The sequence below is a fragment of the Escherichia sp. TC-EC600-tetX4 genome (genome assembly GCF_019356055.1).
GTDB lineage: Bacteria > Pseudomonadota > Gammaproteobacteria > Enterobacterales > Enterobacteriaceae.
In genome coordinates, this window is the sequence record NZ_CP079924.1 from 346,029 (window position 1) to 403,446 (window position 57,418).

Consider the following 57,418-nt stretch of genomic DNA (forward strand, 5'->3'; position numbering starts at 1 on the left):
AGGGCAGGTAGAGGTCTTCGAGTTCGGTTTTGCTTAGGGTGGCGTTGATGGCCTTCGCCAGATCATCGGTGAGTTTGCCTTGCTCGGAAATGGACTTGAGGATCGCCTGACGTCTCTCTTCCAGCTCGCGCAGATAGCTCAGACGCGTTTCCAGATTACGCAGCTGCGTGTCATCCAGACCGCCGGTGATTTCCTTACGATAACGTGCGATAAACGGCACGGTATTCCCTTCGTCAAGCAGGCGAACGGCAGCGTCAACCTGTTCCGGGCGCGCCTGAATTTCACCCGCAATAATGCGGCAGAACGAATCATTCATCATGGTTTGAGTTCATCTTTTCGGATCAAAAATCAGGGGATAGTTATACGGACTGGCTGGCAAAAATGCCAGCCATCGGCAGGAGGTTAAGACTCTTCCTTACGGTTTCACGTACTCGATAGCATTAACATACCAGCTCGCTTCCCCGGCAGGGGTATTCACCACCGCCAGATCGCCGACTTCTTTTTTCAGCAATGCGCGGGCCATCGGGGAATCGATAGAGATGTAATCTTTACGGCCAAAAATTTCATCGTAGCCGACAATACGGAAACGGTGAGTCACGCCATCGTCGTTTTCAATCTCCACCCACGCGCCAAAAAAGACTTTGCCTTCCTGCTGAGGGGAGTAATCGACGATTTTGAGATTTTCCAGGCATTTAGTGAGATAGCGCACGCGACGGTCGATTTCACGCAGACGCTTTTTATTATACTGATAGTCAGCATTTTCGCTGCGGTCGCCCAGACTTGCGGCCCAGGTCACCTTTTTTGTGACCTCCGGGCGTTCTTCACGCCAGAGATAATTAAGCTCTTGTTTGAGTTTTTCATACCCTTCCCGGGTAACCAGGGGCGTTTTCATCTCGTTGATTCCCTTTGTCTGTTTGATAATGCGCACATTGGGTATAACGTGATCATATCAACAGAATCAATAATGTTTCGCCGAATAAATTGTATACTTAAGCTGCTGTTTAATATGCTTTGTAACAATTTAGGCTGAAATTCATACCAGATTTAGCTGGTGACGAACGTGAGCTTTTTTAAGAATACACGCTTACAAATTGTTGCGAACCTTTGGGAATACAAACAATGCAAGAGAACTACAAGATTCTGGTGGTCGATGACGACATGCGCCTGCGTGCGCTGCTGGAACGTTATCTCACCGAACAAGGCTTCCAGGTTCGAAGCGTCGCTAATGCAGAACAGATGGATCGCCTGCTGACTCGTGAATCTTTCCATCTTATGGTACTGGATTTAATGTTACCTGGTGAAGATGGCTTGTCGATTTGCCGACGTCTTCGTAGTCAGAGCAACCCGATGCCGATCATTATGGTGACGGCGAAAGGGGAAGAAGTGGACCGTATCGTAGGCCTGGAGATTGGCGCTGACGACTACATTCCAAAACCGTTTAACCCGCGTGAACTGCTGGCCCGTATCCGTGCGGTGCTGCGTCGTCAGGCGAACGAACTGCCAGGCGCACCGTCACAGGAAGAGGCGGTAATTGCTTTCGGTAAGTTCAAACTTAACCTCGGTACGCGCGAAATGTTCCGCGAAGACGAGCCGATGCCGCTCACCAGCGGTGAGTTTGCGGTACTGAAGGCACTGGTCAGCCATCCGCGTGAGCCGCTCTCCCGCGATAAGCTGATGAACCTTGCCCGTGGTCGTGAATATTCCGCAATGGAACGCTCCATCGACGTGCAGATTTCGCGTCTGCGCCGCATGGTGGAAGAAGATCCAGCGCATCCGCGTTACATTCAGACCGTCTGGGGTCTGGGCTACGTCTTTGTACCGGACGGCTCTAAAGCATGAGGCGATTGCGCTTCTCGCCACGAAGTTCATTTGCCCGTACGTTATTGCTCATCGTCACCTTGCTGTTCGCCAGCCTGGTGACGACTTATCTGGTGGTGCTGAACTTCGCGATTTTGCCGAGCCTCCAGCAGTTTAATAAAGTCCTCGCGTACGAAGTGCGTATGTTGATGACCGACAAACTGCAACTGGAGGACGGCACGCAGTTGGTTGTGCCTCCCGCTTTCCGTCGGGAGATCTACCGTGAGCTGGGGATCTCTCTCTACTCCAACGAGGCTGCCGAAGAGGCAGGTCTGCGTTGGGCGCAACACTATGAATTCTTAAGCCATCAGATGGCGCAGCAACTGGGCGGCCCGACGGAAGTGCGCGTTGAGGTCAACAAAAGTTCGCCTGTCGTCTGGCTGAAAACCTGGCTGTCGCCCAATATCTGGGTACGCGTGCCGCTGACCGAAATTCATCAGGGCGATTTCTCTCCGCTGTTCCGCTATACGCTGGCGATTATGCTATTGGCGATAGGCGGGGCGTGGCTGTTTATTCGTATCCAGAACCGACCGTTGGTCGATCTCGAACACGCAGCCTTGCAGGTTGGTAAAGGGATTATTCCGCCGCCGCTGCGTGAGTATGGCGCTTCGGAGGTGCGTTCCGTTACCCGTGCCTTTAACCATATGGCGGCTGGTGTTAAGCAACTGGCGGATGACCGCACGCTGCTGATGGCGGGGGTAAGTCACGACTTGCGCACGCCGCTGACGCGTATTCGCCTGGCGACTGAGATGATGAGCGAGCAGGATGGCTATCTGGCAGAATCGATCAATAAAGATATCGAAGAGTGCAACGCCATCATTGAGCAGTTTATCGACTACCTGCGCACCGGGCAGGAGATGCCGATGGAAATGGCGGATCTTAATGCAGTACTCGGTGAGGTGATTGCTGCCGAAAGTGGCTATGAGCGGGAAATTGAAACCGCGCTTTACCCCGGCAGCATTGAAGTGAAAATGCACCCGCTGTCGATCAAACGCGCGGTGGCGAATATGGTGGTCAACGCCGCCCGTTATGGCAATGGCTGGATCAAAGTCAGCAGCGGAACGGAGCCGAATCGCGCCTGGTTCCAGGTGGAAGATGACGGTCCGGGAATTGCGCCGGAACAACGTAAGCACCTGTTCCAGCCGTTTGTCCGCGGCGACAGTGCGCGCACCATTAGCGGCACGGGATTAGGGCTGGCAATTGTGCAGCGTATCGTGGATAACCATAACGGGATGCTGGAGCTTGGCACCAGCGAGCGGGGCGGGCTTTCCATTCGCGCCTGGCTGCCAGTGCCGGTAACGCGGGCGCAGGGCACGACAAAAGAAGGGTAAATAAACGGGAGGCGAAGGTGCCTCCCGTTTTGCTTTCTATAAGATACTGGATAGATATTCTCCAGCTTCAAATCATTACAGTTTCGGACCAGCCGCTACCAGCGCGGCACCCGCAGGGGTGTCGGTGTATTTATCGAAGTTGTCGATAAACAGTTTCGCCAGGGTTTCGGCTTTTTCCTGCCACTGTTCCGGAGAAGCGTAGGTGTTACGCGGATCGAGAATCTTCGTGTCTACGCCCGGCAGTTCGGTTGGGATCGCCAGGTTAAACATCGGCAGAGTGAAGGTTTCTGCATTATCCAGCGAACCGTTGAGGATGGCGTCGATAATGGCGCGGGTATCTTTAATCGAGATACGTTTGCCAGTGCCGTTCCAGCCAGTGTTAACCAGATAAGCCTGCGCGCCCGCCGCCTGCATACGTTTCACCAGCACTTCTGCGTACTGAGTCGGGTGCAGCGACAGGAATGCCGCGCCGAAGCAAGCGGAGAAGGTTGGCGTCGGTTCGGTGATGCCACGCTCAGTACCGGCCAGTTTGGCGGTGAAGCCAGAGAGGAAGTGATACTGGGTTTGATCGGCAGTCAGGCGAGAAACCGGCGGCAACACGCCGAAAGCATCAGCAGTCAGGAAGATAACCTTAGTCGCGTGGCCCGCTTTGGAAACCGGCTTAACAATGTTATCGATGTGATAGATCGGATAAGAAACGCGGGTGTTCTCGGTTTTTGAACCATCATCAAAGTCGATAGTGCCATCTTCACGCACGGTGACGTTTTCCAGCAACGCATCACGACGGATAGCGTTGTAGATTTCAGGTTCCGCTTCTTTCGACAGCTTGATAGTTTTTGCGTAGCAGCCGCCTTCGAAGTTAAACACGCCGTCATCGTCCCAGCCGTGTTCGTCATCGCCAATCAGGCGACGTTTCGGGTCGGTGGAAAGGGTGGTTTTACCGGTGCCGGAAAGGCCGAAGAACACCGCAACATCGCCTTTCTCACCAACGTTGGCGGAGCAGTGCATAGAAGCGATACCTTTCAGCGGCAGCAGGTAGTTCATCATCGAGAACATCCCTTTCTTCATTTCGCCGCCGTACCAGGTGCCGCCAATCAGCTGCATGCGCTCGGTCAGGTTAAACGCCACGAAGTTTTCGGAGTTGAGACCCTGTTCTTTCCACTGCGGGTTAGTGCACTTCGCGCCGTTCATAACGATAAAGTCTGGTTTGAAACCTGCCAGTTCTTCATCGCTCGGGCGAATAAACATGTTTTTGACAAAATGCGCCTGCCAGGCCACTTCGGTGATGAAACGGACGGAAAGACGAGTATCCGGGTTCGCACCACAGAAAGCGTCGACAACGAACAGACGTTTGCCGGAAAGCTGCCTGGTCACCAGGCCTTTCAGATGCTGCCAGGTTTCCGGAGAGAGAGGTTTGTTGTCGTTCTTACCTTTGCCTTTGTCTGCCCACCAGAAAGTATCGCGAGTGGTATCGTCACGGACGATATACTTATCTTTTGGTGAACGACCGGTGAAGATCCCGGTATCGACGGCAACGGCACCCAGATTAGTTAACACCCCGCGCTCATAACCTGTCAGGCTCGGATCGAGCTCTTCCTGATACAGCAGGTCGTAGCTTGGGTTGTAAACGATATCATGTACGTCACTGATACCATAAGCCTCGAGTTCTTGCGGGGTCAAACCATTGTTAACGCGCATTTCACTGCTCCTTAGCCAATATGTATTGCCTGAATAGTAAAGTCTTTTTGGGGGTGTTAACCGCGACAAGGCTCATAGATTTACGTATCTGGAGAAATTCATATTTGACAAAAAACTCCGTGATTCCTGTCACGAAACGGTTGCTATTATCGCAGAAATAGCATTTTAGGTGTGGAAAATGTTCTCAAAAGGTTAAATCTTGGTTTATATGGCGGGAATATTGTGAGTGGAATCGCATTCCTGAATGAAATTGATGCAAATTCAACCGGTAAAGTATCGATTCACCACGCTAACTTTTTTTGATTATTTTCTGAAAAAAGCAAAATACTACTGCCCGGATGCGATAATTAACCCACCTTTTGATTCTGGATAACCAACATGGATAACGTTGAACTTTCACCCGCAACACGCTGGGGGATGATTGCTACCGGATTACTTCAGGGTCTGGTTTGCTACCTGCTGATCGCCTGGCTTTCCGGAAAAAATCACAGTTGGATTGTTTATGGCGTGCCTGCGACCGTCGCGTTTTCATCCGTTTTACTCTTCTCCGTGATCTCTTTTAAACAGAAGCGCCTTTGGGGATGGCTGGCGCTAGTGTTTATTGCCACGCTGGGGATGAGCGGCTGGCTGAAGTGGCAAACTGATGGCATGAACCCCTGGAGAGCTGAAAAGGCGCTTTGGGATTTTGGTTGCTATCTGCTGTTGATGGCAATGTTGTTGCTACCGTGGATACAACAAAGCCTTCGCATCCGCAATGACAGTAGCCGCTATCGCTATTTTTACCAGTCAGTATGGCATAACGTACTTATATTACTGGTGATTTTTCTCGCCAATGGCTTGACGTGGCTGGTGCTTTTACTGTGGAGTGAGTTGTTTAAACTTGTTGGCATCACGTTTTTCAATACGCTCTTTTTTGCAACCGACTGGTTTATTTATCTCACGTTAGGTCTGGTTACCGCGCTGGCGGTGATCCTCGCGCGAACACAGTCACGTTTAATCGACTCTATTCAAAAGTTGTTCACGTTAATCGCCACGGGGTTGCTGCCGTTAGTATCATTGCTAACCCTGATGTTTATCATCACCCTGCCGTTTACGGGCCTGAGCGCGATTTCTCGCCACATCTCCGCCGCCGGGTTGCTGTTGACGCTGGCCTTTTTGCAATTGATCTTAATGGCTATTGTCCGCGATCCGCAAAAAGCGTCACTTCCCTGGACAGGGCCGTTGCGTTGCCTGATTAAAACCGCTTTGCTGGTTGCTCCGCTGTATGTGTTCGTCGCCGCCTGGGCGTTATGGCTGCGGGTCGCTCAGTACGGCTGGACTGTCGACCGCTTGCAGGGCGTGCTGGCGGTGCTGGTGTTACTGGTGTGGTCGCTGGGGTATTTTGTCAGCATCGTCTGGCGTAAAGGGCAAAATCCCGTTGTTCTTCAGGGCAAAGTGAACCTTGCGGTTTCGTTATTGGTGTTGGTGATACTGGTGCTTCTTAATTCGCCGGTGCTGGACAGTATGCGCATTAGCGTGAACAGCCATATGGCGCGTTATCAGAGCGGCAAAAACACGTCAGACCAGGTAACTATCTACATGCTCGAGCAGAGCGGTCGCTATGGACGTGCTGCGCTTGAGTCGCTGAAAAGCGATGCCGGGTTTATGAAAGACCCGAAACGCGCGCGGGATCTGCTGATGGCGTTAGATGGAGAGCAACATCTTCAGCAACAGGTATCGGAAAAAGTATTAGCCGATAATGTGTTAATTGCCCCTGGTTCTGTTAAACCTGATGCGACATTCTGGTCGGCCTTAATCCAGGATCGCTATAACGTGATGACCTGTATTGAAAAAGACGCCTGCGTCCTGGTCGAGCAAGATCTGAATAGTGATGGTCAGGCGGAGCGGATCCTGTTTGCTTTTAATGATGACAGAGTCATTGTCTATGGCTTTGACTCAGACAGAAAAGAATGGGACGCGCTTGATATGAGTTTACTTCCGAACGAAATAACGAAAGAAAAATTACTCACAGCTGCGAAGGATGGAAAACTGGGGACGAAGCCTAAAGCGTGGCGCGATCTTGTAGTGGATGGTGAAAGGCTGAATGTGAATCTGAATGAGTGACAAAGCGCATCAGGTGTATTAGTCGTAAAATCCGGCAGAGCCCTCTCTGCCGGACATACTCATTAATGAACTTGCGGATCTGCCGGAGACGCGTTGTTGCGGATTTCAGCAATATCCATCGCATTGAACAGATAGTGGTTACCGCAGTAATCACAATGCATGTCAATTTCGCCATCTTCCGCCAGGATGCTATCAACTTCTTCATCAGGCAGCGTTTTCAGCGCATCGGCGCAACGTTCACGCGAGCAGGTGCATTTGAACTCCACATCCTGCGGATCGTAAACCGTCACCTCTTCTTCGTGATACAAACGCCACAACACTTCGTTTGCCGGTAAGGTCAGCAGTTCTTCGGTTTTGATGGTTTCGGTTAGCGTCGCCAGGTGGTCAAAGTCGTCCTGCTGGGCATTTTGCGCAGGCATTACCTGCAACAACATACCGCCTGCAGCCGGTTTGCCGTCTACGTCGCCGGTGCGAATAAACAGGCGCGTCGGCAGCTGTTCAGAACGCATAAAGTAATCTTCCAGGCAGGCCGCCAGGGTATCACCTTCCAGACCAACTACGCCCTGATAGCGTTCGCCTTCGCTCGGGGTAATGGTGATCACCACGTAACCATTGCCGACCAGCGTTTTCAGGTCGGCATTTTCTGGAATTTCGCCCTGCACGCGCGCCACACCGCGCATCTGCTGGTTATTGTTACCGTTAATAACCGCCAGATTCATCGGACCGTCGCCCTGCAGCTGTACGGTGATATCACCATCAAACTTCAGCGTAGCGGTTAACAGGCTGGTCGCAACCAGCAGTTCTGCCAGCACGTTTTTAACGGGCTGCGGATAATCGTGGTTCTCAAGGATCTGTTGCAGGGTTTCCGAAACGGTTACCAGTTCGCCGCGCACGGCAAAGTTTTCAAACAGATAGCGATGTAATTGGTCATGTTGCGGCATAATCATCTCTCTTGCAGGTGACAGTTATTCACTGTCGCCGTGTTTAAATCGTAACAGGTCGCGGCGCTCTTTTTTGTCCGGGCGTCGGTCCGGGTGCGGCATGGTTAAGGCATTAAGTTTACGTGCCAGCGCCATTTTTTCGCGTTTCTCTACACTTTCCGCAGTCTCTTCATACAGCAAGGCTGCCTCGCTGGCGGGGCGACGCTGTTCAGTAATCGCCTTTACAATCACCGTGCGTTCGTCATTTCCCTGGCGCAGAGTGAGCGTGGCATTCAGCTCGACGATTTTGCTCGGCTTGCTGCGCTGCCCGTTGTAATGCACCTTACCGCCTTCAATCATTTCACGGGCCAGCGCGCGGGTTTTATAAAAACGGGCAGCCCATAGCCATTTATCCAGTCGAACCTCAACAGCAGGTTTCTCTTTCATGGCGTCTCCTTCACATTAGCGAGGGGATCAGGCGGCGGTAGTCATTCAGTGACGGATGGCGTTGATACTGTTTCTCGGCAATCCCGGAATCAGGATTAGTCACGCCGAGGCAGTAACGAATACCAAATTGCGCGGCAGCATCGAGAATCGCTTCGCTGTCATCAATAAACAGCGTTCTTTCAGCTTTCAGACCCGTAGCTTCGGCCACCGCATGCCATAACCGCTGATCCTCTTTCGGATAACCAAATGTGTGGGTGGAAAGTAATAAATCAAGGTGTGCGTCCAGACCGGTATGCTCAAGTTTTACCGCCAGGTTGTGCGGATGCGCATTGGTGAGCAAAATTCGCTGCTTACCGCTGGCTTTCAGTGCCTCAAGAAACGGAATGGTATCTTCACGCAGTACGGCACGCGGTCCCATCTCGGTGGTCATCGCACAGATATCCAGACCCAGTTGCTCACTCCAGTAATCAAGACAGTACCAGTTTAGCGTATGCTGTACGTCGTGATATTGCTGGCGCATATATTCCATCGCTTCCTGTGGCGTAACCCCGTTTTTCGCGCCCCATGTTTCAGGCACCAGCTTTTGCCAGAAATAGTTATCGAAGGCGAGGTCGAGCAACGTGCCGTCCATATCCAGCAGAACGGTATCTACGTCCTGCCAGGCAATGTTGATATGCATGAGGGAAATCTCCAGAGTGAAGCAATTTGCGCGACAGGGTAGCATAACCTGCCGCGCAAACGTGTTATTCGATAAGGCTTTCTGAAGGGGTGATCAGTTGCGGGTTCAGGCAGCTTTCATAATAGGCCTGAATCTCCATCATGCGAGTGCGATGACGCTGGTAACGACGCCAGGCCTGTACGCCATTGTAAATGGCGCTACCCAGCATCGTCAGTAGCAGCAATGTGGTGCTGAGATAGCGCCACAGGCCGGAACGATCCGGGATCGGATGAAGGCCAATATGCTGCGTACCATTGGCGTCAGTGAAGATTTTTGTGACGATACCCTCGGCGTTAAACGGCGTATGCATCAGCATTTGTGCCAGTTTCTGGAAAGCGTTCCACTGTTCTTGCGGCGGGTAGTCGTAAAGTGATGCCGAAGGCCAGGGCTGATCAACAAAATCGCTGCCTTCGTCGCTGACAATCAGGAATCCGCCGGGGGCCGGACTGTTTAGTGATTGTGCCGCTCGCGCCGTTTCATGCGTGATAAACGGCGCGGTGGAGGTTGCCACCAGGTTATCCAGCGATTCCGCACTCACCGGGCGTAATAACACATTCACGCCATCGAGCTTCCCGGCGTTGGCGCGTTTTACCAGCGCGTCCCAGTCTTTACTGTTGCCGAGATTGACCAGCGCATTTTTCAGTCGCACACAGTCATCTTTGGCAGAACATAAATCCGCTGTCTTCAGTACAATGTCGCCAAAATCATCAAGCAATACCATGCCGGATTTTTGAATTGCTGAACGTAATGAGGCACTGACGCGAGATTCATCTTCCGGTTTAGGGTGCAGCTGGCGATTAACTGCTTCAGTCAATGCCGTCGCTTTGTTGACCAGTTCAGATTCTGGTAATGGCAATGAGCGGGCGTCGTTCCAGATGATCTGCGAGCAGTCAAACGGTAAAAAAGGTGAATTGGTTTTCGCGCTCCAGGTTCCGGAAGTTCGAATATTACACATTCCCGTACCGCTAATACGCAATGTATCGCCTACCCGCACGCCAGCGTCAGCCAGTTGTTTTACGCTGGTGGCTTCAATGGTCTGCGCGCCTTTCATCCATGAGAGAGTGAATTTCAGCGGCATATCCAGCGGGATCCAGAATAACAGCATAAACAGCACCAGCAGCGAGCCCGCAGCGATAATCGTACTGCGCAGCCAGTGCTGTAACGGAAAGTTTTTTACTTCATCATGCAGCGAAAGATATCGTCCCTGACGCACTACATGGCGGTCGAGATAGATATCGATATCGGTTTGTTGACCGAGATCCTGAGCAATGTATGGCTGCCAGTGTGCGGGATAGACCAGGTCGATAATACCGAGTGAAATATTGTTGATCTGTTCCTGATCGTTTTCGCCAAACAATCCCCAACGACGGGGTGTACCGCGCAGACAATGAATTTCCCGCAGGGAGGATTTTGCCGGGGGCGCGAATAGCCCCCACAGACCTGCGCCCAGCAGCAGTAACGCGCCGCCTGCCAGCCACGGAACAAATACATCCGGGGTAATCAGGCAGAAAAAGAACATCAGGAAGGAGGCGACGATCAGCAACGCTTCACGCAGCCCGCGCGGACGACTCAGCGCATATTCTTCATGCGTTTCTTTGCGAATATTGAGTAGCTCGATTTGCTCACTCTCTTCCCCGCGAATCGACGCCTGCGTTGACGGAACAGGTTGCAAGGCATAGCTGCGAGTTTCCTGCATGTACTCCTGCAGCGTATGACCGTTGAGTGAAATAACCAGCGGCAGCGAATCGGTATGAATCAGTTCAACGGTATTCTCATCGTTGATGTACTGTTCCCAGAAAGGGGGCAGGTGGACTTCTACCGAATCGAGGTAGTAACGCCATTTATTCGGATCGTCGGTAGAGATGCCGTAACGCGTGATAGCGTGTGTCAGCATCATGACGTTGTTGCTTTCGGCATTCAGCGCCAGAGAGATCGGTGCCGCGCTGGCTCCCGTTGGGCCAGGCACCTGTAATACCTGCGTCAGGCTCTCAAGATAATTTTCAACGGCGCTACGTTCTTCAGGTGTGAGTTTACGCGTTTGCGCATCCGCGAAGGCGTTGGTCCAGGGCAGCTGACGCCGTCTGGATCGCACTTTTATCAGCCATCCCGCAAGTAGTGAGCAGGCCAGCAAAGCAGCTAAAAAAATCACAATGGTGCTCATGCTTTCCCCATCTTACTTAGTCTGTCAGGCGTGGTCAGTCGCACCGGACACAATACATGATTCTGCGGTTGGCTATCGGCAAGCGTGGAGTTTAACTTGAGCATCATTAAGCACATCACAGTAACCGCTGATCATAGCAAACCCTCTGAAGGCGGAATATCAGCAAATTCCTGGAGTTATTTCAACCTATTGACTTTTAATTTGATTTGAGGACGATTATTTATTAAGTTACATAAATGTAAATAACATGCAATTCACATTGCCGAAAGCGTGTCCGATATCGCACAATAACCGCTGATTTCACAGCATAGATCCCACGATGAGCAAATCATTACAAAAACCCACCATTCTGAATGTTGAAACTGTAGCCCGTTCCCGACTGTTTACCGTCGAGAGCGTGGATCTGGAGTTCAGCAATGGCGTGCGGCGTGTTTATGAACGAATGCGTCCAACCAACCGGGAAGCAGTGATGATTGTGCCGATTGTGGACGATCACCTGATCCTGATCCGCGAATACGCAGTGGGAACTGAATCCTACGAATTAGGTTTTTCGAAAGGATTAATTGATCCGGGTGAAAGCGTCTACGAAGCCGCTAACCGCGAGCTAAAAGAAGAGGTTGGATTTGGAGCGAACGATCTGACTTTTTTGAAGAAGCTCAGCATGGCACCGTCTTACTTTTCCAGCAAAATGAATATCGTGGTAGCGCAAGATCTCTACCCGGAATCACTGGAAGGCGATGAGCCAGAGCCGCTACCACAGGTGCGCTGGCCGCTGGCGCATATGATGGATTTGCTGGAAGACCCTGACTTCAATGAAGCGCGCAATGTCAGTGCGCTGTTCCTCGTGCGCGAATGGTTGAAAGGGCAGGGGCGAGTGTAAATGCGTGAAGTTTGCCTGATGCACAATGTTTATCAGGCTTATGGGGTTTCTGCAATTTATTGAGTTTTCACGATTTTGTTAGCCGGATAACGCGTTCACGCCGTATCCGGCATAAACAAGTGCACTTTGTCAGCAAACTGAAAAGGCGCCGAAGCGCCTTTTTAATCAGAACAATTCCTGTGCCTCGCCATTATCGATAATGGTCGTTCCCACCTCGTGCACTGCCTGTTGTGTCGGCTGCGTACCTTCGATGAAATACTCTTCGCGGCTGTTGCCACCATTAGCTAACTGCCCGGTGCTGCGATCGATATTCACCGTCACAATACCCGGTGGCGGCGTCAGCGGCTGCTCCGGCACACCTTCAAGAACGGCTTTCATATAAGCGTCCCATGCAGGCTGGGCACTCTTGGCACCGCCTTCGTAACCTGAGATCTGATCTTTAATCGCTCCGGAAGCCGTTGTATGACCGAGATTACGACGGTGATCATCAAAGCCAATCCAGACCGAGGTCACAACGCCCGGACCGTAACCCGAGAACCACGCATCTTTCGAACTGTTAGTGGTCCCGGTTTTCCCGCCGATATCGCGACGCTGCAAATCACGACCTGCACGCCAGCCAGTACCCTGCCAGCCTGGCTCACCAAAGATATTGGTGTTCAAAGCACTCTTAATCAGGAATGCCAGCGGAGTGTTGATGACGTGCGGTGCGTACTCCTGCGCGCCAGTCTTCGCCACTAACGCCTGATTTGCCTGCTCCAGCTGCGGCATTGGTACAGAAACATTCTGCTGCTCGCGGGAGATAGCGACATCTTCAACATCGTTATTTTCCAGCACGTTCGATTTCTGCGTATCACCGTAAATCACCGGAATATCGCATTCCGGGCAGGCTACTTTCGGTTTCGCTTCGAAAATCACGCCGCCCTGATCGTTTTCAATTTTGCTGATAAACCACGGGTCCACCAGGAAGCCGCCGTTCGCCATGACCGCGTAGCCGCGCGCCACCTGCATTGGGGTGAAGGACGCTGAACCCAGCGCCAGCGATTCGGTGTGGACAATGTTTTGTGCCGGGAAGCCGAAGCGTTGCAGATATTCTGCAGCGTAGTCGACGCCCATCGCCCGCATTGCGCGTACCATCACCACGTTTTTCGACTGACCCAGCCCCTGACGTAAGCGAATTGGACCAGCATACTGCGGTGGTGAGTTCTTCGGCTGCCAGTCAGAACCGGCACTTGCATCCCAGCGAGAAATTGGCACATCGTTCAACATACTTGCCAGCGTCAGACCTTTATCCATCGCCGCGGTGTAGAGGAACGGTTTGATGTTGGAACCCACCTGACGCAGTGCCTGGGTGGCGCGGTTAAACTTGCTCTGATTGAAATCAAAGCCACCGACCAGCGCCATAACGGCACCGTTTTGCGGATTGATCGACACCAGCGCCGAGTTCACTTCCGGCACTTGTGCCAGCCACCATGCATCGCCAACCTGACGAACCCAGATTTGCTGACCCGTTTGCAGAACATCGGTCACTTTACGCGGCGTCGGTCCTTGCTGAGTATCCGAACGGTAAGGACGCGCCCAGCGAACGCCTTCCATACTCAATGCGACGGTCGACCCGTCCGCCAGCATCGCCGTCGCTTGCTGAGGATTGGCGCTGGTGACTGCGGCAGGCAGCAGCGGACCATAGGTTGGCAGCGCCTTCAGCGTATCGGTAATCTTGTTGTTATCCCACGCCGACTCGCCCACTTTCCACAGCACATTTGCCGGGCCGCGATAGCCGTGGCGCATGTCGTAGTCCAGCACGTTATTACGTACCGCCTGCTGCGCGGCCTGCTGCACTTTGCGGGTGATGGTGGTGTAAATGCGATAACCGTCTTCATAGGCACTTTCGCCATAACGGTTATACATCTCCTGGCGCACCATTTCGCTCAGGTACGGCGCAGAGAAAGCAATCTCCGGCGCGTGATAGTTAGCGTTAATCGCCTCAGTGCGTGTCTGATCGAACTGTTGTTGGGTGATATACCCTTCATCCAGCATCCGCGACAGCACGACGTTACGCCGCGCGACGGCACGATCCATCGAGTAGAGCGGGTTGAAGGTGGAAGGCGCTTTCGGCAGCCCGGCTATCACCGCCATTTCGTTCAGCGTCAGTTGGTCGACCGTTTTTCCGAAATAGACTTGTGCCGCAGCACCGACACCATAGGCGCGGTAACCAAGGTAAATCTTGTTCAGATAAAGCTCGAGGATCTCGTCTTTCGTCAGCAGCTGTTCAATGCGAATCGCGAGGAAGACTTCCTTAATCTTACGCATCAGCGTGCGTTCTGGACTGAGGAAGAAGTTTCTCGCCAGCTGCTGGGTAATGGTACTTGCCCCTTGTGACGCGTGACCGGAGAACAGCGCCACGCTTGCTGCACGGAAGATCCCCACCGGGTCAACGCCGTGATGCTCGTAGAAGCGGCTGTCTTCTGTCGCGATAAAGGCTTTCACCATCTCCGGTGGGATTTGATCCAACGTAACCGGAATACGACGTTTCTCACCGTATTGAGCAATCAGCTCGCCATCGGCGCTGTAAATCTGCATCGGAATTTGCAGGCGAACATCTTTTAATGTCGCCACATCCGGCAGTTGTGGCTCGATGTAGCGGTATAGGCCATAAATCGAGCCTGCTCCCAGCAGAATGCAACAGACTGCAAGGATCAAAAAATACTTTACGAACTTCACTGGAAATTTCCCATTTAGTTTCATTTGGGCAGTTTATAAACAAACGCGCGGTAGTATAAAGGCAAGCCAGACGCATTGATATACCCGTCAGAGTGACGGGTGATAAGGAGATCATCACAATGGCATTTAAGATCTGGCAAATTGGTTTGCATTTACAACAGCAAGAAGCGGTAGCGGTTGCGATCGTGCGGGGCGCAAAAGAATGCTTTTTGCAACGCTGGTGGCGGTTGCCGCTGGAGAACGACATTATCAAAGATGGGCGGATTGTTGATGCGCAGCAGCTGGCTAAAACGTTGTTACCGTGGAGTCGCGAACTGCCGCAGCGTCATCACATTATGTTGGCGTTTCCCGCCAGTCGCACATTACAGCGGTCATTTCCGCGCCCGTCGATGTCCCTTGGTGAGCGGGAGCAAACGGCCTGGCTGTCAGGGACGATGGCCCGCGAGCTGGATATGGATCCGGACTCCCTGCGCTTCGATTACAGCGAAGACTCACTCAGTCCCGCCTATAACGTGACTGCCGCGCAAAGCAAAGAGCTGGCAACGCTGCTTACTCTGGCAGAAAGGTTGCGTGTTCATGTGAGCGCGATCACCCCGGATGCCAGTGCATTACAGCGATTCCTGCCTTTTTTACCTTCTCATCAGCAATGTCTGGCCTGGCGTGATAACGAACAGTGGCTGTGGGCGACGCGCTATAGCTGGGGGCGCAAACTGGCGGTGGGGATGACTAGCGCGAAGGAGCTGGCGGCAGCGTTATCCGTTGATCCCGAAAGCGTCGCGATATGTGGCGAAGGCGGATTTGATCCCTGGGAGGCCGTTTCTGTTCGTCAGCCGCCGCTACCGCCGCCAGGTGGAGACTTTGCCATCGCGCTGGGGCTGGCGCTTGGGAAGGCGTACTGATGAACCCGCCAATTAATTTTTTGCCCTGGCGACAGCAACGCCGGACCGCTTTTCTGCGTTTCTGGTTGCTGATGTTCGTTGCGCCTCTGCTGCTGGCCGTCGGGATAACGCTAATACTGCGTCTGACAGGCAGCGCCGAAGCGCGCATAGACGCAGTTTTGCTTCAGGCGGAACAACAACTCGCCCGCAGCTTACAGATAACGAAGCCACGTTTGCTGGAGCAACAGCAGTTACGCGAACAGCGTTCGCAACGGCAGCGCCAGCGACAATTTACCCGCGACTGGCAATCTGCGCTGGAAGCACTGGCGGCGCTTTTACCCGAGCACGCCTGGCTGACAACGATAAGCTGGCAGCAGGGAACGCTGGAGATCAAGGGGCTGACAACAAGCATTACCGCGTTAAACGCACTAGAAACGTCACTCCGCCAGGATGCATCTTTTCATCTCAATCAGCGGGGAGCCACGCAGCAGGATGCGCAGGGACGCTGGCAATTTGAGTATCAGTTAACAAGGAAGGTTAGCGATGAACATGTTCTTTGACTGGTGGTTCGCCACATCACCCCGCCTCCGCCAGCTTTGCTGGGCATTCTGGTTGCTGATGTTAGTTACGCTCATTTTTCTGTCATCGACACACCATGAAGAGCGCGACGCATTAATTCGACTACGGGCAAGTCATCACCAGCAGTGGGCCGCACTGTATCGCCTGGTAGACACCGCTCCCTTCAGCGAGGAAAAAACGCTGCCCTTTTCGCCACTGGATTTTCAGTTATCCGGCGCGCAACTGGTTTCCTGGCATCCATCCGCGCAGGGAGGCGAGTTGGCGTTGAAAACGCTGTGGGAAGCAGTGCCGTCGGCATTTACACGGCTGGCAGAGCGCAACGTCAGCGTGAGCCGTTTTTCGTTAAGCGTGGAAGGTGATGATCTTTTGTTCACGCTACAACTGGAGACGCCGCATGAGGGTTAAACGCTGGTTGTTGGCAGGTATTGCATTGTGCCTTTTAACCGGTATGCGTGACCCTTTTAAACCGCCGGAAGATCTATGCCGGATTAGCGAACTTAGCCAGTGGCGCTATCAGGGGATGGTAGGGCGAGGCGAGCGCATCATCGGTGTAATAAAAGACGGGCAAAAGAAATGGCGACGGGTGCAGCAAAACGATGTGCTGGAAAACGGCTGGACAATTTTACAGCTGACGCCAGACGTACTAACGCTGGGTACCGGGACAAACTGCGAACCGCCACAATGGTTGTGGCAACGGCAAGGAGATACAAATGAAGCAATGGATAGCCGCACTACTGTTGATGCTGATACCCGGCGTACAGGCGGCAAAGCCGCAAAAAGTGACGCTGATGGTGGATGACGTTCCGGTAGCTCAGGTGTTGCAGGCGCTGGCTGAACAGGAGAAGTTGAACCTGGTCGTGTCGCCAGACGTCAGCGGTACGGTGTCGTTACATCTAACAGATGTTCCCTGGAAGCAGGCACTACAAACTGTAGTGAAAAGCGCCGGACTGATAACGCGGCAGGAAGGCAACATTCTCTCAGTGCATTCCATTGCCTGGCAGAATAACAATATCGCCCGCCAGGAGGCGGAGCAGGCGCGGGCGCAGGCAAATCTGCCGCTGGAAAATCGCAGTATAACCCTGCAATACGCCGACGCGGGAGAACTGGCGAAAGCGGGGGAGAAGCTACTGAGTGCCAAAGGGAGTATGACCGTCGATAAACGCACCAATCGCCTTTTGCTACGAGATAACAAAACGGCGTTAAGCGCGCTTGAACAGTGGGTAGCGCAAATGGATCTGCCGGTCGGGCAGGTTGAGCTGTCGGCGCATATTGTCACCATTAATGAAAAAAGTTTGCGTGAGTTAGGCGTGAAATGGACGCTGGCCGATGCGCAACACGCTGGTGGCGTTGGGCAAGTCACCACGCTTGGTAGCGACCTCTCCGTAGCGACGGCGACAACGCATGTCGGTTTTAACATTGGGCGCATCAACGGACGCTTGCTGGATCTTGAGCTTTCCGCGCTCGAACAAAAACAGCAGCTGGATATTATCGCCAGTCCGCGTCTGCTGGCCTCACATCTTCAGCCTGCCAGCATTAAACAGGGGAGCGAAATTCCATATCAGGTTTCCAGCGGGGAAAGTGGCGCGACGTCGGTGGAATTTAAAGAGGCCGTCCTGGGGATGGAGGTCACGCCCACGGTGTTACAAAAAGGTCGCATCCGGCTGAAATTACACATCAGCCAGAACGTTCCGGGGCAGGTGCTACAGCAGGCCGATGGCGAAGTGCTGGCGATTGATAAGCAGGAGATCGAAACGCAGGTCGAGGTCAAAAGCGGAGAAACGTTGGCGCTGGGCGGCATTTTTACCCGTAAAAATAAATCGGGTCAGGATAGCGTACCGTTGCTTGGCGACATTCCCTGGTTCGGGCAATTATTTCGTCATGACGGAAAAGAAGATGAACGACGCGAGTTAGTGGTGTTTATCACGCCACGACTGGTTTCCAGTGAGTAAACAGCCGTAAAAGCGGTAATGTTTTTACGCTGAACGTGTTTCATCTATTTGACGCGCGCAGGTATTTAGCATACAAGGAGTACCGATTTGAGAGTTGGTGCTCTTCGCTGCCTGCGTTCCATGATGATGATTTATCATTCAGGCGGCATTTTGCTGTCTTTTTTACGCTAATCTTACCCGGTGATTTATCGCCAGAGCGGTGGTAGCAAGGCAGCGCGCTTGCAGCGACCAGATATGCAGAGGGATGGGTGATTTATTCAGTTGCCAAACCCGCTGGAGTATTGAGATAATTTTCAGTCTGACTCTCGCAATATCTTATGAGGTTTCAGTTCATGTCCTGCGGCGCTCTCTGAGCGAAGCGGGTTTATCATTAACGAATAGTCTTAGTAGTACCGAAAAAATGGCAGAGAAACGCAATATCTTTCTGGTTGGGCCTATGGGTGCCGGAAAAAGCACTATTGGGCGCCAGTTAGCTCAACAACTCAATATGGAATTTTACGATTCCGATCAAGAGATTGAGAAACGAACCGGAGCTGATGTGGGCTGGGTTTTCGATTTAGAAGGCGAAGAAGGCTTCCGCGATCGCGAAGAAAAGGTCATCAATGAGTTGACCGAGAAACAGGGTATTGTGCTGGCTACTGGCGGCGGCTCTGTGAAATCCCGTGAAACGCGTAACCGTCTTTCCGCTCGTGGCGTTGTCGTTTATCTTGAAACGACCATCGAAAAGCAACTTGCACGCACGCAGCGTGATAAAAAACGCCCGTTGCTGCACGTTGAAACACCGCCGCGTGAAGTTCTGGAAGCGTTGGCCAATGAACGCAATCCGCTGTATGAAGAGATTGCCGACGTGACCATTCGTACTGATGATCAAAGCGCTAAAGTGGTTGCAAACCAGATTATTCACATGCTGGAAAGCAACTAATTCTGGCTTTATATACACTCGTCTGCGGGTACAGTAATTAAGGTGGATGTCGCGTTATGGAGAGGATTGTCGTTACTCTCGGGGAACGTAGTTACCCAATTACCATCGCATCTGGTTTGTTTAATGAACCAGCTTCATTCTTACCGCTGAAATCGGGCGAGCAGGTCATGTTGGTCACCAACGAAACCCTGGCTCCTCTGTATCTCGATAAGGTCCGCGGCGTACTTGAACAGGCGGGTGTTAACGTCGATAGCGTTATCCTCCCTGACGGCGAGCAGTATAAAAGCCTGGCTGTACTCGATACCGTCTTTACGGCGTTGTTACAAAAACCGCATGGTCGCGATACTACGCTGGTGGCGCTTGGCGGCGGCGTAGTGGGCGATCTGACCGGCTTCGCGGCGGCGAGTTATCAGCGCGGTGTCCGTTTCATTCAAGTCCCGACGACGTTACTGTCGCAGGTCGATTCCTCCGTTGGCGGCAAAACTGCGGTCAACCATCCCCTCGGTAAAAACATGATTGGCGCGTTCTACCAACCTGCTTCAGTGGTGGTGGATCTCGACTGTCTGAAAACGCTTCCCCCGCGTGAGTTAGCGTCGGGGCTGGCAGAAGTCATCAAATACGGCATTATTCTTGACGGTGCGTTTTTTAACTGGCTGGAAGAGAATCTGGATGCGTTGTTGCGTCTGGACGGTCCGGCAATGGCGTACTGTATTCGCCGTTGTTGTGAACTGAAGGCAGAAGTTGTCGCCGCCGACGAGCGCGAAACCGGGTTACGTGCTTTACTGAATCTGGGACACACCTTTGGTCATGCCATTGAAGCTGAAATGGGGTATGGCAATTGGTTACATGGTGAAGCGGTCGCTGCGGGTATGGTGATGGCGGCGCGGACGTCGGAACGTCTCGGGCAGTTTAGTTCTGCCGAAACGCAGCGTATTATAACCCTGCTCAAGCGGGCTGGGTTACCGGTCAATGGGCCGCGCGAAATGTCCGCGCAGGCGTATTTACCGCATATGCTGCGTGACAAGAAAGTCCTTGCGGGAGAGATGCGCTTAATTCTTCCGTTGGCAATTGGTAAGAGTGAAGTTCGCAGCGGCGTTTCGCACGAGCTTGTTCTTAACGCCATTGCCGATTGTCAATCAGCGTAACAACAAGAAAGGTCAGGCCGCTTATCAAGCGGTCTATTAGCTTCAGGTTAATTGCAACGTGGTAAGCATTAACCTTTTAGTGGGGTGTTAAATGGATGAATTCAAACCAGAAGACGAGCTGAAACCCGATCCCAGCGATCGTCGTACTGGTCGTTCTCGTCAATCTTCTGAACGTTCTGAGCGTACTGAACGTGGCGAACCGCAGATCAATTTTGATGATATTGAACTTGATGACACTGACGATCGCCGTCCGACTCGTGCGCAAAAAGAGCGCAATGAGGAACCGGAAATCGAAGAAGAAATTGACGAATCCGAAGATGAAACCGTGGATGAAGAGCGCGTAGAGCGTCGTCCGCGTAAGCGCAAAAAAGCAGCCAGTAAACCCGCTTCTCGTCAGTATATGATGATGGGCGTCGGCATTCTGGTTCTACTGCTGTTGATCATCGGTATCGGTTCTGCGCTAAAAGCCCCCTCGACCACTTCCAGCGATCAAACCGCGTCTGGCGAGAAGAGTATTGATCTTGCTGGCAATGCGACCGATCAGGCGAATGGCGTGCAGCCAGCGCCGGGAACCACGTCTGCGGAAAATACTCAGCAGGATGTTTCTCTGCCACCGATCTCTTCTACGCCGACTCAAGGGCAAACCCCGGTGGCAACGGATGGTCAACAACGTGTTGAAGTGCAGGGTGACCTGAACAATGCGCTGACCCAGCCACAAAATCAGCAACAGCTGAACAATGTGGCGGTCAATTCCACGTTGCCGACTGAACCCGCAACGGTTGCGCCTGTTCGCAATGGCAATGCATCGCGTGACACGGCGAAAACGCAAACCGCTGAACGTCCGTCCACTACGCGCCCAGCTCGTCAGCAGGCGGTGATTGAACCGAAAAAACCGCAAGCAACCGTGAAAACGGAGCCGAAGCCGGTAGCACAGACGCCGAAGCGTACTGAACCAGCTGCCCCTGTGGCGAGCACGAAGGCACCGGCTGCGACTTCTACGCCAGCACCAAAAGAGACGGCGACTACGGCTCCAGTACAGACGGCATCCCCGGCGCAAACCACAGCAACACCCGCTGCTGGGGCGAAGACCGCAGGTAATGTTGGTTCGTTGAAATCGGCACCGTCCAGCCATTACACTCTGCAGCTGAGCAGTTCCTCTAACTACGACAACCTGAACGGTTGGGCGAAGAAAGAGAATCTGAAAAACTACGTTGTCTATGAAACGACGCGTAATGGTCAGCCGTGGTATGTCCTGGTTTCTGGCGTGTACGCTTCGAAAGAAGAGGCGAAAAAAGCGGTATCTACATTGCCAGCAGATGTCCAGGCCAAAAACCCGTGGGCGAAACCGCTGCGTCAGGTACAGGCCGATCTGAAGTAATCAAGGTTATCTCCCGCAATGGTTTATCGTTGCGGGAGTTGCCTGAAGCGCTGGATGCTGTCGGAGCTTTCTCCACAGCCGGAGAAGGTGTAATTAGTTAGTCAGCATGAAGAAAAATCGCGCTTTTTTGAAGTGGGCAGGGGGCAAGTATCCCCTGCTTGATGATATTAAACGGCATTTGCCCAAGGGCGAATGTCTGGTTGAGCCTTTTGTAGGTGCCGGGTCGGTGTTTCTCAACACCGACTTTTCTCGTTATATCCTTGCCGATATCAATAGCGACCTGATCAGTCTCTATAACATTGTGAAGATGCGTACTGATGAGTACGTACAGGCCGCACGCGAGCTGTTTGTTCCCGAAACAAATTGCGCCGAGGTTTACTATCAGTTCCGCGAAGAGTTCAACAAAAGCCAGGATCCGTTCCGTCGGGCGGTACTGTTTTTATATTTGAACCGCTACGGTTACAACGGCCTGTGTCGTTACAATCTGCGCGGTGAGTTTAACGTGCCGTTCGGCCGCTACAAAAAACCCTATTTCCCGGAAGCAGAGTTGTATCACTTCGCTGAAAAAGCGCAGAATGCCTTTTTCTATTGTGAGTCTTACGCCGATAGCATGGCGCGCGCAGATGATGCATCCGTCGTCTATTGCGATCCGCCTTATGCACCGCTGTCTGCGACCGCCAACTTTACGGCGTATCACACAAACAGTTTTACGCTTGAACAACAAGCGCATCTGGCGGAGATCGCCGAAGGTCTGGTTGAGCGCCATATTCCAGTGCTGATCTCCAATCACGATACGATGTTAACGCGTGAGTGGTATCAGCGCGCAAAATTGCATGTCGTCAAAGTTCGACGCAGTATAAGCAGCAACGGCGGCACACGTAAAAAGGTGGACGAACTGCTGGCTTTGTACAAACCAGGAGTCGTTTCACCCGCGAAAAAATAATTCTCAAGGAGAAGCGGATGAAACAGTATTTGATTGCCCCCTCAATTCTGTCGGCTGATTTTGCCCGCCTGGGTGAAGATACCGCAAAAGCCCTGGCAGCTGGCGCTGATGTCGTGCATTTTGACGTCATGGATAACCACTATGTTCCCAATCTGACGATTGGGCCAATGGTGCTGAAATCCTTGCGTAACTATGGCATTACCGCCCCTATCGACGTACACCTGATGGTGAAACCCGTCGATCGCATTGTGCCTGATTTCGCTGCCGCTGGTGCCAGCATCATTACCTTTCATCCAGAAGCCTCCGAGCATGTTGACCGCACGCTGCAACTGATTAAAGAAAATGGCTGTAAAGCGGGTCTGGTATTTAACCCGGCGACACCTCTGAGCTATCTGGATTACGTGATGGATAAGCTGGATGTGATCCTGCTGATGTCCGTCAACCCTGGTTTCGGCGGTCAGTCTTTCATTCCTCAAACACTGGATAAACTGCGCGAAGTACGTCGCCGTATCGACGAGTCTGGCTTTGACATTCGACTAGAAGTGGACGGTGGCGTGAAGGTGAACAACATTGGCGAAATCGCTGCGGCGGGCGCGGATATGTTCGTCGCCGGTTCGGCAATCTTCGACCAGCCAGACTACAAAAAAGTCATTGATGAAATGCGCAGTGAACTGGCAAAGGTAAGTCATGAATAAGTTTGAAGATATTCGCGGCGTCGCTTTTGATCTTGATGGTACGCTGGTCGACAGTGCTCCTGGTCTTGCTGCTGCGGTAGATATGGCGCTGTATGCGCTGGAGTTGCCCGTCGCAGGTGAAGAACGCGTTATTACCTGGATTGGTAACGGCGCAGATGTTCTGATGGAGCGCGCATTGACCTGGGCGCGTCAGGAACGTGCGACTCAGCGTAAAACAATGGGTAAACCGCCCGTTGATGACGACATTCCGGCAGAAGAACAGGTACGTATTCTGCGTAAACTGTTCGATCGCTACTATGGCGAGGTTGCCGAAGAGGGGACGTTTTTGTTCCCGCACGTTGCCGATACGTTGGGCGCGTTGCAGGCTAAAGGCCTGCCGCTAGGCCTGGTCACCAACAAACCGACGCCGTTCGTCGCGCCGCTGCTCGAAGCCTTAGATATCGCCAAATACTTCAGCGTGGTGATTGGTGGTGATGATGTGCAAAACAAAAAACCGCATCCGGACCCGCTGTTACTGGTGGCTGAGCGGATGGGAATTGCCCCACAACAGATGCTGTTTGTCGGCGACTCACGCAATGATATTCAGGCGGCAAAAGCGGCAGGTTGCCCATCAGTTGGCTTAACCTACGGATATAACTACGGCGAGGCTATCGATCTCAGCCAGCCTGATGTAATTTATCAGTCTATAAATGACCTTCTGCCCGCATTAGGGCTTCCGCATAGCGAAAATCAGGAATCGAAAAATGACTAAGCCCATCGTTTTTAGTGGCGCACAGCCCTCAGGTGAATTGACCATTGGTAACTACATGGGTGCGCTGCGTCAGTGGGTAAACATGCAGGATGACTACCATTGCATTTACTGTATCGTTGACCAACACGCGATCACCGTGCGCCAGGATGCACAGAAGCTGCGTAAAGCGACGCTGGATACGCTGGCCTTGTATCTGGCTTGTGGTATCGATCCTGAGAAAAGCACCATTTTTGTTCAGTCCCACGTGCCGGAACATGCACAGTTAGGCTGGGCACTGAACTGCTATACCTACTTCGGCGAACTGAGTCGCATGACGCAGTTTAAAGATAAATCTGCGCGTTATGCCGAGAACATCAACGCTGGTCTGTTTGACTATCCGGTGCTGATGGCAGCGGACATCCTGCTGTATCAAACTAATCTGGTACCGGTGGGTGAAGACCAGAAACAGCACCTCGAACTGAGCCGCGATATTGCCCAGCGTTTCAACGCGCTGTATGGCGAGATCTTTAAGGTGCCGGAGCCGTTTATTCCGAAATCTGGCGCGCGCGTAATGTCGCTGCTGGAGCCGACCAAGAAGATGTCCAAGTCTGACGATAATCGCAATAACGTTATCGGCCTGCTGGAAGATCCGAAATCGGTAGTGAAGAAAATCAAACGTGCGGTCACTGACTCCGACGAGCCGCCGGTAGTTCGCTACGATGTGCAGAACAAAGCGGGCGTTTCCAACCTGTTGGATATCCTTTCAGCGGTAACGGGCCAGAGCATCCCAGAACTGGAAAAACAGTTCGAAGGCAAGATGTATGGTCATCTGAAAGGTGAAGTGGCTGATGCCGTTTCCGGTATGCTGACTGAATTGCAGGAACGCTATCACCGTTTCCGCAACGATGAAGCCTTCCTGCAACAGGTGATGAAAGATGGCGCGGAAAAAGCCAGCGCGCACGCTTCCCGTACGCTAAAAGCGGTGTACGAAGCGATTGGTTTTGTGGCGAAGCCGTAATTCACTATTGCTGGCAAATTGCGCTTTGTTCATGCCGGATGCGGCGTGAACGCCTTATCCGGCCTACAAAGTAATGCACATATTGCAAGGAAATGTAGGCCTGATAAGCGTAGCGCATCAGGCAATTTTGCTTTTATCATCACTCTGAAACCGGGGAAACCCGGTTTTTTTATCCTCATTTGCAATAATCCGAAAAAATGTGAAGTGCCTCGCCGTTTCCACATCTCGCTGTTGCGCCTTATCTTCAAATTCCTGAAGATATAAATATTCAATTTACTGAAAATTTATTATGCGTCGAACGTTTATCAAAAAAGAAGGCGTCGTCATCACGACGCTGGCCCGTTATTTGTTGGGTGAAAAGTGCGGTAATCGATTGAAAACCATAGATGAGCTGGCAAATGAATGCCGTTCATCCGTTGGCCTGACGCAGGCCGCGTTGAAAACGCTGGAATCAAGCGGAGCGATACGGATTGAACGCCGTGGGCGCAATGGCAGTTATCTGGTCGAGATGGATAACAAAGCATTGCTGACTCATGTGGATATCAACAACGTGGTATGTGCAATGCCCTTGCCCTATACCCGTTTGTACGAAGGCCTGGCGAGCGGATTGAAAGCCCAGTTTGATGGCATTCCTTTTTACTATGCGCACATGCGTGGCGCGGATATTCGCGTGGAGTGTCTGCTTAATGGCGTGTATGACATGGCGGTGGTTTCGCGACTAGCGGCGGAAAGTTATCTCACGCAAAAAGGCTTATGCCTCGCGCTGGAGTTGGGGCCGCACACCTACGTTGGCGAGCACCAGTTGATTTGCCGTAAAGGCGAGTCCGCAAACGTGAAGCGCGTGGGGCTGGATAACCGTTCGGCGGATCAGAAAATCATGACCGATGTTTTTTTTGGCGGTAGTGATGTGGAACGAGTCGATCTCTCTTATCACGAGAGTTTACAACGCATTGTTAAAGGCGATGTCGATGCGGTGATCTGGAACGTGGTGGCGGAAAACGAACTGACCATGCTGGGATTAGAGGCGACGCCGCTCACAGACGATCCGCGATTTTTACAGGCCACCGAAGCCGTGGTCCTGACGCGAGTCGATGATTACCCAATGCAACAACTGCTGCGTGCCGTTGTAGATAAACACGCCCTGCTCGCCCATCAACAACGGGTAGTGAGTGGGGAACAGGAACCGAGTTATTAAACGAAAGGCATCTGATATGGAAACCAGACTCAACCTGCTTTGCGAGGCAGGCGTTATTGATAAGGACATCTGCAAAGGCATGATGCAGGTCGTCAACGTACTGGAAACAGAGTGCCATCTGCCGGTGCGCAGTGAGCAAGGAACGATGGCGATGACACATATGGCGAGTGCACTGATGCGCAGTCGCCGTGGTGAAGAAATAGAGCCGCTGGATAACGAGTTGCTGGCAGAACTGGCGCAATCCAGCCACTGGCAAGCCGTTGTGCAATTGCATCAGGTGTTGTTGAAGGAATTCGCACTGGAAGTTAACCCGTGTGAAGAAGGCTATTTGCTGGCCAACCTTTATGGATTATGGATGGCTGCTAACGAAGAGGTTTGAAGCTCCCGACAAATCCACGTCGCACAACCTAAATATTCAAAAAAATGAATATTTAATTCAAGGAACAGAAACGAGGCAACAAGATGTTTGTAGAAGCATTGAAACGCCAGAACCCGGCGCTGATTTCCGCCGCACTAAGCCTGTGGCAGCAGGGCAAGATCGCCCCGGACAGCTGGGTGATCGACGTGGATCAGATACTGGAAAACGGTAAGCGGCTGATTGAGACGGCGCGGCTTTACGGCATTGAACTGTATCTGATGACCAAGCAGTTTGGTCGTAATCCGTGGCTGGCGGAAAAATTGCTGGCATTAGGCTACAGCGGCATTGTGGCGGTGGATTACAAAGAGGCGCGAGTCATGCGCCGCGCTGGTTTGCCTGTGGCGCATCAGGGGCATCTGGTACAAATCCCTTGTCATCAGGTTGCTGACGCCGTTGAACAGGGCACCGACGTCATCACCGTGTTTACTCTCGACAAAGCGCGGGAAGTTTCTGCGGCGGCGGTGAAGGCCGGGCGAATCCAGTCTGTGCTGCTTAAAGTTTATAGCGACGATGATTTTCTTTATCCGGGCCAGGAGAGCGGTTTTGCCCTCAAGGTGTTGCCGGAGATTGTCGCCGAAATCCAGAATCTGCCAGGGCTGCATTTAGCCGGACTTACCCATTTCCCTTGCCTGCTTTGGGATGAGGCTGTCGGAAAAGTTTTGCCGACACCGAATCTTCACACGCTGATACAGGCACGGGATCAACTGGCGAAATCTGGTATTGCACTTGAGCAACTGAACGCGCCTTCAGCGACCAGCTGCACTTCGCTGCCATTACTGGCGCAATACGGTGTGACTCATGCCGAACCCGGTCATGCGCTGACGGGCACTATTCCGGCAAACCAGCAGGGCGATCAGCCTGAACGTATCGCGATGCTCTGGTTAAGTGAAATCTCCCATCATTTCCGTGGCGACAGCTACTGCTACGGCGGCGGTTACTATCGTCGTGGTCATGCGCAACATGCGTTGGTGTTTACGCCAGAAAATCAAAAGATTACTGAAACCAATCTCAAAACTGTGGATGACAGCAGTATCGACTACACCCTGCCGCTGGCAGGCGAGTTTCCGGTAAGCAGTGCAGTGGTGCTCTGTTTTCGCACGCAGATTTTTGTCACCCGTAGCGATGTGGTGCTGGTGTCCGGTATTCATCGTGGCGAACCGGAAATCGTCGGTCGTTATGACAGTCTTGGAAACTCTCTGGGGGCGTAATGGCGCGATTTGTGGTGTTAGTGATTGATAGCTTTGGCGTAGGGGCAATGAAAGATGTCACGCTGGTGCGTCCGCAAGATGCGGGAGCGAATACATGTGGTCACATCCTGAGCCAGTTGCCGCATTTGCAGCTACCAACGCTGGAGACGCTGGGGCTAATCAACGCATTGGGTTATGCGCCAGGCGATATGCAGCCGTCAGATTCCGCAACCTGGGGCGTGGCAGAGCTGCAACATGAAGGTGGCGATACCTTTATGGGGCATCAGGAAATTTTAGGCACGCGCCCGTTACCGCCGCTGCGGATGCCTTTTCGCGATGTGATTGACCGTGTTGAGCAGGCATTAGTTTCCGCTGGCTGGCAGGTGGAGCGCCGTGGCGATGATCTGCAATTTCTGTGGGTCAATCAGGCGGTTGCGATTGGCGATAATCTCGAGGCGGATTTAGGCCAGGTCTATAACATTACCGCCAATCTCTCTGTGATCTCTTTTGACGACGCAATCAAAATTGGTCGTATCGTGCGTGAGCAGGTACAGGTCGGTCGGGTCATTACATTTGGTGGCCTGTTAACCGACAGTCAACGCATTCTCGATGCCGCAGAAAGCAAAGAAGGGCGCTTTATTGGTATCAATGCGCCGCGTTCTGGCGCTTATGACAACGGTTTCCAGGTCGTGCATATGGGCTATGGCGTCGATGAAAAAGTGCAGGTGCCACAAAAACTGTATGAAGCAGGCGTGCCAACCGTGCTGGTGGGTAAGGTGGCAGATATCGTCAACAATCCTTATGGCGTGAGCTGGCAAAATCTGGTGGATAGCCAGCGGATTATGGATATCACCCTCAACGAATTTAACACCCATCCGACGGCGTTTATTTGCACCAACATTCAGGAAACCGACCTCGCTGGTCATGCAGAAGACGTCGCACGTTATGCCGAACGTTTGCAGGTCGTTGACCGTAACCTTGCCCGGCTTGTTGAGGCGATGCAGCCAGATGATTGCCTGGTCGTGATGGCGGATCACGGCAACGATCCGACCATTGGTCACAGCCACCATACCCGCGAAGTGGTGCCAGTGCTGGTTTATCAGCAAGGGATGATCGCTACGCAGCTCGGTGTGCGCACCACGCTTTCTGATGTGGGGGCTACCGTGTGTGAATTTTTCCGCGCGCCACCGCCACAAAATGGTCGCTCTTTTCTTTCCTCCCTCCGGTTTGCAGGAGACACCCTATGAGTTTTGATCCGACGGGTTACACCCTCGCCCATGAGCATCTGCATATTGATCTCTCCGGCTTTAAAAACAACGTGGACTGCCGCCTTGATCAGTATGCGTTCATTTGCCAGGAGATGAACGACCTGATGACCCGGGGCGTGCGTAATGTGATTGAGATGACCAACCGTTACATGGGGCGCAATGCGCAATTTATGCTTGATGTAATGCGCGAGACGGGGATCAACGTGGTGGCCTGTACCGGTTATTACCAGGACGCGTTTTTCCCGGAACATGTGGCGACCCGCAGCGTGCAGGAACTGGCGCAGGAGATGGTCGATGAAATTGAACAGGGTATCGATGGCACGGAGCTGAAAGCCGGGATCATCGCGGAGATCGGCACCAGCGAAGGAAAGATTACGCCGCTGGAAGAGAAGGTATTTATTGCCGCTGCGCTGGCGCATAACCAGACCGGACGCCCGATCTCCACGCATACGTCGTTCAGCACGATGGGGCTGGAGCAACTGGCGTTGCTACAAGCCCACGGGGTTGATCTTTCGCGCGTCACCGTTGGTCACTGCGATCTGAAAGACAACCTCGACAACATTTTGAAGATGATCGATCTCGGCGCGTACGTGCAGTTCGACACCATCGGCAAGAACAGTTACTACCCGGACGAAAAGCGTATTGCGATGCTTCATGCGCTACGCGACCGTGGGTTGCTGAACCGCGTCATGCTGTCGATGGATATTACGCGCCGCTCCCATTTAAAAGCCAACGGTGGTTATGGCTATGACTATTTACTAACCACCTTTATTCCGCAATTGCGCCAGTCAGGATTCAGTCAGGCCGATGTGGATGTGATGTTACGTGAAAATCCCTCTCAATTTTTCCAATAAGGACAGACTCATGAAAAAGATTGGCGTTGCAGGCTTACAGCGTGAGCAGATTAAAAAAACTATTGAAGCGACGGCTCCTGGCTGTTTTGAAGTTTTCATTCACAACGACATGGAAGCGGCAATGAAGGTGAAATCCGGGCAACTGGATTATTACATCGGCGCGTGTAATACCGGTGCGGGCGCGGCATTGTCGATTGCCATCGCGGTGATAGGCTATAACAAAAGTTGCACCATTGCCAAACCAGGCATTAAAGCGAAAGACGAGCATATCGCCAAAATGATCGCTGAAGGAAAAGTGGCGTTTGGCCTTTCCGTTGAGCACGTCGAACACGCGATTCCGATGCTGATTAACCATCTGAAATAAAAGGCACGACTATGGATCTGTATATTCAGATTATCGTGGTGGCGTGCCTGACGGGTATGACATCGCTTCTGGCGCATCGCTCGGCGGCTGTTTTTCATGACGGCATCCGCCCGATCCTGCCGCAACTGATTGAAGGCTATATGAACCGTCGCGAGGCGGGGAGTATCGCTTTTGGTCTGAGCATTGGTTTTGTGGCCTCGGTGGGGATCTCTTTTACCCTGAAAACCGGGCTGCTCAACGCATGGTTACTCTTTCTTCCTACCGATATCCTCGGCGTCCTGGCGATAAACAGCCTGATGGCGTTTGGTCTTGGCGCTATCTGGGGCGTGTTGATCCTTACTTGCCTGTTGCCAGTAAACCAGCTGCTGACCGCGCTGCCGGTGGATGTATTAGGTAGCCTGGGGGAATTAAGCTCGCCGGTGGTTTCAGCTTTTGCACTGTTCCCGCTGGTGGCGATTTTCTACCAGTTTGGCTGGAAGCAAAGTCTGATCGCCGCCGTGGTGGTACTGATGACCCGTGTGGTAGTCGTGCGCTATTTCCCACATCTTAACCCTGAATCCATCGAAATCTTTATTGGCATGGTGATGCTGCTGGGGATCGCGATAACTCACGACCTGCGTCATCGTGATGAAAATGACATTGATGCCAGCGGGCTTTCGGTGTTTGAAGAACGCACGTCACGGATTATCAAAAACTTACCCTATATCGCCATCGTGGGAGCATTGATTGCCGCCGTTGCCAGCATGAAGATTTTTGCTGGCAGTGAAGTGTCGATCTTCACACTGGAGAAAGCATATTCCGCAGGCGTAACGCCGGAACAATCGCAAACGCTGATTAATCAGGCGGCTCTGGCAGAATTTATGCGCGGACTGGGGTTTGTGCCGTTGATTGCCACCACCGCGTTAGCAACGGGTGTGTATGCAGTTGCGGGCTTTACCTTTGTTTATGCGGTGGACTATCTCTCGCCGAATCCGATGGTTGCAGCGGTATTAGGCGCAGTGGTTATTTCGGCGGAAGTCTTGCTGCTTCGTTCGATCGGCAAATGGCTGGGACGCTACCCGTCGGTGCGTAATGCGTCGGATAACATCCGTAACGCCATGAATATGCTGATGGAAGTGGCGCTGCTGGTCGGTTCGATTTTCGCAGCAATTAAGATGGCGGGTTATACCGGATTCTCTATCGCGGTTGCCATTTACTTCCTCAACGAATCCCTGGGCCGTCCGGTACAGAAAATGGCGGCACCGGTCGTGGCAGTAATGATCACCGGTATTCTGCTGAATGTTCTTTACTGGCTTGGCCTGTTCGTTCCGGCTTAAGGAAGGCACCTATGAAGACGTTTCCTCTGCAAAGCCTGACGATTATTGAGGCGCAGCAAAAGCAGTTTGCGCTGGTGGATAGCATTTGTCGCCATTTCCCCGGCAGCGAGTTTCTTACTGGCGGTGATTTAGGCTTAACGCCAGGACTGAATCAACCGCGCGTTACCCAGCGTGTGGAACAGGTGCTGGCTGATGCATTTCACGCACAGGCTGCGGCGCTGGTGCAGGGCGCGGGGACTGGCGCGATTCGCGCCGGGCTGGCGGCTTTGCTCAAACCGGGGCAGCGTCTTCTGGTGCATGACGCGCCTGTTTACCCGACGACACGGGTTATTATTGAGCAGATGGGGCTGACGCTTATTACTGTTGATTTCAATGACCTGTCGGCACTGAAGCAGGTCGTCGACGAGCAACAACCGGATGCGGCGCTGGTGCAGCATACGCGCCAGCAGCCGCAGGACAGCTACGTGCTGGCAGATGTGCTGGCAACGTTGCGCGCGGCAGGTGTTCCAGCGTTAACCGATGACAACTATGCGGTGATGAAGGTGGCTCGAATCGGCTGTGAATGCGGCGCGAATGTCTCGACATTTTCCTGCTTCAAGCTATTTGGGCCAGAGGGTGTTGGTGCAGTGGTCGGCGATGCTGATGTTATCAACCGTATTCGCGCCACGCTTTACTCCGGCGGTAGCCAGATCCAGGGCGCACAGGCGCTGGAAGTATTGCGTGGTCTGGTGTTTGCGCCAGTGATGCACGCGGTGCAGGCAGGGGTATCTGAACGGTTGCTGGCTTTGCTTAACGGTGGTGCGGTGCCGGAAGTGAAAAGCGCGGTGATTGCTAATGCGCAGTCGAAGGTGTTGATTGTCGAGTTTCATCAGCCGATTGCCGCCAGAGTGCTGGAAGAGGCGCAAAAGCGCGGTGCCTTGCCTTACCCGGTGGGTGCAGAGTCGAAATATGAAATCCCGCCGCTCTTTTATCGCCTTTCCGGAACGTTTCGCCAGGCGAATCCACAATCAGAACATTGTGCGATTCGCATTAACCCGAATCGCAGCGGTGAAGAGACGGTGCTGCGGATTTTGCGTGAGAGTATTGCCAGTATTTAATGCTGGATAGCACCGTCAAGCTAAATTCCGTACTGAACGGTCCCCTCGCCCCTTTGGGGAGAGGGTTAGGGTGAGGGGAACGTACGGGATGTAAAATTCAACGCGCCAGCATCGCCGGATGCGATGCTGGCGCATCTTATCCGGCCTACGGTTAATGTCTTTTATTATCAATAGTTAAGGTGATGCGATTGGCGCGGCAGAAGAGTTCGGAGACGTGCACCGGTTTGTCATTCTGATCAAAGGCGATTTTGCTGATGCGAAACAACGGTTCGCCCAGTTCGCATTTCAGCCATTTTGCCTGCGGGCGGGTGGCGGCAAAGATATCGATGGTCTTTTTGTCGCTGACCACTCGCGTGTCAAAACGCTCCTGAAATAACTGATAGGTGGAGCTTCCTTCGACGTAAATCTCATCAAAGTCAGGATAACGCGACAGCGGGATCCATGAACTATCAATAAACAGCGGCTCTTTATCGAGATACATCACCCGGCAGAGATGGAACACTTCGCTGTTTCCGGGGATGTTCAGCTTTTCGCAAAACGGCGCGGCGCTGACCCGTTCCTGTTCGATCACTTTCTCTTTCGTCGCCTTGCCTTGTGAGACGCCAAAATCGGTAAAACCACTGACAGTAAGCAGGGCGTTTTCAACTTTCTGGCTTTGTACAAAGGTGCCTTTTCCCTGCCAGCGGATCAGTACGCCGTCTGCCACTAAGTCGCTGATGGCTTTGCGAATGGTAATGCGGCTGACGTTATATTGTGTACAAAGCTCGTTTTCGGTAGGGATCTGTTGCCCGGCCTGGTAAACCCCCTGCGCGATATCATCCAGCAGTCGCTGGCGGACGGTAGCGTAGAGGAGTTGATGAGAGTAGCGGTCCGTAGCTGACATAATCGACCCTGAAATAAAGAATGAATTACTCGGATTATAGGGTCGTTTTCCGGCAAGTAACAGCACGTTGGCGTGAAGATGCTCACGCCAACGTTATACCTACCAGGCACCGTGGTACTGAATGGTTTTCGCCGCGCACGCCGTTCCCTGCGCTATCGCCTGCGGTAATGTCATCCCCGCAGACCAGCCGCAAAGGAATCCGGCAATGAACGAATCTCCGGCACCCATGGTGTCGATAACCGTCACCGGTTCAGGAGCCTGACGCCAGAACTGCGCGCCATCCCAGGCAATGCTGCCGTTTTCACCCAGCGTGACAATCACTGTTCCTGCGCCACGGGCAACAATCGCTTTCATCTTCAGACGCAGCGTTTCGTCTTCTTGCGGTGCGGAGGCAAAGGCAAAATCGAGATGCGGCACCAGTGTCTGCCAGAGCGGGCTGTCCCACTTGTCGGAGAAGTCGAAAGCGGTAAGTTTGCCCGCAGCGTGCAGCTGTGGGAATGCGTCTTCCGCATGTCCCCAGATTGCCGCGTGCACAATGTCATACTGCGCCAGCCAGGCGTAATCCTCTTCACTCAGGGCAAAGTCGGCCATCACGCCTTCGGTGTAGTCGCCAAAAACGCGATCATTGTCGTGCAGTTCCACCTGAGTTTGTGCGGTAACGCCGTGTTTCGTATGGACATGGCTGATATCGACGCCCATGCGGGCGAGATCCTGCTTCAGCTTTGTGCCGTAGTCATCGTCACCCACCCAGGTAATGCATCCCGGCTGTATGCCGTAGCGAGTGCAGTACACCGCCACATTGACCGCATTACCGCCAGAAAACGCTTTATTCAGTTGCGGGTAGATATCGACGCAGTTATCGCCGATTGTCGCCAGGGTTTTCATCTCTCATCCTCCGGCAGCAGCGCGCGAAAGCGTTCCAGCGCCTGGCGGGCATAGAGTCTGGGCTCGTTCATATACATCGTCACCAGCTCCACCGTACAGTAACCCTCATAGCCCCGCTCAATAATATCGCGCATCAGTTCCCGCAGCGGCATTTTGCCTTCTCCAGGAATGTAATGCGTGTCGCTGGCCCCGTCGCTGTCGACAATATGCAGATGACGTAATTTATCGCCCAGTTTGTCGAAATAACTCATCACCGGTTCCGCCTGGACATACGGCGCGCAAATGTCGACCATGCTGAACAGGCGCGGCGAAGGCACCAGCGCCAGCGCATGAAGCACATCATTAGCATTACACACGACGTTCGATTCATACGGCGTTAACGGTTCGAGGATTAGATCCATGCCGATGTTTTCCGCGTACTCACACAGTTCGCTTAGGTTCTCTGCCAGCCGTCCCCAGATAACATTAGGTGGCGTGAGATAGCCCGCGTGGGCCGCGGAAATCAGCGTATAACCCGCGTTCATCTCTTTTGCCATATCCATCGCCAGCTTGATCATGTCGAGGCTTTCGCGACGCATATGTTCATCGCCCAGCATCATGTTATACGGATAGCCGTTGGTTTCTGGCGTATAGCCGATAATCGGCATCTGATACGTCTGCGCCAGCGCCTTGATTTGTTTGATGCCGCCCGCTTTTAAGTCCGGCGCGAACGCGTGCGGGCGACCGCCCCAAATTTCGATGCCGTCGTAACCCAGCTCGCTTGCATCACGAAATGCGTGTTCAATAGGCAGCCGCTGGTGGCCGCAGGTAAACATACCTGTTTTCATCGGGTAACTCCTTGCGTAAATCCGGCCCGTTGCCGGGCCGGGAGAGGGATTAATATTCCACCAGACCACCGTAATAGCGGCGTTCATCCGGGTTGTGATCTTTGTAAATAGACAGGTAGTAGCAGAGCCACTCCATTGGCACGAACATCAGGAACGGTGCCAGCCACGGGTGCAGCCCTTGCGAAATTTCGGCGTAATCGATGACGATCACGTTGTCAGTACGCTGTTTAACAAAGTTAATGGCGCGTTCGGTGGTGTGGCGACTTTCATCATTGCCGAGCAGGAACAGGAACGGAACGCCCGGTTCGACAATCTCCAGCGGGCCATGGCGGAACTCTCCGCTCTCAATCACGCAGCCGTGCGTCCAGGTAAATTCCATCAGCGTTACAATGCCTTCTTTGTAACCCAGCGGACGCAGCGGACCCGCAGCAACGGTATAAATCATCGGCCACTGGCTGGCCAGTTCACCAAGCTGGCGGCCTTTTTCTTCCCAGGTGCGTACCAGATGACCGAGCGCATTCGGCAACTGCTTGAGATCGTTTTTGATCTTGCCGATTTCCGCGTTCGGCGCGAGGCGGGTGATCATCTCCAGCACCACGCTGTAGCAGAGCAGCAGGTGAATTTCCCAGATACAGTCGGCCTGATAATCAATGCTAAATTCCGCCGCCGAGGTAATCGGGCTATCCGCGCGTTTGGTGAACGCCGCAGTGAGTGCGCCGCAGGCCCGGCCCAGCTCCAGCGCTTTGATTACCTCTTCGGTTTTACCGTAGTCAGAAACGCCAATTACTGCGCAACGATCGTCGAGGCGATACGGGGTGTTATCGCAGAACTCCCAGCCGGAAATGGCGTAGACCTGAAGATCGGAAAAGCGATCCGCCAGATGTTTCGCCGTTTGCGCCGCGTTGAGTGGCGATCCGCAGGCAACGAAATAAATACGATCAATGTCGCGCTTCACCATCTCTTCCACGATGGCGTGCACCAGCGGAACGTCATGGCTGAGAACTTTTTCCACTTCCTGAACCATATTTTCGGTGACCAGAAAGTCCACGGTGCTTTTATCAATATCCAACATTTTATTTTCTCCAGATAACATTACGACAAAGCGTTGAGCTGGCGGCTACGCTTCGCCCAGAAGGCGTAAGCAGGCAGACCAGTAGCAATAACGATGACGGCGCAGATAAGGCCGGGAATCGGTGCCCAGACAAAGGTTGAGGCGACCAGAATGAGGCTTGACGCAATGGCGAGGGTGGTCATCAGCCCGAAAGCCGGAGTACGCCACAGCGGTTTGTAATCGTCGCGTTTACGACACCAGATGATGGAGCCGAAGGTGAGGGTATTTTTGAAACACATCACCAGGGTGAAATAACCCAGCAGGCTGGTGAGATCGGAAACGAAGATGAAGAAGATCCCCAGCGCCCCTTGCAGGATGATGGAGACATCCGGCGTGTTGTATTTCGGATGCACATGGCCGAAGCATTTAAAGAACAGGTTGTCTTTCGCCATCGCGTATTCCAGCCGCGGCTGGTACATCACGCAGCTGGAAAGCGAACCAAGAATGACGATCATCGCCGTGATGGCAACAAAGATCCCAGCGGTGCTGCCGAGTGCGGGGATCCAGGTCAGGGCGTCGGAAATCGGCGTTTCAGAATTGGCGAGTTTGTCGAAGGGCATCAGGCCGGAAATCACCAGCGCCAGCAGGGTGTAGAGCACCAGAACCAGCAGACAGGAACCAATCAGCGCTCGTGGCATGGTTTTTCCGGGGTTTTTAATTTCGCCGGTCATATAACAGATAGAGGCCATGCCGGTATACGACCAACTGGTGGCAGAGATCCCCGCCAGCAGCGCCATAAAGCTGCCCGTTGCGCCAATCGCAGTGGTGGTAGGGGCGGCAAAATTCTCCGCTTTAAACCAGAAGATCCCAAGGCCAATGACGATAGTGAACGGGATAATTTTGGCGATGGTAATTAGCGTCTGAAACGCTGCGCCGCCTTCAACGGAGCGCAGGTGTAGCAACATAAAGGCGATAATTAATCCGGCGGCGATAAATTTACCGAGCAACGGATCGATAGGCGTTAAAAAGCCAAGATTGCTGACAATCGCCAGCGCCATAATCGACAATGACGGCGCATCGTTGGCCCAGAAGCTGGCCCAGCCGGAGAGGAAAGCCAGCGGTCGGCTTCCGGCATTTTTCAGATAAACATAATCTGCGCCATTTTCCGGATAAGCGGTGGATAGTTCCGCATAGACGCACATTTGCGGGATCACAATTAACCCGCCAATGACAAACGCGAGCACCGTAAGCCACGGCGTGCCCGCTGCTTTTGCCACTTCACCCACAGATACAAAAATACCGGAGCCGACGGTTGTCCCGACGGCGATTGCAAGAACGGCCCAAAATCCGAGCTTGCGTTGGAGTTCCTGGCTTCCCATAGCGATACCTTTTTCTTGTCCAATACGTTGTAGGGGAGAGTTTGCAGTCATTTAAAAGGTAACATGACAATGCATGATGAATATAACAACATATGATGTTATGTAATGTGGAGGAAGATCACAAAATTTCGCACAGGATCGCGCTGTGGCTAATGGATGTAGTTATCAAATTGAATTTAAAGTGAAAATATTTTTACGGGCGGGGGCAAGAAGGACATAGAAACAAATACGCCCTCGGAAAATCCAGAGGGCGTCGGGCAATTAAACCGGTGTTAGCCGATTTCTGTCAGAGACTTACTGTGCAGTAGGACCGCAACCGCCAATGATTTTAGAAATAGAAATTGCCGGGTGCAGCAGGTAGTCGTAAGAGCAGTTCTTATCACGGTTTTCAATATGACCAGTACATGCAGTTAACGTAGCCAGTACTGCACCTACCAGTGCAACTTTAATAAATTTGTTCATTTACATTCCCTATGTATTATATATTAATTAATATTCATTGATTATATGAATATAAGCAGACTGCTCGTTAAGAACGATACAGGAATATTTAATTGGCGTCAGTGAGCGAATGACTTAATTTTGTAAGTCGCTGTAACGGTGAATATAACCCATTAGCAGATAATATTTATTAAGGGGCTATGTTTTATTTGCTGAATATATAAAAAGAGTCATTAAGAAGGCCAGAATTCTCTGGCCCGGGTTAAATTAATGGTTGGAGAACCAGTTCAGTTTATCGCGCAGGCCAACAACCCGACCAATAATAATTAGCGATGGACTGTTCATTTGCTGCGCCAGTTCTCCCAGCTGTGTGAGCGTACCGTCAATCACGCGCTGCGTGACTGCCGTACCGTTTTCGACAATTGCCACCGGCATTTCGCCTGGCATTCCGTGTTCAATCAGCTTTTGCTGAATAGTCGCGGCCTGATTCAACCCCATATAGAACACCAGCGTCTGTTTTTCTGCCGCCAGGTTTTCCCAGTCCAGCTCGCCACCGGTTTTTAAGTGTCCGGTAATTAAGCGTACGCTCTGGGCATAATCGCGATGCGTGAGTGGAATACCCGAATAGGCAGAGCAACCAGAAGCTGCGGTAATACCCGGAACCACCGAGAACGGAATACCCGCGTTGCACAGTGTTTCCAGCTCTTCGCCACCACGGCCAAAAATAAACGGATCGCCACCTTTCAGCCGCACCACGCGTTTGCCTTTTTGCGCTTCCCGCAGCAGGATCTGGTTAATCTCTTCCTGGGGTACGCAGTGGTATCCCGCGCGTTTGCCGACGAAAACACGGTCCGCATCGCGGCGTACCAGATTCATAATATCGTCAGAAACCAGACGGTCGTAGACCACCACATCTGCCTGCTGAATTTGTTGCAGTCCTTTCAGTGTCAGCAGCCCGGCATCGCCCGGACCTGCACCAACCAGCACCACTTCACCGCGATGGTCGAGCGGTTCGTTGATTAACTGTTCGGTCGTTTCAGTAATGGCTTTCTGATCGTTGTTTGCCAGCGACTGCGCCAGGCGGTCGTTAACGAACAATTTCTCCCAGAAACGGCGACGCTCACCCATCGTGGCGAACTGTTGTTTCACTCGCCCGCGTAATTGCCCGGCGTATTTCGCTACCTGGCCCAGATGTAACGGCAGCAGTGATTCAAGTTTTTCGCGCAACAGGCGTGCCAGAACCGGAGAGGTGCCGCCAGAGGAGACCGCTACCATGAGCGGTGAGCGGTCAATAATCGACGGCATAATAAAGCTGGCGGCTTTCGGCGCATCGACCACGTTACAGAAGATGCGACGAGCTTCAGCGGCTTCGCTGACGCGCTGGTTAAGCGCGTCATCATCCGTCGCTGCAATCGCCAGCCAGCAGGTGTCGAGAAGGCTTTCATCAAATGGCCCTTCGACGAGGGTTAACATGCCTGCATCTGCCCATGCGGTGAACTGTGGAATAAACGCTAATGCATTCACCGTTAAGCGAGCGCCTGCGTCTAACAGCAACCTTGCTTTGCGTTCCGCGACATCACCACCGCCGACAATCAGACAGTCGCGATCGCGTAATTGGCAAAATATAGGCAAATGATCCACGTAAAAACCCCTTAGTAATTAACCGGCAGCCGTTTCAGTTTGATTAAATTTGTCCGCAACCGGACGATTCGCTTTCGGCGTAGCATACCAATAACCCAATCCCATGAATACGGCACCTGATAAAGTATTACCCAGCGTCACCCACAGCAGGTTATGACCAATACCCGCCAGCGTGTAGGCTTCGCTGTGGTTGCCGAACCAGGAGAGCGCGAACAGCGTCATGTTAGCGATAGAGTGCTCGTAGCCGGACGCGATAAATGCCAGCAGACACCACCAGATAGCGATAAATTTCGCCGCCCCTTCAGTGCGCAGCGCCATCCAGATTGCCAGGCAAACCAGCCAGTTACACAATGCACCTTTGAAGAAGAGTACCATTGCCGGTGCAGTGGTTTTAGCCAGCGCGACGGAGTGAACGATGCTGGTATCTACCGGCAGCAGGCTACCGCCGCCCCAGCTATAGAGCATGGCAACGAAGACGGAACCGACCAGGTTACCCAGCCAGGTTTGCGGCAGGATTGCCCACATTTGCCCGTGGCTGATGCTGCCCGCTTTTACCCCAAAGGTGAGGAACATGGTGTGTCCGGTGAACAGTTCAGAACCGGCGATAATCACCAGCGTTAAGGCGATACCAAAGGTCGCGCCCATCACCAAAGGGCGTACGGATGGATCGAGCAAATTACCGAGCGTGAAAATCAGGATGATCCCAAGACCCACATACGCGCCCGCCATGGCGGAGCTGACCCAAAAGCCGAGCGGGTTATTTGCCGACAGGCGTGCAATGCGCGCAGCGTTAGCCGCACACTTATTAATAGTGTCTGTAAACATTTGATTATCCTTTAAAAAATAAAAACAAAAAATAAAACAAAAAGTTTAAAAAATGTCCTGCAATATACCGAAGATTATTACAGGACCATGCAAAAAGGGGAGGCATTGCGCCTCCCGTTAAAACATTAACCGCGCAGCTGCACCACGCCGTCTTTCACTCGCGCTTCGTAATGTTTGACGGAAAACTGTTCGTCTTCCATGCACAAGCCGTCGCTTAAGCGAAAACGCTGTTTTTTCAGCGGGCTGGCGACCCACAGCTCGCCCTGGTGTTCCGCAATCAGTCCGCGTGACAGCACGCTGGACTCGAAGAACGGGTCGATGTTGCTGATCGCAAACACCTGATCGCTGTGATACGGGCGGAAAATCGCGACCTGCTCGTCACCTAACAGCGCGCAGACGCCGGTTTCAGGCAGGATGTCATCGATTTTGCAGATGTCTTTCCACTGGCTCATGCGTTGTCCTCCACCAGAGTTACTGGGATACGTTCATACGGCGTTGCCGGACGGTGCTGTTCGCGCTCTGGCACCATCTGCACGTTCGGGTCACGCTTGTCGCTGTTGATGAAGTGTTTGAAGCGAGTCTGCGCAGACGGCGTATTGACCGTTTCAGTCCACTCACACAGTACCGCTTCACGCAGGCGCGCCATCTCTTCTTCCAGATGTGCGTTCAGCCCCAGTTTGTCGTCAATGATCACTGCTTTCAGGTAATCGATGCCGCCTTCGAGGTTTTCTAACCACGGTGCGGTACGCGTCAGTTTGTCGGCAGTACGGATGTAGAACATCATGAAGCGGTCGAGATATTTGATCAGCGTTTCGCGATCGATATCCGCCGCCAGCAGATCCGCATGACGCGGTTTCATGCCGCCGTTACCGCAAACATACAGGTTCCAGCCTTTTTCAGTGGCGATAATACCCACGTCTTTACCCTGAGCTTCTGAACATTCACGGGTACAGCCGGAGACACCGAACTTCATTTTGTGCGGCGTACGGATGCCTTTGTAGCGGTTTTCCAGTTCCACGCCGAGGCCGACGCTGTCGCCAACGCCGTAGCGGCACCAGGTGCTACCCACGCAGGTTTTCGCCATACGCAGTGCTTTCGCATAGGCATGACCGGTTTCGAAGCCGGCTTCAATCAGCTGACGCCAGATCTCCGGCAGATCGTCTTTCTGTGCGCCAAACATCGCCAGACGCTGGGAGCCAGTGATCTTGGTGTAGAGATTAAATTCACGCGCGATACGACCTACCGCCATCAGCCCTTCCGGGGTGATTTCACCGCCCGGAGAACGCGGGATCACCGAGTAGGTGCCGTCTTTCTGGATGTTAGCGAGGAAGTTGTCGTTAGAATCCTGCAGCGGAGTATGTTCCGGCTTCAGAATGTATTCGTTCCAGCAGGAGGCCAGCAGCGAACCGACGGTTGGTTTACAAACTTCACAACCGTAGCCTTTGCCGTGTTTCGCCAGCAGTTCTTCGAAGGTTTTAATGCCTTCAACGCGGATCAAATGGAACAGTTCCTGACGCGAATAAGCAAAGTGTTCGCACAGGTTGTTGTTAACTTCGATGCCCTGTTTCGCCAGTTCCGCGTTCAGTACCTGAGTGACCAGCGGGATACAGCCACCGCAGCCAGTACCCGCTTTGGTTTCAGCTTTCAGCGCCGCAACTGTGTGGCAGCCTTTGTTGATGGCAGCAATCAGATCACCTTTGGTGACGTCGAAGCAGGAGCAGATTTGCGCGCTGTCCGGCAGTTTATCAACACCGATAGACGGCTTGCCGCTACCCGAGTGTGCTGGCAGGATCAGGGAATCCGGGTTTTCCGGCAGTTCGATAGCGTTCAGCACCAGTTGCAGCAGGTTACCGTAGTCGCTGGTATCGCCCACCAGTACCGCACCGAGCAGGGTTTTGTTGTCTTCGCTGACAATCAGGCGTTTGTAGATCTCTTTACTTTCGTCGAGGTAAACGTAGCTACGTGCGCCAGGCGTGCGACCGTGCGCATCACCAATACCGCCTACGTCTACGCCCAGCAGTTTCAGCTTGGCGCTAAGGTCAGCACCTTCAAAGGCGTTTTCGCTACCGAGAATATGGTCAACGGCGACCTGCGCCATTTTGTAGCCAGGTGCTACCAGACCAAATACACGGTTGTTCCAGCTTGCGCATTCACCGATGGCGTAGATATCCGGATCGGAAGTCTGGCAGGAATCATTAATGACAATACCCCCACGCGGAGCAACGTCCAGACCACACTGGGTTGCCAGCTTATCGCGCGGACGGATACCGGTAGAGAAGACGATAAAGTCGACTTCCAGTTCGCTGCCGTCGGCAAAACGCATGGTTTTACGCGCTTCAACACCTTCCTGCACAATCTCAAGGGTGTTTTTGCTGGTGTGAACGCGCACGCCCATACTTTCGATTTTGCGACGCAGCTGCTCGCCGCCCATCTGATCAAGCTGTTCTGCCATCAGCATAGGGGCAAATTCGATAACGTGGGTTTCAATACCTAAGTTTTTCAGCGCGCCTGCGGCTTCCAGACCTAACAGGCCGCCACCAACAACGGCACCGCGTTTGCTGCGACGGGCGCAGGATTCAATGGCGTTGAGGTCTTCAATAGTGCGATAGACAAAGCAGTCCTGAGTATCAGAACCTTTGATTGGCGGGATCCACGGGTAGGAACCGGTTGCCATGATCAGCTTGTCATAAAAAACGGTACGTCCGGCGCTGGAGTGAATCACCTTCTCCTGACGGTTGATGGTGATAGCGCGTTCGCCGACCAGAACTTTGATGCCGTGTTTCTCGTAGAAGCCTTCGCGCACCAGCGACAGCTCTTCGGCGGTGTGGTGAGAGAAGTAAGACGAGAGGTGTACGCGGTCATAAGCGATGCGCGGTTCTTCACAGAAAACGGTAATATCAAAGTTGGCCGCATCAGATTTATCAAGAAGATCTTCGATAAAGCGATGGCCGACCATACCGTTACCGATAATTGCGAGTCTGACTTTGCTCATTTTTGCCTCGATTTCTTTTCTATTACCGCCTACCTTAACGATTCAGCAACCCCGCTTATTGATGTAAATCAAATTCACCTTTATATACTCCTTAATGGGTATATTGCTGATTTGTATAAATTTTCTTAAGTCACGGAATTGTCTGATATTTCATGTTTGTGCAAAAAATAGACAAAATGAGCGGGTTTATAGAAATAGATGCACGTAGCGGGGGAAGAGAGGAAAAGGCCGGACGACGATAGTGCCGTCCGGCATGAGCAATTAATGAGAGGTCAGGGTGTTATGCTGACGGTGACGGCTGACGAAACCTAACAGGAAGCACATCACAAAGACGACAGCGTACAGACCGTTTGCTGTAAGCAGTGCCGCCTGCGGACCGCTATGTTCAACGATCGGGCCGGTAACCACAAAGGTCAACATAGTACCGATGGTTCCGCAGGTCAGGACAAAGTTAACCAGTTTTGGCGACGGTACTTTGGTCTGCTGTGAACCCAGGGTGATGATGGTGGTATAGATCGCGCTGGAGAAGAAGCCCAGAGCGAGAATTGACCACGCCATATGTGCTGGTGTTCCGGTGTTAAAGACGTACATCAGAATCGCAGCCAGACCAGCCAGTACGGTCAGAATGCGTTGCAAATCAAAGAAGCGAAGAATAAAGCTGAACGCCCACATGCCGACCATGTATGACATCCAGAAGTTACTCACCAGCGTGCCCGCGTCGTTCAGGCTCATGCCCAGGCCTTTGGCATACTCAGGCACCCAGGAGATAAAACCTAACTGACCGAGGATGTAGCACAACGCCGCAACAGAGAGAAACAGTACGCCGATCCCCCACTTTTCTTTCTCTACCGGAGCATCCGTTTTTGGCGCATGTTTGCCCAGCGCCGGGAACTCACAGCCGAAGGTCAGAATAAAAATAGCGACATACACCAGCCCGATGCAGGCATAAACCCAGTACCACTCAATGCTGCGCGCCAGTAGAAACGCGGCGATCATTGGGAAAATCATCCCAGCCATACTGAAGAAGGAGTCGGTAAATAACAGGCGGGAACCGCGCTGACGCCCTTCATACATTTGTGTTACCAGGAATGTACCAATCGACATGGTGATGCCGCTGACCACCCCGAGAATGAACATCGCCGCCGAGAACAGCGCCAGGCTGTGGCTGAACATCAAACCGGCAACCGCCAGCACCATCAGGAGAAAGCCAAAACGTAACTGCGTTTTCAACGGGACGATTTCCATCAGCCAGGCGTTGAGGAAGATAGAGATTAAAATGCCGGCGTTGAGGAAGGTGAAGGTATTACTCATACTGGAAACAGGCAGATTGAAATAATCGGCGATATTTCCCATCACCATCCCGGTGACAATAACCAACGCACCAGTCAGTGCGTAGGAGAGAAAGCTAATCCATGTGAGCTTGATGCGATTGCTGTTAGTCATGATTGGCCTGCGTTCAAAAATAAAATGGCATAGCGGGATATGCCGCGAGCGGGCGATTTTAGGTGATTTTGTGATCTGTTTAAATGTTTTATTGCAATCGGTTGCTAAATTGCATTTTAAGAGGTGATTTTGATCACGGAATAAAAAGTGATCGTCAGGTTACATATATTTCAGATACGTAAAATTAGGTAAAGGGATGGCCTTGTTCTTGAAGGCTATTTAGAATCTCTTCACTTGCTTTTTTTCTGCTCTGTTTGTTAAGGAAATCTCATGTTCAAATCGACCCTGGCGGCGATGGCTGCTGTTTTCGCTCTTTCTGCTCTTTCTCCCGCAGCAATGGCAGCGAAAGGGGACCCGCACGTATTGTTGACAACCTCAGCTGGTAACATCGAACTGGAGCTGGATAAACAAAAAGCGCCAGTGTCTGTGCAAAACTTTGTCGATTATGTGAACAGCGGTTTTTATAACAACACTACCTTTCACCGCGTCATTCCTGGCTTTATGATTCAGGGCGGCGGTTTCACCGAGCAGATGCAGCAGAAAAAACCAAACCCGCCAATCAAAAATGAAGCCGATAACGGCCTGCGCAACACGCGTGGCACCATCGCGATGGCACGTACCGCTGACAAAGACAGCGCCACCAGCCAGTTCTTTATCAACGTTGCCGATAACGCCTTCCTTGACCATGGTCAGCGTGATTTCGGTTACGCGGTATTTGGTAAAGTGGTGAAAGGCATGGACGTTGCCGATAAGATTTCCCAGGTGCCGACTCATGACGTTGGTCCGTACCAGAATGTGCCGTCAAAACCGGTAGTTATCCTTTCCGCTAAAGTCCTGCCGTAATGATTTCTCGCGCGGGCAATCTTGCCCGCGCTTCTGCTCTCCCGGCGTAACCCGGATTTGCCGCTTATACTTGTGGCAAATGGACACGTTCAGGGAGGCATCAAGTGAAGAAACTCACCGATAAGCAAAAGTCCCGTCTCTGGGAGCTTCAGCGTAATCGTAATTTTCAGGCCAGTCGCCGTCTTGAAGGCGTCGAGATGCCTTTAGTCACTCTTACTGCCGCAGAGGCTTTAGCGCGCCTTGAAGAGCTGAGGAGTCACTATGAGCGATAAATTCGGCGAAGGGCGCGATCCGTATCTTTATCCAGGCCTTGATATCATGCGTAACCGGCTGAACATCCGCCAGCAGCAGCGGCTGGAACAGGCCGCTTACGAAATGACGGCGCTGCGTGCTGCGACCATTGAGCTTGGTCCGCTGGTGCGCGGTTTACCGCATTTGCGAACTATCCATCGCCAGCTGTATCAGGATATTTTCGACTGGGCAGGGCAACTGCGTGAAGTTGATATTTATCAGGGTGATACGCCGTTCTGCCACTTTGCTTATATCGAAAAAGAGGGCAATGCCCTGATGCAGGATCTGGAGGAAGAAGGTTATCTGGTTGGCCTGGAGAAAGCGAAGTTCGTCGAGCGGCTGGCGCATTACTATTGTGAAATCAACGTGCTGCATCCCTTCCGGGTGGGAAGTGGTCTGGCACAGCGGATCTTCTTCGAGCAACTGGCGATTCATGCCGGATATCAACTGAGCTGGCAGGGTATCGAAAAAGAGGCCTGGAATCAGGCAAATCAGAGTGGGGCAATGGGGGATCTCACCGCACTGCAGATGATATTTAGCAAAGTGGTAAGCGAAGCCGGGGAATCTGAGTAAAATAGCGCGGTTCTTTTGTACCGGAGCCGCCATGATCCTGCTTATAGATAACTACGATTCTTTTACCTGGAACCTCTACCAGTACTTTTGTGAACTGGGGGCGGATGTGCTGGTTAAGCGCAACGATGCGTTGACGCTGGCGGATATCGACGCCCTTAAACCACAAAAAATTGTCATCTCACCTGGCCCCTGTACGCCAGATGAAGCCGGGATCTCCCTTGACGTTATTCGCCACTATGCCGGGCGCTTGCCGATTCTTGGCGTCTGCCTCGGTCATCAGGCAATGGCGCAGGCATTTGGCGGTAAAGTTGTGCGCGCCGCAAAGGTCATGCACGGCAAAACCTCGCCGATTACACATAACGGTGAGGGCGTATTTCGGGGGCTGGCAAATCCACTTACCGTGACACGCTACCATTCGCTGGTGGTGGAACCTGACTCATTACCAGCGTGCTTTGACGTGACGGCCTGGAGCGAAACCCGAGAGATTATGGGGATTCGCCATCGCCAGTGGGATCTGGAAGGTGTGCAGTTCCATCCAGAAAGTATTCTTAGCGAACAAGGACATCAACTGCTGGCTAATTTCCTGCATCGCTGATTTCTGATTGCCATTTAGTGATTTTTTATGCATATTTTGTGGTTATAATTTCACATTTGTTTATGCGTAACAGGGTGATCATGAGATGGCAATTGAACAAACAGCAATTACACGCGCGACTTTCGATGAAGTGATCCTGCCGATTTATGCTCCGGCAGAGTTTATTCCGGTAAAAGGTCAGGGCAGCCGAATCTGGGATCAGCAAGGCAAGGAGTATGTCGATTTCGCGGGTGGCATTGCAGTTACGGCGTTGGGCCATTGCCATCCTGCGCTGGTGAACGCGTTAAAAACCCAGGGCGAAACTCTGTGGCATATCAGTAACGTTTTCACCAATGAACCGGCGCTGCGTCTTGGGCGTAAACTGATTGAGGCAACGTTTGCCGAACGCGTGGTGTTTATGAACTCCGGCACGGAAGCTAACGAAACCGCCTTTAAACTGGCACGCCATTACGCCTGTGTGCGTCATAGCCCGTTCAAAACCAAAATTATTGCCTTCCATAACGCTTTTCATGGTCGCTCGCTGTTTACCGTTTCGGTGGGTGGGCAGCCAAAATATTCCGACGGCTTTGGGCCGAAACCGGCAGACATCATCCACGTTCCCTTTAACGATCTCCATGCAGTGAAAGCGGTGATGGATGATCACACCTGTGCGGTGGTGGTTGAGCCGATCCAGGGCGAGGGCGGTGTGACGGCAGCGACGCCAGAGTTTTTGCAGGGCTTGCGCGAGCTGTGCGATCAACATCAGGCATTATTGGTGTTTGATGAAGTGCAGTGCGGGATGGGGCGGACCGGCGATTTGTTTGCTTACATGCACTACGGCGTTACGCCGGATATTCTGACCTCTGCGAAAGCGTTAGGCGGCGGCTTCCCGATTAGCGCCATGCTGACCACGGCGGAAATTGCTTCTGCGTTTCATCCTGGTTCTCACGGTTCCACCTACGGCGGTAATCCTCTGGCCTGTGCAGTAGCGGGGGCGGCGTTTGATATCATCAATACCCCTGAAGTGCTGGAAGGCATTCAGGCGAAACGCCAGCGTTTTGTTGACCATCTGCAGAAGATCGATCAGCAGTACGATGTATTTAGCGATATTCGCGGTATGGGGCTGTTGATTGGCGCAGAGCTGAAACCACAGTACAAAGGTCGGGCGCGTGATTTCCTGTATGCGGGCGCAGAGGCTGGCGTAATGGTGCTGAATGCCGGACCGGATGTGATGCGTTTTGCACCGTCGCTGGTGGTGGAAGATGCGGATATCGATGAAGGGATGCAACGTTTCGCCCACGCGGTGGCGAAGGTGGTTGGGGCGTAAATACGAAGCATCAGGCAAAAGATGTCGGATGCGGCGTGAATGCCTTATCCGATGGTTTAGCCTGCATTACGCCTTCGAATCCCGCAACTTGCGACTCAGCCAAATCCCGTGATGCGGTCGCTGACGCCATGCCATCGACGAAATGGTGTGCATGGTGTTCAGATGACCAATAACCCGCTGTAAATGCTGCTCCAGCGTACCTGCCGCGCCTTCGTGCGGCTGCATCTCCGGCGCATCCATGATATTGGCATCGCCAGAACTACCCGGTTCGTCATACTCCAGTCGCTGCTGACAACGCTGAATGGCGATTTCACAAGACTGTAAATACTCTTGTGCCAGTTCAGGTGGCAATGCCCGGTGTTCCCGCGCCAGCGTGGTCATGGCATTAATATGCTCAACAATAAACTGGCTGTGCGTTACCCACAGTTTCATATCTGCCAGATAATGGCTGTTAAACGCCGGTTCCTGCATCGCCTGATTCAATGAGTTATACAGAGTGTTATGTGCCTGATTTACCCGCATTCGCTGCCAGGCCAGTGGCGTAGGTTGCGGATCCTCGCTAAGAATCAAGCGAATCGCTTCCTGATAGGCTTCTAAAGCATCATGGGCGTTTTTACGCAATAACCCGCTCTGCCACTGCGGCCACAGCCAGACAGTACCGCCGAAAGCAATTAAACAACCAATAATGGTATCGATAAGACGCGGAAGGATGTATTGCTCGCCGTTCAACCACAATAGTTGCAGGGTATACACTGCGGTAATAGTAAAACCGACCGTCGCCCAGCCGTAGTTTTTGCGCAATATCAGGTAGCTGGCGAGGGTGGTAATCAGCATCAACGTCAGGGTGTAACCTTCGGGAATTTTAAAGTGCAGCGCCACGCCCGCAATGATTAACCCGACCACGGTTCCCACGGAGCGATTCACAATCCTCAGACGGGTTGCGCCATAGCCATTTTGTGTCACCAGCAATACCGTCATCAGGATCCAGTACGACTTCGGCAGATGCAGCGCGGTGCCCATCAGGCTGGCAACGCTTAACATCACACTGAGTCGTCCGGCATTGCGTAGCGCCGGAGACTTTAGTGACAGATAACTTTTCAGCGCCGGAAGTAATGGCATTCGCCGCTGTTTATCGGCCAGTAAGTCACGGGCATAGAGCGGTTTTTGGGTGCGCAGCACGCGGGCGATGCGGCTGAAATGCCAGTAGCAGAATTGCCCAACCGGATTATCCGGATGCTGGCGGGCGATTTTTTCCAGTGCGCCAATTTGCTTTTCCATCGTAAAACGCGTTGGCAGGCGATGGTAAAGAATGTCATCAGCCAGCACGCGCAGGCGAGCGGCGACGGTTTGCGCATTCCAGCGGATAACTTCTTCCGCATGGCTACGCTCGACCAGCTTTTGCACCTCTTCCGGCTGATGCAAACTGACCGAAATATGTTCCTGTAAATCCAGCGCCTCCTGGAAAATACGCAGCATCCGCTTGTAGTCAGTATTATTTTGCGCGGAAAGCATATGCATTTGCTGATAGCACTGGGTAATTAGATCGACCGCTTTTTGCTGGCGCACCAGCAGCGGCGGCAGCGCTTTTTCAGGGTCGGTGTGCTGGGTAAGCAGGCTGTATTTGGCTTCACAATAATCTGCCAGTTCACGGTACAGCAGACTTAGTGACTCGCGCAGCGGTTGTTCGCGCCAGATCCAGAACCAAAACCAGTTAAACAATCCGTACCAGAGAGTGCCCAACGCATAGATGAGCAACGGTTCCCAGACCGGCATGTATCCCGCCAAACTGAGGGTAAAAATGGCGGCGAGCAGCGATGCAGGAAGCAATTTTGCGTGCAATGGCCCCAGCTCAGCAGTGACGCCAAGTACCAGCGTTAATCCGGTCAGCAAAAAGGGCAGGGGAACATCTTTTGCCAGTAGTAGCTGTGTCAGCAAGCTACAGGTGGCAAACAGCGACGCACCAATGATTAAGCGTTTGAAAAAACGTTTATGAGGCGTATCAAGGCCCGCAATATTGCAACAGGCAGGAACGAGGGAGAAGAGCAGACCGAATCGTAATTCGCCAAGCATTAACCCAACGGCCACGGGCAAACATAGCACCAGCGTTTGTCGAAGTGCATAGTTGATATCGGGGTGATAAATCAGTCTGCGCCACATCGGGGGAAACAAAATGGCGCGCTACCAGGTAACGCGCCACTCCGACGGGATTAACGAGTGCCGTAAACGACGATGGTTTTACCGTGTGCGGAGATCAGGTTCTGATCTTCCAGCATCTTCAGAATGCGTCCCACGGTTTCACGAGAACAGCCGACAATCTGACCAATTTCCTGACGGGTAATTTTGATTTGCATACCGTCCGGGTGAGTCATAGCGTCTGGTTGTTTTGCCAGATTCAGCAGAGTCTGTGCAATGCGGCCCGTCACGTCGAGGAACGCCAGGTTGCCCACTTTCTCTGAAGTGACTTGCAGACGACGCGCCATCTGTGCAGACAAACGCATCAGAATGTCCGGGTTTACCTGAATCAATTGGCGAAATTTTTTGTACGAAATTTCAGCCACTTCACAGGCGGTTTTCGCACGTACCCATGCGCTACGTTCCTGGCCCTCTTCAAACAGGCCCAGTTCGCCAATAAAATCACCCTGATTCAGATAGGAGAGGATCATTTCTTTACCCTCTTCGTCTTTGATCAGCACTGCCACAGAGCCTTTAACGATGTAGTACAGCGTTTCCGCTTTTTCACCCTGGTGAATAAGCGTGCTCTTGGATGGGTACTTATGAATGTGGCAATGAGACAAGAACCATTCGAGAGTCGGGTCTGTTTGCGGTTTGCCAAGCACCATGCGCGGTTATCCTCTGTTATAAGCTTTCTCCAGAGCCAGATAACGCCGCTGTCTCTGGATTGCCGAAATATGCTTCCCGCTACCTGGGAAGGGGCTATCAACTGTACTGCACGGTAATGTGACGTCCTTTGCATACATGCAGTACATCAATGTATTACTGTAGCATCCTGACTGTTTTAGCATAGCTTTCGCTTTGTGTCTCCTGGTGTCTCGCTTCAGCATGACCCAGGTCGCCTTCCGTTGCGCGATTTGGTTAGTACGCGTACTCTGTCAGGAAAATTGACGCAGTGGAGTAGCAAAAATGCAAGCGCGAGTGAAGTGGGTCGAAGGGTTAACTTTTCTGGGCGAATCCGCCTCTGGTCATCAGATTTTAATGGACGGCAACTCAGGCGATAAAGCACCAAGTCCGATGGAAATGGTGTTGATGGCGGCGGGTGGTTGCAGTGCCATCGATGTGGTTTCGATCCTGCAAAAAGGGCGTCAGGATGTGGTCGATTGTGAAGTAAAATTGACCTCTGAACGCCGCGAAGAGGCACCACGCCTGTTTACGCACATTAATCTGCATTTTATCGTCACCGGTCGCGACCTGAAAGACGCAGCGGTTGCGCGTGCGGTTGATCTCTCTGCCGAGAAATATTGTTCAGTGGCGTTGATGCTGGAAAAAGCGGTGAATATTACTCACTCGTATGAAGTGGTTGCCGCGTGACTTAACTATCCCGTTGTGAAGCCGGATAGTATTTTATCCGGCGTAATAGCAGAGTTACTCGATTTTCTTTCCTTCCATCAATCGTTGCACCAGCGGCAGCATAATTAATTCCATTGCCAGACCCATTTTGCCGCCCGGTACCACTAACGTATTGATGTGGGAAATGAATGAGCCTTGCAACATCGCCAGCAGCCAGGGGAAATCGATCCCTTCCAGATTACGAAAATGGATCACCACAAAGCTTTCATCGAGCGACGGGATACCTTTTGCCGCGAACGGGTTTGAAGTGTCGACGGTGGGAACGCGCTGGAAGTTAAGATGGGTGCGGGAAAACTGCGGTGTGATGTAGTTGATATAGTCTTCCATTGAACGCACTACTGAGTCCATCACTGCTTCTCGTGAGTGCCCGCGCTCGCTGGTGTCGCGGATCAGTTTTTGAATCCACTCAAGGTTAACGATAGGCACCACGCCGACCAGTAAGTCCACATGCTGCGCAACGTTATGCTGTGGCGTGACTACGCCGCCGTGTAAACCTTCATAAAACAGTACATCAGTGGGTTCCGGTAAAGGTTGCCAGGGGGTGAATGTCCCCGGTACCTGATTCCACGGTACGGCTTCGTCGTAGGTATGCAGATATTTGCGAGATTTCCCTTTGCCGCTCTGACCGTATTCAATGAAGGTTTGTTCCAGCAGGCCGAAGTCGTTAGCCTCGGGGCCGAAGTAGCTGATATGCCGCCCGGCGTCGCGCGCTTTGCGGATCGCCATGTCCATTTCCGGGCGGGTGTAACGGTGAAAACTGTCGCCTTCCACCTCAGCTGCATGCAGATTTAACTGCGCGAATATTTTACGAAACGCGAGGCTGGTGGTGGTGGTCCCCGCGCCGCTGGATCCTGTTACCGCAATGACCGGATGTTTGGCAGACATAGTAACTCCATGACTTAGCTATCATTATTATCTCGTCCGCCGACGGTTGCAGGTTATTCGCGAAACTGACTGCGCGGCATAATATTGACCGTTTCGTGCAGCTCCGACCATACCAGCACCGCTTCTCCGCACTGTAGCTGGCGTTTGACGTCGGCGACTTTCTGTTCAAGTGTACGCTCATGTTCACCATAATCGGTGCCTTCACGTAACACAAAGCTTTCAATTAAATTTTCCAGCGTTTCGGGGGAGAGGTCTTGCCACGGAATCAACATGATTTCGCCTCCAGATACGTTGTTAACCAGTCAGGAATGCGTGACTCCAGCCACATTTGCGGATGAAGTAATGTACCGCCAATAAAGCCAACATGACCGCCATGTTCAGTCAGTTGATACTCCACCTGCGGGGGGAGACTTTCCGGTTTCGGGATCACCTGATGATCCATAAACGGATCGTCTTTGGCGTGAATAATCAGCGTCGGTTTGGCGATCCGGTTCAGCATCGGCATGGCGCTACACTGACGATAATAGTCGATAGCGTCGGCGTAGCCGTGAATTCTGGCGGTGATGAGATCGTCAAATTCACGGATGCGACGTACCGATTTTAACTGCGCGAGATTAATCGGCAGCGTTCCGGGGTAGGCTGCCAGCTTGCGCGCGGCATTGGCTTTTAACAGGTTCAGCAAGTAACGCTGATAAACGCGGGAAAAGCCCTTTTCCATATGATAGCTACAGGCTTCCAGCATAAACGGCGCAGAGACAATCACCGCCGCATCAACCGGGAGATCATTGCCTTCCTTTGCCAGCAAACAGGCCAGCATATTACCGCCGAGCGAATAGCCGACGGCAGCCGTTGGCGCATGACCAAATTCGCGTTGCAGCCAGCGTAAAAACCAACTGGCGTCTTCGGTTTCGCCCGAATGGTAAATGCGGTGCATACGGTTTGGTTCACCGCTGCATCCGCGAAAATGCATCACCACGCCCAGCCAGCCGCGCTTTTGCGCCGCCTCAACCAGACCGTGGGCGTAAGGGCTGTTGAGACTGCCTTCCAGCCCGTGAAACACCACCAGACGAGGTTTATGTTGCGCCTGTGCAGGGTTTTCACTCCACGCAAGATCGACAAAATCGCCGTCGGGCAACTCCAGCCGCTGCCAGTACGGGGTGAATTTCACCTGACGACGAAACAGACGCGGCAGCATGGTTTGCAGATGACAATTGCTAAAGCCGCGCATGGGGATGAATTCAGCACTGCTGCTGAATTCATTGGCATCGGTCGTCGTTATCTGCGCCATCAGTTGCTTTGGCCTTCCAGCAGCATCTGCTCAAGCTGCTCCTGGGCTTCCAGCCATGCCATTTCGCACTCTTCCAGGCCGGATTTGGCGCTGGCTTGCTGTTGCAGGCAGGCGGTCAACTCCGCTTTACGGCTCTGGTCATACAGTTCGCTGTCGCCGAGTTTCTCTTCCGCCTGCGCCAGTTGCGCGTTCAGCTTCTCCATCTCTTTTTCCAGACGGGCAATCTCTTTACGCAGTGGCTGGGTTTGCGCACGCAGCTCAGCTTCCCGACGCTTCTGATCTTTACGTGCCTGGGCGCTGTTCGCATTCTCTTTTGGCGCTTCGTCGGTCTGGTTTTCCTGCTTTTGTACGTCGCTCAACCACTGTTGATAATCTTCCAGATCGCCGTCGAACGGTTCGACTTTACGATCGTGAACCAGGTAGAGATCGTCAGTGGTGGAACGCAGCAAATGACGGTCGTGCGAAACGACAACCAGCGCGCCTTCAAACTCGATTAATGCTTCGGTGAGTGCCTGACGCATGTCGAGGTCAAGGTGGTTAGTCGGTTCGTCGAGCAGCAGCAGATTCGGCCGCTGCCAGACAATTAATGCCAGCACCAGGCGGGCTTTTTCCCCACCGGAGAAGCGGCGCGTTTCTTCGGTTACTTTATCGCCCTGGAAACCAAAGCCGCCGAGGTAGTCACGCAGTTTTTGTTCCAGCTCCTGCGGCGCTAAACGTGCCAGATGTTGAATAGGTGATTCGTCGGCGCGCAGGTATTCAAGTTGATGCTGGGCGAAGTAGCCGAGTTTGATCCCTTTCGCCAGACCAATTTCACCGCTGACTGGCGCAAGTTCACCGGCTAACAGTTTGATTAATGTCGATTTACCCGCGCCATTGCGGCCTAACAGACCAATACGCGAGCCGGGCACCAGGTTCAGTTTAATCGAGTCGAGAATAATGCGATCGCCATAGCCCGCGCTGACTTTTTCCATCTTCAGTAACGGATTTGGCAGGCTTTCCGGCGCGCGGAAGCTAAAGCGGAACGGGTTGTCGACGTGCGCGGGGGCAATTAGCTCCATACGCTCGAGCATCTTAATGCGGCTCTGGGCCTGCTTCGCTTTGGTGGCTTTGGCACGGAAACGGTCGATATAACTTTGCAGATGCGCTACGCGTTCCTGCTGGCTTTCGTACATCGCTTGTTGCTGCGCCAGACGGGTGGCGCGCTGTACTTCAAACGAACTGTAGTTGCCGGTGTACTCGAACATGCTTTGTTGTTCGATATGAATAATTTTATCGACGATCGGATCGAGGAAGTCGCGGTCGTGAGAGATCAGGATCAGCGTGCCCTGATAGCTCTTCAGCCATTTTTCCAGCCAGATAACGGCATCGAGATCGAGGTGGTTAGTCGGTTCGTCGAGCAGCAGCAAGTCTGAACGGCAAATCAGCGCCTGGGCAAGGTTAAGACGCATACGCCAGCCCCCGGAAAAATCACTTACCGGGCGCTCCAGTTGTTCATTGCTGAAACCGAGGCCGTGCAGCAGGCTGGCAGCACGGGAGCGAATACTCCATGCGTCAATAGCATCCAGCTTGCCATGAATGGTCGCAATGGCGTGCCCGTCGTTACGTTCGTTGGCGTCGTGTAGCTGCGCTTCTAGTTGACGATATTCACGGTCGCCGTCAATGACATATTCCAGCGCCGCTTGCGGTAACGCCGGCGTTTCCTGATTCACCCACGCCAGTTGCCAGCTTCCCGGAAAGGTGTAGCTGCCGCCGTCGGCGCTGATTTCATTTTTCAGCAATGCCAGCAGGGTAGATTTACCACAGCCGTTTTTACCCACCAGGCCGACTTTCTGCCCAGGGTTGATGGTGGCGGTGGCATTATCCAGCAGGACGCGCACGCCGCGACGAATTTGTAACGAGGAGAAAACAATCATAAGGTGCCGTATGTTCAGACTATGTTAACTTATCATTATGATAATGTAATGTATGGGCGAGCTGCCGCACCGGGCGCAATGGTAGCCCAAAACAGCGACTATACACAAAAACCATACCGGGAGGGGGATGATGTCTCAGCCAGCGAAAGTTTTGCTGCTGTATGCCCATCCGGAATCTCAGGACTCGGTGGCAAACCGGGTACTGCTTAAACCGGCCACGCAGCTCAGCAATGTTACCGTGCACGACCTTTACGCGCACTATCCCGATTTTTTTATTGATATCCCCCGTGAGCAGGCATTACTGCGCGAGCACGAGGTGATTGTCTTTCAGCATCCTCTTTATACCTATAGCTGCCCGGCGCTACTGAAAGAGTGGCTGGACCGGGTATTAAGTCGTGGTTTTGCCAGCGGGCCGGGAGGAAACCAACTGGCGGGAAAGTACTGGCGTAGCGTGATTACCACCGGCGAGCCGGAAAGTGCTTACCGTTATGACGCGCTGAATCGCTACCCGATGAGCGATGTGCTGCGCCCCTTTGAACTGGCGGCGGGCATGTGCCGGATGCATTGGTTAAGTCCCATCATTATTTACTGGGCGAGACGGCAAAGCGCACAGGAGCTGGCGAGCCACGCCAGAGCCTACGGTGACTGGCTGGCAAATCCGCTGTCTCCAGGAGGCCGCTGATGGAAGGTTCCGATTTTTTACTCGCAGGAGTGCTGTTTCTCTTCGCGGCGGTGGCTGCGGTGCCGCTGGCATCGCGGCTGGGTATTGGCGCTGTGTTGGGATATTTGCTGGCAGGGATTGCAATTGGCCCGTGGGGGCTGGGGTTTATTAGCGACGTCGATGAGATCCTCCACTTTTCGGAACTCGGCGTGGTATTCCTGATGTTTATCATCGGCCTTGAGTTGAATCCCTCCAAACTTTGGCAACTGCGGCGTTCGATTTTTGGCGTAGGCGCGGCACAGGTGCTGTTAAGCGCGGCGTTGCTGGCGGGATTATTGATGC

At 52.7% G+C, this 57,418-nt stretch carries 57 protein-coding genes (2 of these 57 only partly in view); 32 read left to right on the forward strand and 25 right to left on the reverse strand.

Annotation, left to right across the window (positions count from 1 at the left end):
- Both KXD89_RS01555 and greB read right to left on the reverse strand, forming a co-directional pair.
- On the reverse strand, positions 1–319 hold the beginning of the coding sequence (locus KXD89_RS01555; protein ID WP_000980727.1) for a Tex family protein. It extends 2,003 nt beyond the left edge of the window; the window shows 319 of its 2,322 coding nt (coding positions 1–319); it begins with the start codon at positions 317–319; its stop codon lies beyond the left edge, outside the window.
- 96 nt (positions 320–415) lie between these two features.
- Entirely contained in the window at positions 416–892 is a 477-nt protein-coding gene (gene greB, locus KXD89_RS01560; protein WP_000856737.1) for a transcription elongation factor GreB, read from the reverse strand.
- 227 nt (positions 893–1,119) lie between these two features.
- Between greB and ompR the strand changes: the two genes are divergently transcribed.
- Together ompR and envZ are read left to right on the forward strand one after the other, a co-directional pair.
- Positions 1,120–1,839: a two-component system response regulator OmpR gene (gene ompR, locus KXD89_RS01565; RefSeq protein ID WP_001157751.1), complete on the forward strand. Its 720-nt coding sequence runs from the start codon at positions 1,120–1,122 to the stop codon at positions 1,837–1,839.
- Positions 1,836–3,188, forward strand: coding sequence for a two-component system sensor histidine kinase EnvZ (envZ, locus tag KXD89_RS01570; protein WP_001253696.1), 1,353 nt, complete (start codon positions 1,836–1,838; stop codon positions 3,186–3,188). The genes ompR and envZ overlap by 4 nt, the downstream gene beginning before the upstream one ends.
- Positions 3,189–3,263: 75 nt before the next feature.
- Here the strand turns inward: envZ and pckA are convergent, their stop codons facing one another.
- Positions 3,264–4,886, reverse strand: a complete 1,623-nt coding sequence (gene pckA, locus KXD89_RS01575; protein ID WP_001265681.1) for a phosphoenolpyruvate carboxykinase (ATP) — start codon at positions 4,884–4,886, stop codon at positions 3,264–3,266.
- Positions 4,887–5,264: 378 nt separating this feature from the next.
- Here pckA and KXD89_RS01580 point away from each other — a divergent pair, with 378 nt between their 5' ends.
- Positions 5,265–6,989: a DUF4153 domain-containing protein gene (locus KXD89_RS01580; protein ID WP_000370879.1), complete on the forward strand. Its 1,725-nt coding sequence runs from the start codon at positions 5,265–5,267 to the stop codon at positions 6,987–6,989.
- 62 nt (positions 6,990–7,051) lie between these two features.
- Here KXD89_RS01580 and hslO read toward each other — a convergent pair whose 3' ends face one another.
- The 4 genes from hslO to igaA form a co-directional block, all read right to left on the reverse strand.
- The gene (gene hslO / locus KXD89_RS01585; RefSeq protein ID WP_001135574.1) at positions 7,052–7,930 is read right to left on the reverse strand and encodes an Hsp33 family molecular chaperone HslO; all 879 of its coding nucleotides are present in this window, start codon (positions 7,928–7,930) and stop codon (positions 7,052–7,054) included.
- A gap of 24 nt (positions 7,931–7,954) precedes the next feature.
- Positions 7,955–8,356, reverse strand: a complete 402-nt coding sequence (hslR, locus tag KXD89_RS01590) for a ribosome-associated heat shock protein Hsp15 (protein ID WP_000660483.1) — start codon at positions 8,354–8,356, stop codon at positions 7,955–7,957.
- 10 nt (positions 8,357–8,366) lie between these two features.
- Positions 8,367–9,035 carry a GMP/IMP nucleotidase gene (yrfG, locus tag KXD89_RS01595; protein ID WP_001295168.1) on the reverse strand — a complete coding sequence of 223 codons (669 nt, stop codon included), beginning with the start codon at positions 9,033–9,035 and terminating at the stop codon, positions 8,367–8,369.
- A gap of 64 nt (positions 9,036–9,099) precedes the next feature.
- Positions 9,100–11,235 (reverse strand): intracellular growth attenuator protein IgaA, encoded by a 2,136-nt coding sequence (igaA, locus tag KXD89_RS01600; RefSeq protein WP_000104533.1) that lies wholly within the window; start codon positions 11,233–11,235, stop codon positions 9,100–9,102.
- Positions 11,236–11,554: 319 nt separating this feature from the next.
- On the opposite strand from igaA, the gene nudE reads away from it, so the two are divergent.
- Positions 11,555–12,115: an ADP compounds hydrolase NudE gene (gene nudE, locus KXD89_RS01605; RefSeq protein ID WP_000045744.1), complete on the forward strand. Its 561-nt coding sequence runs from the start codon at positions 11,555–11,557 to the stop codon at positions 12,113–12,115.
- 165 nt (positions 12,116–12,280) lie between these two features.
- Here the strand turns inward: nudE and mrcA are convergent, their stop codons facing one another.
- On the reverse strand, positions 12,281–14,833 hold the full coding sequence (gene mrcA / locus KXD89_RS01610; RefSeq protein ID WP_001336003.1) for a peptidoglycan glycosyltransferase/peptidoglycan DD-transpeptidase MrcA: 2,553 nt from the start codon (positions 14,831–14,833) through the stop codon (positions 12,281–12,283).
- Between the two features lie 119 nt (positions 14,834–14,952).
- On the opposite strand from mrcA, the gene hofM reads away from it, so the two are divergent.
- From hofM to KXD89_RS01710, 20 genes are all read left to right on the forward strand, one after another.
- A complete protein-coding gene (hofM, locus tag KXD89_RS01615; protein ID WP_001295166.1) occupies positions 14,953–15,732 on the forward strand; it encodes a DNA utilization protein HofM in 780 nt (259 codons plus the stop codon).
- Complete coding sequence (hofN, locus tag KXD89_RS01620; RefSeq protein ID WP_001069315.1) at positions 15,732–16,271, forward strand: DNA utilization protein HofN; 540 nt, start codon at positions 15,732–15,734, stop codon at positions 16,269–16,271. Before hofM ends, hofN begins: the two co-directional genes overlap by 1 nt.
- Positions 16,255–16,695 carry a DNA utilization protein HofO gene (gene hofO, locus KXD89_RS01625; RefSeq protein ID WP_001055759.1) on the forward strand — a complete coding sequence of 147 codons (441 nt, stop codon included), beginning with the start codon at positions 16,255–16,257 and terminating at the stop codon, positions 16,693–16,695. Before hofN ends, hofO begins: the two co-directional genes overlap by 17 nt.
- Positions 16,685–17,089, forward strand: a complete 405-nt coding sequence (hofP, locus tag KXD89_RS01630) for a DNA utilization protein HofP (RefSeq protein ID WP_001264141.1) — start codon at positions 16,685–16,687, stop codon at positions 17,087–17,089. Before hofO ends, hofP begins: the two co-directional genes overlap by 11 nt.
- Positions 17,001–18,239: a DNA uptake porin HofQ gene (hofQ, locus tag KXD89_RS01635; RefSeq protein WP_000815987.1), complete on the forward strand. Its 1,239-nt coding sequence runs from the start codon at positions 17,001–17,003 to the stop codon at positions 18,237–18,239. The genes hofP and hofQ overlap by 89 nt, the downstream gene beginning before the upstream one ends.
- Before the next feature lie 400 nt (positions 18,240–18,639).
- Positions 18,640–19,161 (forward strand): shikimate kinase AroK, encoded by a 522-nt coding sequence (aroK, locus tag KXD89_RS01640; protein WP_000818618.1) that lies wholly within the window; start codon positions 18,640–18,642, stop codon positions 19,159–19,161.
- A 56-nt stretch (positions 19,162–19,217) separates the two neighbouring features.
- Positions 19,218–20,306, forward strand: a complete 1,089-nt coding sequence (gene aroB / locus KXD89_RS01645) for a 3-dehydroquinate synthase (protein ID WP_000439848.1) — start codon at positions 19,218–19,220, stop codon at positions 20,304–20,306.
- 91 nt (positions 20,307–20,397) lie between these two features.
- Positions 20,398–21,684, forward strand: coding sequence for a cell division protein DamX (gene damX, locus KXD89_RS01650; RefSeq protein ID WP_000343215.1), 1,287 nt, complete (start codon positions 20,398–20,400; stop codon positions 21,682–21,684).
- A 106-nt stretch (positions 21,685–21,790) separates the two neighbouring features.
- The gene (gene dam / locus KXD89_RS01655) at positions 21,791–22,627 is read left to right on the forward strand and encodes an adenine-specific DNA-methyltransferase (protein WP_000742143.1); all 837 of its coding nucleotides are present in this window, start codon (positions 21,791–21,793) and stop codon (positions 22,625–22,627) included.
- A 17-nt stretch (positions 22,628–22,644) separates the two neighbouring features.
- Positions 22,645–23,322, forward strand: a complete 678-nt coding sequence (gene rpe / locus KXD89_RS01660; RefSeq protein WP_000816280.1) for a ribulose-phosphate 3-epimerase — start codon at positions 22,645–22,647, stop codon at positions 23,320–23,322.
- A complete protein-coding gene (gene gph / locus KXD89_RS01665; RefSeq protein ID WP_001031729.1) occupies positions 23,315–24,073 on the forward strand; it encodes a phosphoglycolate phosphatase in 759 nt (252 codons plus the stop codon). The genes rpe and gph overlap by 8 nt, the downstream gene beginning before the upstream one ends.
- Positions 24,066–25,070 (forward strand): tryptophan--tRNA ligase, encoded by a 1,005-nt coding sequence (gene trpS / locus KXD89_RS01670; RefSeq protein ID WP_000165552.1) that lies wholly within the window; start codon positions 24,066–24,068, stop codon positions 25,068–25,070. Before gph ends, trpS begins: the two co-directional genes overlap by 8 nt.
- Before the next feature lie 289 nt (positions 25,071–25,359).
- Positions 25,360–26,265, forward strand: coding sequence for a GntR family transcriptional regulator YhfZ (gene yhfZ / locus KXD89_RS01675; protein WP_001254790.1), 906 nt, complete (start codon positions 25,360–25,362; stop codon positions 26,263–26,265).
- Between the two features lie 16 nt (positions 26,266–26,281).
- Positions 26,282–26,644 (forward strand): PRD domain protein, encoded by a 363-nt coding sequence (locus KXD89_RS01680; protein ID WP_001295165.1) that lies wholly within the window; start codon positions 26,282–26,284, stop codon positions 26,642–26,644.
- 83 nt (positions 26,645–26,727) lie between these two features.
- Positions 26,728–27,891 (forward strand): YhfX family PLP-dependent enzyme, encoded by a 1,164-nt coding sequence (locus tag KXD89_RS01685; RefSeq protein ID WP_000497334.1) that lies wholly within the window; start codon positions 26,728–26,730, stop codon positions 27,889–27,891.
- Positions 27,891–29,117, forward strand: a complete 1,227-nt coding sequence (locus KXD89_RS01690) for a phosphopentomutase (RefSeq protein ID WP_000090644.1) — start codon at positions 27,891–27,893, stop codon at positions 29,115–29,117. Before KXD89_RS01685 ends, KXD89_RS01690 begins: the two co-directional genes overlap by 1 nt.
- Positions 29,114–29,992 carry a phosphotriesterase-related protein gene (locus KXD89_RS01695; RefSeq protein WP_000007010.1) on the forward strand — a complete coding sequence of 293 codons (879 nt, stop codon included), beginning with the start codon at positions 29,114–29,116 and terminating at the stop codon, positions 29,990–29,992. Before KXD89_RS01690 ends, KXD89_RS01695 begins: the two co-directional genes overlap by 4 nt.
- 10 nt (positions 29,993–30,002) lie before the next feature.
- Positions 30,003–30,356 carry a DUF2620 domain-containing protein gene (locus KXD89_RS01700; protein WP_000719728.1) on the forward strand — a complete coding sequence of 118 codons (354 nt, stop codon included), beginning with the start codon at positions 30,003–30,005 and terminating at the stop codon, positions 30,354–30,356.
- 11 nt (positions 30,357–30,367) lie between these two features.
- A complete protein-coding gene (locus KXD89_RS01705) occupies positions 30,368–31,672 on the forward strand; it encodes a YhfT family protein (protein ID WP_000366857.1) in 1,305 nt (434 codons plus the stop codon).
- Positions 31,673–31,683: 11 nt separating this feature from the next.
- A complete protein-coding gene (locus KXD89_RS01710) occupies positions 31,684–32,769 on the forward strand; it encodes an aminotransferase class I/II-fold pyridoxal phosphate-dependent enzyme (protein WP_000847144.1) in 1,086 nt (361 codons plus the stop codon).
- Between the two features lie 151 nt (positions 32,770–32,920).
- Here the strand turns inward: KXD89_RS01710 and frlR are convergent, their stop codons facing one another.
- From frlR to tsgA, 11 genes are all read right to left on the reverse strand, one after another.
- Positions 32,921–33,652 (reverse strand): DNA-binding transcriptional regulator FrlR, encoded by a 732-nt coding sequence (gene frlR / locus KXD89_RS01715; RefSeq protein WP_001276847.1) that lies wholly within the window; start codon positions 33,650–33,652, stop codon positions 32,921–32,923.
- Positions 33,653–33,751: 99 nt separating this feature from the next.
- Positions 33,752–34,537: a fructoselysine 6-kinase gene (gene frlD / locus KXD89_RS01720; protein ID WP_000853353.1), complete on the reverse strand. Its 786-nt coding sequence runs from the start codon at positions 34,535–34,537 to the stop codon at positions 33,752–33,754.
- Positions 34,534–35,364 (reverse strand): fructoselysine 3-epimerase, encoded by an 831-nt coding sequence (frlC, locus tag KXD89_RS01725; protein WP_000847837.1) that lies wholly within the window; start codon positions 35,362–35,364, stop codon positions 34,534–34,536. The genes frlD and frlC overlap by 4 nt, the downstream gene beginning before the upstream one ends.
- 49 nt (positions 35,365–35,413) lie before the next feature.
- Positions 35,414–36,436 carry a fructoselysine 6-phosphate deglycase gene (gene frlB, locus KXD89_RS01730; RefSeq protein WP_001295163.1) on the reverse strand — a complete coding sequence of 341 codons (1,023 nt, stop codon included), beginning with the start codon at positions 36,434–36,436 and terminating at the stop codon, positions 35,414–35,416.
- Between the two features lie 20 nt (positions 36,437–36,456).
- Positions 36,457–37,794, reverse strand: coding sequence for a fructoselysine/psicoselysine transporter (gene frlA, locus KXD89_RS01735; protein WP_000535505.1), 1,338 nt, complete (start codon positions 37,792–37,794; stop codon positions 36,457–36,459).
- A 294-nt stretch (positions 37,795–38,088) separates the two neighbouring features.
- Entirely contained in the window at positions 38,089–38,256 is a 168-nt protein-coding gene (locus KXD89_RS01740) for a YhfL family protein (protein ID WP_001031834.1), read from the reverse strand.
- 246 nt (positions 38,257–38,502) lie between these two features.
- Positions 38,503–39,876 (reverse strand): siroheme synthase CysG, encoded by a 1,374-nt coding sequence (gene cysG / locus KXD89_RS01745; protein ID WP_000349855.1) that lies wholly within the window; start codon positions 39,874–39,876, stop codon positions 38,503–38,505.
- A gap of 18 nt (positions 39,877–39,894) precedes the next feature.
- Complete coding sequence (gene nirC, locus KXD89_RS01750; RefSeq protein ID WP_000493556.1) at positions 39,895–40,701, reverse strand: nitrite transporter NirC; 807 nt, start codon at positions 40,699–40,701, stop codon at positions 39,895–39,897.
- 125 nt (positions 40,702–40,826) lie between these two features.
- Positions 40,827–41,153 carry a nitrite reductase small subunit NirD gene (gene nirD / locus KXD89_RS01755; RefSeq protein WP_000084764.1) on the reverse strand — a complete coding sequence of 109 codons (327 nt, stop codon included), beginning with the start codon at positions 41,151–41,153 and terminating at the stop codon, positions 40,827–40,829.
- A complete protein-coding gene (gene nirB, locus KXD89_RS01760; RefSeq protein WP_000049208.1) occupies positions 41,150–43,693 on the reverse strand; it encodes an NADPH-nitrite reductase large subunit in 2,544 nt (847 codons plus the stop codon). The genes nirD and nirB overlap by 4 nt, the downstream gene beginning before the upstream one ends.
- Positions 43,694–43,954: 261 nt before the next feature.
- The gene (tsgA, locus tag KXD89_RS01765) at positions 43,955–45,136 is read right to left on the reverse strand and encodes an MFS transporter TsgA (protein WP_000185247.1); all 1,182 of its coding nucleotides are present in this window, start codon (positions 45,134–45,136) and stop codon (positions 43,955–43,957) included.
- Between the two features lie 270 nt (positions 45,137–45,406).
- On the opposite strand from tsgA, the gene ppiA reads away from it, so the two are divergent.
- The 5 genes from ppiA (at position 45,407) to argD (ending at position 48,744) form a co-directional block, all read left to right on the forward strand.
- Complete coding sequence (gene ppiA / locus KXD89_RS01770; RefSeq protein ID WP_000477225.1) at positions 45,407–45,979, forward strand: peptidylprolyl isomerase A; 573 nt, start codon at positions 45,407–45,409, stop codon at positions 45,977–45,979.
- 104 nt (positions 45,980–46,083) lie between these two features.
- Positions 46,084–46,251: a YhfG family protein gene (locus KXD89_RS01775; RefSeq protein ID WP_000736862.1), complete on the forward strand. Its 168-nt coding sequence runs from the start codon at positions 46,084–46,086 to the stop codon at positions 46,249–46,251.
- Complete coding sequence (locus tag KXD89_RS01780; protein ID WP_001280641.1) at positions 46,241–46,843, forward strand: putative adenosine monophosphate-protein transferase Fic; 603 nt, start codon at positions 46,241–46,243, stop codon at positions 46,841–46,843. Before KXD89_RS01775 ends, KXD89_RS01780 begins: the two co-directional genes overlap by 11 nt.
- A 31-nt stretch (positions 46,844–46,874) precedes the next feature.
- Positions 46,875–47,438, forward strand: coding sequence for an aminodeoxychorismate synthase component 2 (gene pabA / locus KXD89_RS01785; RefSeq protein ID WP_000601847.1), 564 nt, complete (start codon positions 46,875–46,877; stop codon positions 47,436–47,438).
- A gap of 85 nt (positions 47,439–47,523) precedes the next feature.
- Positions 47,524–48,744 carry a bifunctional acetylornithine/succinyldiaminopimelate transaminase gene (gene argD / locus KXD89_RS01790; protein ID WP_000963792.1) on the forward strand — a complete coding sequence of 407 codons (1,221 nt, stop codon included), beginning with the start codon at positions 47,524–47,526 and terminating at the stop codon, positions 48,742–48,744.
- 66 nt (positions 48,745–48,810) lie between these two features.
- Here the strand turns inward: argD and KXD89_RS01795 are convergent, their stop codons facing one another.
- Both KXD89_RS01795 and crp read right to left on the reverse strand, forming a co-directional pair.
- On the reverse strand, positions 48,811–50,901 hold the full coding sequence (locus KXD89_RS01795; protein ID WP_001295162.1) for a YccS/YhfK family putative transporter: 2,091 nt from the start codon (positions 50,899–50,901) through the stop codon (positions 48,811–48,813).
- Between the two features lie 50 nt (positions 50,902–50,951).
- Positions 50,952–51,584: a cAMP-activated global transcriptional regulator CRP gene (crp, locus tag KXD89_RS01800; protein ID WP_000242755.1), complete on the reverse strand. Its 633-nt coding sequence runs from the start codon at positions 51,582–51,584 to the stop codon at positions 50,952–50,954.
- Positions 51,585–51,885: 301 nt separating this feature from the next.
- Here crp and KXD89_RS01805 point away from each other — a divergent pair, with 301 nt between their 5' ends.
- A complete protein-coding gene (locus KXD89_RS01805; RefSeq protein WP_001148908.1) occupies positions 51,886–52,290 on the forward strand; it encodes an OsmC family protein in 405 nt (134 codons plus the stop codon).
- Positions 52,291–52,344: 54 nt separating this feature from the next.
- On the opposite strand, the gene KXD89_RS01810 is transcribed toward KXD89_RS01805, so the two are convergent.
- From KXD89_RS01810 to KXD89_RS01825, 4 genes are read right to left on the reverse strand one after another with little or no spacing between them, the layout of a single operon-like run.
- Positions 52,345–53,214: a phosphoribulokinase gene (locus KXD89_RS01810; RefSeq protein WP_001274680.1), complete on the reverse strand. Its 870-nt coding sequence runs from the start codon at positions 53,212–53,214 to the stop codon at positions 52,345–52,347.
- Between the two features lie 53 nt (positions 53,215–53,267).
- Complete coding sequence (locus tag KXD89_RS01815) at positions 53,268–53,486, reverse strand: YheU family protein (RefSeq protein ID WP_000907085.1); 219 nt, start codon at positions 53,484–53,486, stop codon at positions 53,268–53,270.
- Positions 53,480–54,502: a hydrolase gene (locus KXD89_RS01820; protein ID WP_000057356.1), complete on the reverse strand. Its 1,023-nt coding sequence runs from the start codon at positions 54,500–54,502 to the stop codon at positions 53,480–53,482. The genes KXD89_RS01815 and KXD89_RS01820 overlap by 7 nt, the downstream gene beginning before the upstream one ends.
- Positions 54,502–56,415, reverse strand: a complete 1,914-nt coding sequence (locus KXD89_RS01825; RefSeq protein ID WP_000634798.1) for an ABC transporter ATP-binding protein — start codon at positions 56,413–56,415, stop codon at positions 54,502–54,504. Before KXD89_RS01825 ends, KXD89_RS01820 begins: the two co-directional genes overlap by 1 nt.
- Positions 56,416–56,545: 130 nt before the next feature.
- Between KXD89_RS01825 and kefG the strand changes: the two genes are divergently transcribed.
- Both kefG and kefB read left to right on the forward strand, forming a co-directional pair.
- Positions 56,546–57,097: a glutathione-regulated potassium-efflux system ancillary protein KefG gene (kefG, locus tag KXD89_RS01830; protein WP_001297514.1), complete on the forward strand. Its 552-nt coding sequence runs from the start codon at positions 56,546–56,548 to the stop codon at positions 57,095–57,097.
- On the forward strand, positions 57,097–57,418 hold the 5' end (the start) of the coding sequence (kefB, locus tag KXD89_RS01835) for a glutathione-regulated potassium-efflux system protein KefB (RefSeq protein ID WP_000399147.1). The gene runs 1,484 nt beyond the window's last position; 322 of the gene's 1,806 nt are visible here — the first part of the coding sequence; it begins with the start codon at positions 57,097–57,099; its stop codon lies off the right edge, out of view. Before kefG ends, kefB begins: the two co-directional genes overlap by 1 nt.

Bases quoted from the DNA above. Each gene is read 5' to 3' on its own strand.
- greB (WP_000856737.1), bottom strand. From the start codon at position 892: ATGAAAACGCCCCTGGTTACCCGGGAAGGGTATGAAAAACTCAAACAA.
- ompR (WP_001157751.1), top strand. From the start codon at position 1,120: ATGCAAGAGAACTACAAGATTCTGGTGGTCGATGACGACATGCGCCTG.
- envZ (WP_001253696.1), top strand. From the start codon at position 1,836: ATGAGGCGATTGCGCTTCTCGCCACGAAGTTCATTTGCCCGTACGTTA.
- pckA (WP_001265681.1), bottom strand. From the start codon at position 4,886: ATGCGCGTTAACAATGGTTTGACCCCGCAAGAACTCGAGGCTTATGGT.
- KXD89_RS01580 (WP_000370879.1), top strand. From the start codon at position 5,265: ATGGATAACGTTGAACTTTCACCCGCAACACGCTGGGGGATGATTGCT.
- hslO (WP_001135574.1), bottom strand. From the start codon at position 7,930: ATGCCGCAACATGACCAATTACATCGCTATCTGTTTGAAAACTTTGCC.
- hslR (WP_000660483.1), bottom strand. From the start codon at position 8,356: ATGAAAGAGAAACCTGCTGTTGAGGTTCGACTGGATAAATGGCTATGG.
- yrfG (WP_001295168.1), bottom strand. From the start codon at position 9,035: ATGCATATCAACATTGCCTGGCAGGACGTAGATACCGTTCTGCTGGAT.
- igaA (WP_000104533.1), bottom strand. From the start codon at position 11,235: ATGAGCACCATTGTGATTTTTTTAGCTGCTTTGCTGGCCTGCTCACTA.
- nudE (WP_000045744.1), top strand. From the start codon at position 11,555: ATGAGCAAATCATTACAAAAACCCACCATTCTGAATGTTGAAACTGTA.
- hofM (WP_001295166.1), top strand. From the start codon at position 14,953: ATGGCATTTAAGATCTGGCAAATTGGTTTGCATTTACAACAGCAAGAA.
- hofN (WP_001069315.1), top strand. From the start codon at position 15,732: ATGAACCCGCCAATTAATTTTTTGCCCTGGCGACAGCAACGCCGGACC.
- hofO (WP_001055759.1), top strand. From the start codon at position 16,255: ATGAACATGTTCTTTGACTGGTGGTTCGCCACATCACCCCGCCTCCGC.
- hofP (WP_001264141.1), top strand. From the start codon at position 16,685: ATGAGGGTTAAACGCTGGTTGTTGGCAGGTATTGCATTGTGCCTTTTA.
- hofQ (WP_000815987.1), top strand. From the start codon at position 17,001: ATGAAGCAATGGATAGCCGCACTACTGTTGATGCTGATACCCGGCGTA.
- aroK (WP_000818618.1), top strand. From the start codon at position 18,640: ATGGCAGAGAAACGCAATATCTTTCTGGTTGGGCCTATGGGTGCCGGA.
- aroB (WP_000439848.1), top strand. From the start codon at position 19,218: ATGGAGAGGATTGTCGTTACTCTCGGGGAACGTAGTTACCCAATTACC.
- damX (WP_000343215.1), top strand. From the start codon at position 20,398: ATGGATGAATTCAAACCAGAAGACGAGCTGAAACCCGATCCCAGCGAT.
- dam (WP_000742143.1), top strand. From the start codon at position 21,791: ATGAAGAAAAATCGCGCTTTTTTGAAGTGGGCAGGGGGCAAGTATCCC.
- rpe (WP_000816280.1), top strand. From the start codon at position 22,645: ATGAAACAGTATTTGATTGCCCCCTCAATTCTGTCGGCTGATTTTGCC.
- gph (WP_001031729.1), top strand. From the start codon at position 23,315: ATGAATAAGTTTGAAGATATTCGCGGCGTCGCTTTTGATCTTGATGGT.
- trpS (WP_000165552.1), top strand. From the start codon at position 24,066: ATGACTAAGCCCATCGTTTTTAGTGGCGCACAGCCCTCAGGTGAATTG.
- yhfZ (WP_001254790.1), top strand. From the start codon at position 25,360: ATGCGTCGAACGTTTATCAAAAAAGAAGGCGTCGTCATCACGACGCTG.
- KXD89_RS01680 (WP_001295165.1), top strand. From the start codon at position 26,282: ATGGAAACCAGACTCAACCTGCTTTGCGAGGCAGGCGTTATTGATAAG.
- KXD89_RS01685 (WP_000497334.1), top strand. From the start codon at position 26,728: ATGTTTGTAGAAGCATTGAAACGCCAGAACCCGGCGCTGATTTCCGCC.
- KXD89_RS01690 (WP_000090644.1), top strand. From the start codon at position 27,891: ATGGCGCGATTTGTGGTGTTAGTGATTGATAGCTTTGGCGTAGGGGCA.
- KXD89_RS01695 (WP_000007010.1), top strand. From the start codon at position 29,114: ATGAGTTTTGATCCGACGGGTTACACCCTCGCCCATGAGCATCTGCAT.
- KXD89_RS01700 (WP_000719728.1), top strand. From the start codon at position 30,003: ATGAAAAAGATTGGCGTTGCAGGCTTACAGCGTGAGCAGATTAAAAAA.
- KXD89_RS01705 (WP_000366857.1), top strand. From the start codon at position 30,368: ATGGATCTGTATATTCAGATTATCGTGGTGGCGTGCCTGACGGGTATG.
- KXD89_RS01710 (WP_000847144.1), top strand. From the start codon at position 31,684: ATGAAGACGTTTCCTCTGCAAAGCCTGACGATTATTGAGGCGCAGCAA.
- frlR (WP_001276847.1), bottom strand. From the start codon at position 33,652: ATGTCAGCTACGGACCGCTACTCTCATCAACTCCTCTACGCTACCGTC.
- frlD (WP_000853353.1), bottom strand. From the start codon at position 34,537: ATGAAAACCCTGGCGACAATCGGCGATAACTGCGTCGATATCTACCCG.
- frlC (WP_000847837.1), bottom strand. From the start codon at position 35,364: ATGAAAACAGGTATGTTTACCTGCGGCCACCAGCGGCTGCCTATTGAA.
- frlB (WP_001295163.1), bottom strand. From the start codon at position 36,436: ATGTTGGATATTGATAAAAGCACCGTGGACTTTCTGGTCACCGAAAAT.
- frlA (WP_000535505.1), bottom strand. From the start codon at position 37,794: ATGGGAAGCCAGGAACTCCAACGCAAGCTCGGATTTTGGGCCGTTCTT.
- KXD89_RS01740 (WP_001031834.1), bottom strand. From the start codon at position 38,256: ATGAACAAATTTATTAAAGTTGCACTGGTAGGTGCAGTACTGGCTACG.
- nirC (WP_000493556.1), bottom strand. From the start codon at position 40,701: ATGTTTACAGACACTATTAATAAGTGTGCGGCTAACGCTGCGCGCATT.
- nirD (WP_000084764.1), bottom strand. From the start codon at position 41,153: ATGAGCCAGTGGAAAGACATCTGCAAAATCGATGACATCCTGCCTGAA.
- nirB (WP_000049208.1), bottom strand. From the start codon at position 43,693: ATGAGCAAAGTCAGACTCGCAATTATCGGTAACGGTATGGTCGGCCAT.
- tsgA (WP_000185247.1), bottom strand. From the start codon at position 45,136: ATGACTAACAGCAATCGCATCAAGCTCACATGGATTAGCTTTCTCTCC.
- ppiA (WP_000477225.1), top strand. From the start codon at position 45,407: ATGTTCAAATCGACCCTGGCGGCGATGGCTGCTGTTTTCGCTCTTTCT.
- KXD89_RS01780 (WP_001280641.1), top strand. From the start codon at position 46,241: ATGAGCGATAAATTCGGCGAAGGGCGCGATCCGTATCTTTATCCAGGC.
- pabA (WP_000601847.1), top strand. From the start codon at position 46,875: ATGATCCTGCTTATAGATAACTACGATTCTTTTACCTGGAACCTCTAC.
- argD (WP_000963792.1), top strand. From the start codon at position 47,524: ATGGCAATTGAACAAACAGCAATTACACGCGCGACTTTCGATGAAGTG.
- KXD89_RS01795 (WP_001295162.1), bottom strand. From the start codon at position 50,901: ATGTGGCGCAGACTGATTTATCACCCCGATATCAACTATGCACTTCGA.
- crp (WP_000242755.1), bottom strand. From the start codon at position 51,584: ATGGTGCTTGGCAAACCGCAAACAGACCCGACTCTCGAATGGTTCTTG.
- KXD89_RS01805 (WP_001148908.1), top strand. From the start codon at position 51,886: ATGCAAGCGCGAGTGAAGTGGGTCGAAGGGTTAACTTTTCTGGGCGAA.
- KXD89_RS01810 (WP_001274680.1), bottom strand. From the start codon at position 53,214: ATGTCTGCCAAACATCCGGTCATTGCGGTAACAGGATCCAGCGGCGCG.
- KXD89_RS01815 (WP_000907085.1), bottom strand. From the start codon at position 53,486: ATGTTGATTCCGTGGCAAGACCTCTCCCCCGAAACGCTGGAAAATTTA.
- KXD89_RS01820 (WP_000057356.1), bottom strand. From the start codon at position 54,502: ATGGCGCAGATAACGACGACCGATGCCAATGAATTCAGCAGCAGTGCT.
- KXD89_RS01825 (WP_000634798.1), bottom strand. From the start codon at position 56,415: ATGATTGTTTTCTCCTCGTTACAAATTCGTCGCGGCGTGCGCGTCCTG.
- kefG (WP_001297514.1), top strand. From the start codon at position 56,546: ATGTCTCAGCCAGCGAAAGTTTTGCTGCTGTATGCCCATCCGGAATCT.